This is a genomic window from Amycolatopsis circi (assembly GCF_003385235.1).
In the GTDB taxonomy this organism is placed as follows: Bacteria; Actinomycetota; Actinomycetes; order Mycobacteriales; family Pseudonocardiaceae; genus Amycolatopsis; species Amycolatopsis circi.
Genome location: NZ_PQIA01000013.1, coordinates 112811 through 161507, shown reverse-complemented (window position 1 = coordinate 161507; position 48697 = coordinate 112811). Strand labels below are relative to the sequence as shown.

Here is a 48697-nt window from a genome sequence, read left to right as displayed (position 1 = left end):
GTGGTGAGGGAGGAGAGGTAGAGAAGTGGGAGGGGTGTGTGTGGTTTGGAAAGACGAAGAGGGCAGAAGAGAGAAGGCGGGGTCTGGGGGGATCGGAGATGTGGATAAGAGGCAGGCGGGCGGGCGGGCACCCAAGCGGGCGTGCGGGGGCGGGCGGGTGCGTGGGGTGCCGGGCTGAGGCGGCGCATCGTGCGCCGTCGGGGTAGTGGTCTCGTGAGTGCCTATGCCGGTTCTAACCGGGATCGCCACTCACGAGACTTGCGCACGCAACTCACTAGGCGACTGCGCGAACGCCGCCCGAAAAACCCGCGAGAAATGCGCCGCGTCCACAAACCCCCACCGCGCCGCGATTGCCGCAACCGGACGCGCCGCCAGCAACGGATCCCGCAGATCCCGGCGGCAATGCTCCAGCCGCCGCTGCCGAATCCACCCAGCCACCGTCGTCCCCTGCTCCTGGAACAACCCATGCAGATGCCGCGTCGAGATGTAATGCTCCGCGGCGATCTGCGCGGGACCAAGATCAGAACGAGACAGATTCGCGTCGATATAACTGCGGATCCGCCGCATCAGATCGTGGTGCGGGTCGGCCGCCGTGCGGTCCAGGTCGAGTTCCGTGGCCAGCATCGTGGTCAGCAGGTCGACCGCGTTGTGCGCCAGCCGCACCCCCACCGGGCTCGTCAGCACGTCCAGATTCCCGCCCAGCTGCGCGAGGAACGGCACCACCACGTTCCCGACCCCGGAGCGTCCGGACATCCGCACCGCGGTGAGCTGACCAACCAGATCCCGTGGAAGGTCAACCTGCTGTTGCGGGAACATCAGCACCAGCGTCCGGAAATTCTCTTCGAACACGAGCGAATACGGACGGTTCGTGTCGTACAGCGCGACGTCGCCGGGCCGCAGCACTGCCTCGCGGCCGTCCTGGGTGAGGATTCCGGTGCCGGCCAGCATGACGCTCAGCTTGTAGCACGGCCGGTCCGCGCGGGCGATGAGTTCCGGCGTGCGCTCGACCGCGTGCGGCGACGCGGTGATCTCGGTGAGCGCGATTTCTCCCGCCTCGTGCGTGCGCAGCCTGCCGTGGAACCGGTCGCGGTGCTCGGTGCTCACCTGCAGCGGCACGAACGATCGCAGGACAGCGGACCGGAACTCCGTGAAGTCCTGCGCGACCGTGGTCGGCGTCTGCAAGATTGCCGTCATCATGTCACCTCTCCGTCGAAGTGCCGGTACCGCTGCGTGTCCGTGAAGGGCTCCTTGAGGGAATCAGAGTCCCTCAAGGAGCCCTTCACGGACGGGTCGCACCTTAGACTTGTTCGCCCAGTTTGAAACCCTGTTCGGCGCCGTCGGCGCGGGTGTAGGAGAACCCGTCCGCCCCGATGGTCACGTCCATTTCCTTCGTTTCGGTGCGCTCCTCGACGGGCTGGAGCTTCCCGTCGAGGTCGAGCACCCGCGAGGCCTCGGTGTACCAGCTCGGCACCACCGGATTGCCCCACCAGTCGCGGCGCTGGTTGTCGTGCACGTCCCAGCTGATCACCGGGTTGTCCGGGTCGCCGGTGTAATAGTCGTGGGTGTAGATCTCGATCCGGTGCCCGTCCGGGTCACGCACGTACAAATAGAACGCGTTCGACACGCCGTGCCGGCCCGGGCCGCGCTCGATCTGGTCCGATTTCCGCACCGCGCCGAGGTGGTCGCAGATGTGCAGGATCTGGTGCCGCTCGTGCGTCGCGAACGCGATGTGGTGCAGGCGCGGGCCCGCGCCACCGGTGAGCGCGACGTCGTGCACGGTCGGTTTGCGGAACATCCACGCCGCGTACACGGTGCCCTCGTCGTCCACGATGTCTTCCGACACCCGGAAGCCGAGGCCCTCGTAGTACTTCCGCGCGGCCGGGACGTCCGGCGTGTTCACGTTGAAGTGGTCCAGTCGCGACAACGCGCCCGGACCATGCACGTCGTAGCGCTGGGTGAAACGCTCGACGTGCTCGGCCTCGTAGAAGAACTCGATCGGGAAGCCGAGCGGGTCCAGCACGCGCACCGCTTCGCCGATGCCACGCGTCGTGCCCGCCGGGATGCGGCGCACCTGCACGCCGAGTTCCCGGTAGTACGCCTCAGCAACGTCGAGTTCGGCTTCGCTGCGTACGCGGTACGCGAGCACGGCCAGCGCCGGCTCCGCACCCTTGCGCAGGATCAGCGAGTGGTGCAGGTATTCCTCGAACGCGCGCAGGTAGATCGCTTCGTCGTCCTCGTGGGTCACGACGAGACCGAGAACGTCCACATAGAACTCTCGCGACGCTTTCAGGTCGCTGACAACGAGTTCCGCGTAGGCGCAACGGATGACGTCCGGCGGGGTCGTGGTCATGCCTTGTCCTTCCCGGCCCCGAAGCGCGCCGTGTGCACGTCGCCGAGCGTGATGTGCACGGCCTGCTGTTCGGTGTAGAAGTCGATCGAGCGGTAGCCGCCTTCGTGGCCGAGGCCGGACGCCTTGACCCCGCCGAACGGCGTGCGCAGGTCGCGCACGTTGTGCGAGTTCAGCCAGACCATGCCGGCGTCGATGCTCTGCGCGAAGTTGTGCGCGCGGGTGAGGTCAGCGGTCCAGACGTAGGCGGCCAGGCCGTACTTGACGCTGTTGGCCAGCTCCAGCGCTTCCTCGTCGGTGTCGAACGGCGTAATCGCCACGACCGGGCCGAAAATCTCCTCCTGGAAGATCCGCGCGTCCGGCTTCACGTCGGCGAACACCGTCGGGGCCACGTAGTTCCCGGTTTCGAGACCTTCCGGACGGCCGCCGCCGGCGAGCAGTTTCCCTTCTGTCTTGCCGATTTCGACGTAGCTCATCACCTTGTCGAAGTGCTCCGGGTGAACCAGCGCGCCGACCTCGGTGGCCGGGTCGTGCGGGTTGCCGACCACGATGTTGCGGGCGCGCTCGGCGTACCGGGTGCAGAACTCCTCGTAAATCGGGCGCTCGACGAGGATCCGGCTGCCCGCCGTGCAGCGTTCGCCGTTGAGCGAGAATACGCCGAACAGCGTGGAGTCCAGCGCCGCTTCGAAGTCCGCGTCGGCGAACACGACGGCCGGGGACTTGCCGCCCAGTTCCATCGACATGCCCTTGAGCCCGGGCGCGCAGTTGCGGAAGATCGTTTCGCCGGTGGTGGTTTCGCCGGTGAACGAGATCAGCCGGACGTCCGGGTGCTTGACCAGCGCGTCGCCCGCTTCCTCGCCGAGGCCGTTGACGAGGTTGAAAACCCCGTCCGGCACGCCGGCCTCGCGGAAGATGTCCGCCCACAGGCTCGCCGACAGCGGCGTGAACTCCGCGGGCTTCAGCACCACGGTGCAGCCGGACGCCAGCGCCGGCGCGAGCTTCCAGCTCTCCAGCATGAACGGCGTGTTCCACGGCGTGATCAGCCCGGCGACGCCGACCGGCTTGCGGTTGACGTAGTTGACCTGGCGGCCGGGCACCTTGTAGGTGTCGTCGGCCTGCGCGACGATCAGGTCGGCGAAGAAGCGGAAGTTCTCCGCCGCGCGCTGCGCCTGGCCGAGCGCCTGCTTGATCGGGAGGCCGGTGTCGAAGGTTTCCAGCTCGGCCAGCCGGGCGTCGCGGCTCTCGACGAGATCGGCGATCTTGTTGAGGATCCGGGCGCGCTGGCGCGGCAGCATTTTCGGCCACGGACCGTGGTCGAAGGCTTCCTTCGCCGCGGCGACGGCGAGGTCGACGTCCTCGGCCTTGCCCGCCGAAGCCGTCAGGTACGGCTTGTTCGTGACCGGGTCGAGCACCTCGAAGGTCTCGCCCGAGACGCTGTCGGCCGGCGCTCCGCCGATGTAGTGGCGGATGTGCTCCGGCAGGTTCTCCGGAACGTAGTGCGCGGTCATGGTCACTTTCCTTCCACGGTGAAGCCGTCGACGGGCGAGAGGTACTGCTCGCCCTGGCGCATCAGTTCGGTGATCCGGGCGATGCCCGGTTCGGTCGGGGTGATCAGCGGCGGGCGCACGAAGCCCGAGCGGATGAGCCCGCGCTGCTCCAGCACCCACTTGCCCGGCGCCGGGTTGGTCTCGACGAACAGCAGGTCGACCAGCGGGTGCAGGCCGTAGTGGATCTCGCGGGCGCGGTCGAAGTCGCCCTCGGTCCACGCGCGGTACATCTCGGCGCTGGCGGCCGGGGCGATGTTGGCCGTGGCGCTCACGAAACCGTTGCCGCCGAGGGAAAGCAGCGGCAGGCACAGCAGTTCGATGCCCGACCAGACGAGCAATTCCTTGCCGCACAAGTGAAGTACGCGGGAGAAGTGCTCGAAGTCCTTGGTGGTCTCCTTGATCCCGACGAAGTTGTCGAAATCGCGGAACAGCCGCGCGACCGTCTCCGGGGCGAGGTCGACCGACGTCCGGCTCGGCACGTTGTAGGCGACGATCGGCAGGTCCGGGAATTCCTTCGCGACCGTGGCGTACCAGCTGTAGAGCGCTTCCTGGGTGGGGCGCGCGTAGTACGGGGTGATGATCAGCGCCGCGTCGATGCCCGCGTCGCGCGCCTCGGAGGTCAGCTCCAGCGTCTCGTCGAGCTTCGCCGAACCGGTGCCGGGCATGAACGGCACCTTGTCGCCCACCGCCTTGGCGACCGTGCGGATCGTCTCCGCGCGCTCGGCCACCGTCATCGCGCCGGGTTCGCCGGTCGAGCCGCCGATCGAAACGCCGTGCGAACCGGACGCGATCTGCCAGTTGACCAGGTTGGCCAGGCTCTCGTGGTCGACCTCTCCAGTGTCGAGGAACGGGGTCATCAGCGGCGCGATCGAGCCGGTGATGGCGTTCGGGGTACTGCGGAACCTCATGGGGTGGGGTCCTTCCTAGGGAGCTTCGGCGGGCGGGGCGGCCCGCCGGTCGAGGTAGGCGTCGAGGGTGGCGGTGCGGTGCCGGCGCGCGGCCAGCTCGAGTTCGAGCGGGTCGGCGTTCTGCTCGATCAGCACCAGCAGTTGTTCGTGTTCCTTGACCGATTCGTGCGCGCGGCCCGGGACGAAGCTGAACGTCGAATCGCGCAGCGAGGCCAGCCGATGCCAGCCGCGGTGCACGAGGTCGAGCACGTGCGGGTTCGGGCACGGTTCGAAAAGGACTGAATGGAACTCTTGGTTCAGCTCGGTGAACCGGTGCGGCTCGAAGTTCTCCAGCGACAGCCGCATCTGCTCGTTGACCGCGCGCGCCCGTTCGATGTCCTCAGTGGACAGTTTCGGCGCGGACAGCGAAGTGGCGAAACCTTCCACCAGGGCAAGGGTTTGCATGGTGTGCTCGTACGCGGTCTCGTCGACCATCACCACCTGCGCGCCGACGTTCCGCTCGAACGTGACCAGCCCTTCGGCTTCGAGCAGCCGGATCGCTTCGCGCACCGGGACGACGCTGACGTCCAGTTCCTTGGCGATTTGCCCCAGCACCAAGCGATAGCCAGGACCGAAAGTCCGGTCGGCGATCCGGTCCTTGATCCAGCGGTACGCGCGCTGGGATTTGCTCTCGCCGGCTACGGGCGCCACTGGGCGTACCTGGCCTTCCAGTGCTCGTTCATCGGATAGAGGCCGTCGACGCTTTCGCCGTTCGCGACCTGCTCCGCGATGAACGTTTCCTGGCGTTCCTGTTCGATGGCCGCGTCCGCGATTTTTTCCACCAGGTGCGGCGGAATCACGAGGATACCGTCGGAATCGCCGACGATCACGTCGCCCGGCTGAACTGTTGCTCCGCCGCAAGCGATGGTGATGTCGACGTCCCAGGGAACGTGGCGGCGACCGAGCACCGCCGGGTGCGGACCGGAGTGGTAGGTCGGGATGTCCAGCGCCGCCACCGCCGCCAGGTCGCGAACGCCGCCGTCGGTGACGATTCCCGCTGCTCCGCGGACCTGCGCGCGGAGAGCGAGGATGTCGCCGATCGTGCCGGTTCCCTTTTCGCCGCGGGCTTCCATGACCAGGACGTCGCCGGGGTTGAGCGAGTCGATGGCGCGTTTCTGGGCGTTGAAGCCGCCGCCGTGGGATTTGAAGAGGTCCTCGCGGAAGGGGACGTAGCGGAGAGTCCTCGCGCGGCCGATGAGTTTCGTGTCCGGACGGGTGGAGCCGAGGCCGTCGATGGAGACGTGGTTGTAGCCGTTCTTGCGCAGCTGGGCGGAAAGGGTCGCCGTGCCTACGCTGGTGAGCTTGGTCTTGAGTTCCTCGGTGAGCACGAATTCCGCTGGGAGTCCTGCGGATTCCCTGTCGCCGTAAGCCTGCTCGCGCTGGTTGTCGTCGATTTTGGGCTGAGCGCTGAACTTCGGGAGCGGCGTGGTGCCCTCCGTGACCGGCGTGACCAGGCGGCCGGTGGTCAGGTCGCCGTGGCTGACCTCGACTTCGACGGTGTCGCCCGGCTTCACGACGGACGATCCGGCCGGCGTCCCGGTGAGGATGACGTCGCCGGGTTCGAGGGTGCTCAGCTGGGAGAGGTCGGCGACGAGGGTGCCGAAGTCGAAGATGAGGTCCTCGGTGGTGTCGTCCTGGACGAGTTCGCCGTTTACCCAGGTGCGCACGCGGAGGTTCCGGGGATCGACCTCCGCGGCGGGAATCGTGGCCGGGCCGAGGGGAGTGAAGCCGTCGCCGCCCTTGGAACGGAGGTTGGAACCGCCGTCCGCGTGCCGCAGATCGTATACGCCGAAGTCGTTGGCGGCGGTGATGCTCTCGACGTGGTCCCAGCCTTGGTCAGGGGTGACGTGGCGGGCCTGCTTGCCGATGATGAGCGCGATCTCGCCCTCGAAGGCGAGGAGTTCGGTGCCCGCCGGACGCTCGATGGGGGTGCCGGAGGCGCTGATCGAGGTGGTGGGCTTGACGAAGTACGAGGGCTTCGCCGGGGTCCTCCCGCGTTGCTTCGCGCGGGACGGGTAGTTCAAATGAAGCGCGATGACCTTGCCCGGCCGCTCCGGCGGGGTGGTGCTCGATGCGGGACTCATGGGGGTTGACCTGCCCGGATGTCGTCGGGAGAGGAAGATATCTCAAAAGATATACGATCCTGGCGGGTCGGGCAAGGGGTCAGTGCGGGCACTGCGAGGTGACATCTGCGGGCATGTCGCGGCACATATCCGCTGGTCGCGTGCGTCTATCGGACGATGGCTGTTTTGGTCCTGCTGACAATTCCCTGGTTTCGCCACTACAGTGACTGCTCGACCACGCACTGTCGCTGGTGCAGGGGGTAGGGATGGCGGGTCACTCCGACGCGTCCAACGTTGTCCAGGCGCTCGTACGTCTCGACGACGTGCCGGAGCGGTTGCCGGATCTGGTGTTCGTACTGGTCACTTCCGGAGCAGCGGATCAACCGGGCGAGCTTGAGGTCCGTCGTACCGAGAGGAACGAGTTCGCGGTCGCGGCGTATTCGTCGCTTGACCGGCTGGTCGATGCCTGCGGGAGCGGACAGCCGTGGACGCAGGTCGCCCGGGACCGGCTGCTCGAAGCATGCCGTGAGCTGGGAATCGGCATCGTGGTCTTCGACGCCGTTCTCGACCTCGCGCCGCGGTACCCGGAGGTCGACGGCCGAGAACAGTCTCCGCTGGAGCGAGCCGAGCCTTTAGCTGAACCGGACGGCCGGTTCTACGTGCCCTCCCGTCCGGTCCGGGCCGGTCAGCAGGTGGTGGAACTAGAACTGCAGCCGGTTCGCGCTGGTCGGCCGATGCTGCTGGCCTACACCTCGCCAGAGCTGCTGGCCGCGGGATGCGGACCGTTTCAACCCTGGGTCGCGGTCAACGGCGATGACCTCGAAGCCGTCGCGGACGAGGCGGGAGCGCACGGGGTATTGCTCAATCCCGTGCTCGCGGAGGAGTCCCGGCATGCCGCACCCGTGCACGACTGGACATCTCGGTCAGTGATCGGAGGGGAATAGGCATGTCCGCGCCCTATGGGGACACGACCGGCTACAGCTTCACCGAGGGAGCGCTCGACGGCATCGTCGGCCGGCTCCGCGAGGGCGAGAAGGTTCTCGACGATGTCACCTCGAAGGTCGTGCGCGGAGTCGACGCGGGCGCGTCATCCGCGATCGTAGGTACTGTGCTGGACGACCTGGTGAAAATGGGCGTCGGCGCGGCTGGCGCGGCCGGTGGCGCGGCGGAGAAGGTGCACGCTGCCAGCGGTGCCTACGACGACATCGAAAACACCCACGCCGGGCAGCTCAAGCTCAACGACCGACACGCCGACGATCCTGATACGCAGCGGGAAACACACGTCCACGGCTGAAGGGGAAGTCAGCATGGGACAGGCGCTCAACACCACCGTGAACGGCTCGTCCGGCACCTGCGTTGCCGCCGCCGACTGGCTGCGCACCGTCGCCGAGGCAGGGCATCGCGCCGCGGGCAATGTCCGCGCCGCACGCAGCGCTGCCGAGGCGGGCTGGCACGGACCTTCGAGCCAGGCGTTCCAAGAGTCGATCGCCAACATCGACGTCGCCGCGGACGACATGGCCAGGTGGGCGGAGACCGCCGAGCGCGGCCTCCGCGAGTTCGCGGCGTCGCTGGACGCGGTGACCGCTCGAATGAACGACGCTCTCGCCCACGCGCACGCAGGAGGACTACGGGTCGACGGCCCGTTCATCGTCGAGCCCGACCCGATCCCCGTGAACAAACCGGGCACTCCGGTCGAAGTGTGCACCGCAGGCGGCGCGACCCGGGCGGTCGGCACCTACCAAGGCGACATCAAGCAGTACAACACCCTCGTCTTCCAGTACAACGGCAAAGTCGCCGCATACAACGAGTGCAAGGCGATCGTCGACGCCGCTCGCACCACCGAAGGGAACGCGCACCGGGCGCTCCAACATGCGCTCCAGCCGCCGTCAGGTCGGCTCGACATCGACGCCTACGTGGTAGGCACCACCACCATCGCGCGGGTCAACGGCTACATCAGTTCGTTCGAAAACCCGCGTAAGGAAGCGCTTCTCAACGCGCAGCGGTCCGCGGCCAGCGCCCAGTTCTTTGACGACTGGGCCCACGGCACGCGCGTCAGCCTGACAGCGCTCAACAAGGAGGACCTGGCGTGGGCCGCCGGCAAAGCCCGGGACAACAAGGCTGCGTACGAGACTCGGGCGCGGCAGTTTCAGCAGTACGTCGACAAGGTCCCGGAGAAAGTCCGCGATTGGATCGCGAAGTATCCCGGAAAAGACAGTGTTCATGTTCTCCCGGAAGAAGCGAGTCTGGGCTTGAGGACCGGACAGAAGCTCCTCAAAGGAATGCCTTACGTCGGCAGTGCCCTGACTGTGGTGAACGAGTCGATTGGAGCGGCTAGCGGCGAACAGTCCTGGGGCAAAGCTGTCGCGGACTCCGGCGGGCTGATAGTCGGAGGCGCGGCGGGTGCGGCTCTAGCGAGCGCGGGTGCTGGTGCCGTCTTCGGTTCCCCGCTGGGGCCGGTCGGGTCTTTCGTCGCCGGCACGGCCGGCGGAATCGCAGGTGCTATCGGCGGTCAAGCTGTCGCCGACTGGCTCGTGCCGAAATAAGCAGGAAGTCGCATTCATGACAGACGCATCTACTCCAGACGGTGCCGGTGGATCGGCCGGTCTTCCTCCGCGGCCGGACCCGCGGACCGGTGAACCGTTTCCGCCGCACGGCCTCAGCTACTTCGGAGGAGAGCGGCAGCCGCGTTACGCCGACCCAACCCGGGAGAATCGTCCCTCCTTCCGGCCGGATCCCCCTCCCGGCAAGGGACCTGCGCTGGCCTGGCATCGAGAGAGCCGAAGCGGGAAGGTCATGGGTGCTGTCGTAGGTCTGGCATTGATGCTGGTGTTGGTGGCAGGTGTCTCCCTGGTTCGCGGCATGGGCTTGAGCGCGTTCAAGTACTGGCAGCTTTGGGTCGTCATCGCGGTATTCACGTTCCTGACGACCAGCCCGTTCACGTATTTGACCTACGCGGCGGGCGCCGACTGGCTGCTGGTGGAACGCTCGAGGTGGGGCATGAAGAAACGAGTCTGGCTGGACCTGTACTACCTGACCAAGATCGACGCGTCCTACGGGGGAACAACCTTCCATCTCTGGCTTTACAACAAAGACGGCGGATTTTCCCGCAGCTCGCACGAGTTGCAACTGGATCGACGAATCTGGGACCTCGTGTACAACGGCATCCTGCACTCGGTGGCGAACGGGGCCCAGGTCAGCAACCAAGCGATCGGCATCTTGCGGCTGGGTGAAACGCCAGCGTTGAAGATGAGGGACGCGGAGCGTCGCGACCGGTAGCTGGTGGGTTGGCCTCGTGAGTGCCCATCCCGGTTAGAACCGCGACAGGCACTCACGAGGCTTTCTCGGCGGGGGCGGGTCTGTAGTGCGGAAGCCCCGGCTCGCCCGGGCGCGGCGCGTGGTCAGCCAAGCGCCCGGGCGAGCCCGCCGCGCCTGCTCTAGGCTCCCCAGCGCGCCAAGGGAAGCGCCGGGACCCGGTGCCCCCGATGCCCGACCATCTCCTCGTTGGCCACCAGCGCATTCAGCACCGCCTCCTCGACCGCCTGCACCACGGCCTCGAAGAACGGGTCGATCGCACCCCACGGAATGAACCGCATGCTCTCGTAAGGCTCATCGTCCGGCCGGGGGAAGTGGCTGGTCAAAGCGCCCGCGTTAGCCGTGCTGAAAGCCAGGAACAGGTCACCCGAGAAGTGCGACCCGGTGGTCCCGGTGCGAGCCAACCCCAGCGGCACTCGGCGGGCCAGCGCGGTGCACTGCCCAGGCAACAGCGGCGCATCAGTCCCGATCACGACGATCACCGACCCCGCGCCCGCCGGAGCGAGCCAGTTCGTGTCGGCCATCGGGTTGTCGTCAAGAAGCTCGGCGCCTAGGTGCGACCCGGCCACAGTGAGTTCCGGGCGGCTCCCGAAGTTCGCCTGCACCAGGGCCCCGACCGTATAACTGTCCGAACCATGAGCGACAACCCGCGATGAAGTCCCGGTACCGCCCTTGAACCCGTAGCAGGTCATCCCGGTGCCGCCGCCTACGGAACCCTCGGCGATAGGGCCGGAGGCAGCCGCATCGATGGCGGCGACGGCGTGGTCGGTCCGGATGGTCGGGGCGTTGACGTCGTTGAGGTACCCGTCCCACGTCTCCGCGACAACCGGCAGCAGCCACTCCGCCGCGGCGTCCGGGCGTTCCCGCACTACCCAGTCGATCGTGCCCCGATGGCACTGTCCGACGGAGTGGGTGCTGGTGATCAGGACCGGCAGGGTCAGCGAGCCGGTCTCGGCCAGCCAGGCGCGGCCGGTCATTTCTCCGTTGCCGTTCAACGAAAAAGTGCCTGCGGAGCAAGGCACATCGAACCGGGAACGGCCGCGCGGCAGGATCGCGGTGACCCCGGTCCGCACCGAATCTCCGTCGATCAGGGTGGTGTATCCGACCTCGACGCCTGGGATATCAGTGATCGCGTTGTGCGGGCCGGGCTTGCCGCCGAGGGCGAGTCCTAGGTCGCGGGCGCGGGTCATGCGGGGTCCTCCAGGGAGCATCGGGTCGAAACGCGGGCGTAGGACAGCACTGCCGCCTCGGCGACGGATCGGTCGAGCGGCGGCACTGCCTGAGTCAGGTGCAGTCCGTACCCGTCTTCGAGGGTGACGAGGTTGCGGGCGATGGTGACCGGGTCGTCGGTCAGGTCGAAAATCCCGGTCGCGGCACCGGCTTCCAGGATTCCGACATATCCGCGGACCTGGCGTTCGTACAACGCGATGTGCCGTGCGGCGTACGCCGGTTCGCGGCGGGCGATGGTGCCCAGTTCGTAGAGCAGCACGCACAGTTCGTCGTTCTTGCCGTTCGGCAGTCCGCTGCGGATCATCGCGCGCATCCGGGCTCGCGGGTCGGCCTCGGCGGCCACCGCGGCTTCGCGCGCGACGCAGAAGCGTTCGACGGCCTCCTGCTGCACGTCTTCGAGCAGGTCGCTCAGGGAAGGGTAGTAGTACAACAGGGAACCCGGCGACATGCCGGCGTGGTCCGCGACGTCGCGCAGCTTCAGGTTCAGCACGCCGCGTTCGACGACCGTGTGCCGCGCCGCGGCCACCAGTTCCGCCCGCCGCTCGGGGGCCTTGCTCGGTCTTGCCATGCCTTGATTCTTTGAACAAATCTCGAAAAACGCAACCCCCGGACGGATCGAGACCTGCTGAACCCTTGACGTGACGGGCGCGAGGGCCTTAGCTGAACGCCCGGCTGGTTATTTGAGTTCCATTCAAACAACGTACTTGAGCAACGACTTGATGGAGGCCAGCGTTGTCCACCCCCGTCTTGCGCCGCGGGTTGCGCACCCTCGGCATGCTGCTGATCACGCTTTCCGCGATCAGCCCGGCGTCCTCGGTGTTCGTCATCGCGCCGGGCGTCCTCGCCGGCGCCGGATCGGGCGCCTTCTACGCCTTCCTCGCCGCCGCCGTAGTCGGCATCTTCATGGCCTTCGTGTACGCCGAACTGGGCTCGGCCTTCCCGTCCGCGGGCGGCGAGTACACGATCGCCGCCCGCACGCTGGGCAAACTGCCCGGATTCATGGTGCTGGGCATCATGATCGTGACGCAGGTGCTGATCGTCGCGGTGATCGCGCTCGGCGTCGGCACCTACCTGAGCGTGGTGCTGCCCGGCGTGTCCCCGGCGGTCGTGGCGGCGGTGACGTGCGTGCTCGCCGCGATCGTCGCGGTGTTCGACATCAAGCTGAACGCCTGGGTCACCGGCATTTTCCTCGCGGTGGAGCTGCTGGCGCTGGCCGTGGTCGCGGTGCTCGGGCTGGTCAAGCCGGCCCGTCCGTTCAGCGACTTGCTCGCGCATCCGGTCGCCCCGGGCGGCGGCCCTGCGACGATCAGCGCGGTGATGATCGCGACGGCGATCGCGATCTTCGCCTACAACGGTTACGGCTCGGCGGTCTACTTCGGAGAGGAAACCAAGGACGCCGGACGCGGGGTGGCACGCGCTGTCCTCATGGGACTCGGGGTCACCGTGCTGGCCGAGCTGATCCCGGTCACCGCGGTGCTGATGGGCGCGCCGGATCTGGGCACTTTGTTCAGCTCTCCCAACATGTTGTCGTACTTCGTGCAGTCCCGCGGCGGCACCACCCTCGACACCGTGCTGAGCCTCGCGGTCGCGCTCGCCATCATCAACGCGGTCCTCGCGATCGTGCTGATCAGCTCCCGGCTGGTGTTCAGCAGCGGCCGCGACCGCGCGTGGCCGAAGGCGATGAACCGCGCGCTCTCCGCGGTGCACCCGAAGTTCGGCACCCCGTGGGTCGCGACGCTGGCGACCGGATTCGTCGCCGCCGCACTGTGCTTTGTGGACCCGCAGATCCTGACAGTCGTGACCAGCACGTCGATCGTCGTCGTGTACGCGGCGCTGTGCCTCGGTGCCATCTTGGGCCGTCGTTCCGGTGCGACGGCCGGGGCGAAATACCGGATGCCCGGCTTCCCGATCGCGCCGGTGGTGGCGTTGATCGCGCTGGCGTTCGTGCTGTACGTGAACGCGACCGACCCGGTGATCGGACGGCCGAGTCTCATCGTCACCGGGGCGATCGCGTTGCTGGCCTTGGGGTATTACCTCGTGGTGCTGCGCCGCCGGGGCGGCTGGCAGCTGAGCGAGGCGGTGGAGGAGGAAGAGGAGACCGCGCCCGCGCCGGTGCGGGAGACCTCGTAAGCCGCGGCTGGACCGTCCACTTGAGACGTGGGCGGTCCGGTTGTCGGACCGCACCTGGTTGGGGATGATGGCCGGGTGCGGGTTTCAGTGCTGGACACATCGCCGATCGTCGCGGGGTCGACCGCGCGGGAGGCGTTGCGCCGCACGGTCGACCTCGCCGAACTGGCCGACGAGCTGGGATATCACCGCTACTGGTTGCCCGAACACCACAGCATGCGTGGTGTCGCGAGTTCCGCGCCTGCCGTGGCAGCCGCCCGCGTCGCGGATGCCACGAAAAGGATCCGCGTCGGCGCGGGCGGCGTCCTCCTGCTCAACCATCCGCCGCTCGTCGTCGCCGAGCAGTTCGGCACGCTCGCCGCGTTCCATCCGGGCCGGATCGATCTCGGACTCGGCCGCGCGCTCGGCGGTCCGCACCAAGTGGCCGACGCGCTGAACCCCGGCCCAGCGGACAGCTTTCCCGGCCGCGTCAAGGAGTTGTTGACCTACTTCTCCGACTCGGACCAGCCGCTGCGCGCAACTCCCGCACAAGGAAACGTGCCGGACCTCTGGCTCCTCGGCTCAAGCACCGCCAGCGCACCCCTCGCCGCCGAACTAGGCCTGCCGTACGCGTTCGCCTACCACCTCCGCCCCGCCGAAGCCGCCGCCGCGACCTGCAGCTACCGCGAGAACTTCCGTCCGGGCCTGATCGCTGAGCCGTCCATTGTGGTCAGCGTCGCGGTGGTCGCCGCCGCGACCGAGGAGCGGGCCGAATGGCTCGCCAGGTCCATTCGGGCTAAGGCGTTGAGCCGTTCGCGCGGTGAGCGGATCTTGTTGCCGCGCCCGGAAGACGCGGTCGTGGACCCGGCCGTCGGCCCCGGCCCGGTGCTGGCCGGAGCCCCGGCGGCGCTGCGGAATTCGTTGCGCACAGTCATCGACGAAACCGGTGCGGAAGAACTGATGATCACCACCCCGATTCACGACCACGCGGAGCGGAAACGGTCCTATGCGCTGGTCCGGGAGATCTCGGACACTTTGCGCCCGCGCGATTGATCCCGTTTTGTCCGATTGTCGGTGGTGAAACCGGCTGCGGCGCACGGGGTTTCCCCAACGTTCAACCTGGCGCGGGTTCGCCTGTCACTTGTCGTGCCTAAGTTCCTCACGGCTTCGGAAAGTGGGGATTCATGAAAACCAGCGACGCGGTGCGGGCCCGCGCGATCACCAAGTGTTTCGGCGACGTGATCGCGCTCGACGGCGTCGATCTCGACGTGGCTTACGGCGAGATCCACGGGCTCGTCGGACCGAACGGCGCGGGCAAGACAACGCTGCTCGGACTGCTGCTCGGGCTCGCGGTCGCCGACGAGGGCGAACTCGAGATCCTCGGCCGCCCGGTCGGCCGCGCGCTCGCCACCCCGGACGGCATCTCCGGGTTCGTCGACGGGCCGGGGCTGTACCCCTCGCTCACCGCGCGGCAGAATCTGGCCGCGCTGGCCTCGCTGCGCGGACAGACCGTCGACCTCGACGACCTTCTCGCGCAGGTCGGGCTCACCGACGTCGCCGACGACCGGGCGCGCGGGTTCTCCCTCGGCATGCGCCAGCGCCTCGGCCTCGCCGCCGCGTTGCTGACCAAACCGCGGTTGCTGGTCCTCGACGAACCCGCCAACGGTCTCGATCCGGCGGGCAAGAAACACGTGCACGGCGTGCTCACCCGGCTCGCCGACGAGGGGACCGCGGTGGTGCTGTCCAGCCACCGGATGGACGACCTCGAAGCGCTCTGCTCGGAGGTCACCATCCTGTTCGCGGGCTGCGTCGTTTTCACCGGCCCGCTGGCGAAACTGTCCGCTGAGGACCGTGAGCTGGCCTACCGCCTGGTGACCTCGGACCAGAAGGCCGCGCGCGAGATCGCCGAGAACGTGCCCGGCCTGCGGATCGACGACACCCAAACGCCTCGTGGACAGGCCGACGTCCTGGTGGTGAGCGGTTTGGTGCCCGCCCTGGACGACCTCGTCGCGCGCGTCGTCGGCAAGGGCATCGGTGTTCGGGAACTGGCTCCGGTCGTTTCGCCGCTGGAGGCGGCTTTCCTGGAGCTGACGGAGCAGGAGGACAAGCGATGACCGTCACCGAGGCTCCGGCCGAGCAGCAGGCCTCCGTCCGTCCGGTCGGGCTGGGCCGCGGATACCGGTTCGAGCTGGTGAAGCTGTTGTCGCAGTGGCGGATCCGGGTGCTGCTGCTCGCTTGCTGGCTCGCGCCCGCGGTGTTCGTCGCCGCGGTCAGCCAGCAGAGCGACCTGCCGGTGGACACCCTGTTCGGCCGCCTGATGAACGAGACTGGCTGGGCCGGGCCGCTCGTGTTGCTCGGTTTCGCAGGCAGCTACGCGCTTCCGCTGCTGACCTCGCTGGTCGCCGGAGACGTCTTCGCCGCCGAGGACCGGCTCGGCACCTGGCGGCACCTGCTGGTGGCAATGCGGTCGTACCGGCGGATTTTCGTGTCGAAAGCGCTCGCCAGCCTCACGGTGATCTTGTTGCTGGTCCTCGGATTGGCGGTGTCCAGCGCGGTCGGCGGTCTCGTCGCGGTCGGCGGGCAGCCGCTGATCGGGCTCGACGGACACCTGCTTTCTTCCGGCGACGCGGCGGTGAAGGTCATCCTCGCCTGGATCTGCGTGCTCGCCCCGACCCTTGCCCTGGCTGGGATCGGTCTGCTCGGCTCTGTCGCGTTAGGACGGTCGCCGATGGGCTTGCTGCTGCCCGCGGTGGTCGCGCTCGTGATGGCGGTGGCGCAGTTGCTGCCGCTGCCGGTCGTCGTCCGGCTCGCGCTGCCGACGTACGCGTTCATCTCGTGGAACGGTCTCTTCACCGACCCGGCCCAGCTCGGTCCGCTGCTGATCGGCGTCGGGGTGAGCCTGGTATGGGCAGCGGTCGCGACTGCGCTGGCCTACGTGCTGTTCGTGAGACGCGACTTCACCGATCTGACATATGACGGTGCCGGTCGTCGTGTACTAACCGCGGGCTTGCTGCCGCTGGCCGCGCTGGTCGGCGTCACGGTGGCAGTCGTCGCGGTCGCTACGCCGGCGTCGGGTTCGGGCATTGACCAGGCCAAGCTGCAGCAGTCGCTGTCCACCGAATTCGCGCACCTCTACCGCATCCAGGCCGCACAACTGCACCGTCCGGACGTCACCGAGGAGCAACTCGCGGCCAGCACGGAATGCACCAAGGGCGGCGGCCTCGTCGAGGCCGAAGGCCCCGGCAACGACTGGCGTTGCGTCGTCACCTGGCATCTCCCTGGTATCTCAGCGACCGGGCAGGCGATCTACCAGCTCGATGTCACCTCGGACGGGCGGTATGTCGCCGACGGCGACGGACCGAAGGAAGTGAACGGCTACTTCCAGGTGCGGACCCCGGAAGGGGACCGGCCCAACCCGCTGTGGCAGTTCGACGGCAACGTCGAACTGCTCTCCTCCACGAAGGGATGAGGACATGCAAGTAACGCGCCGTCGCAGGCGTGGCGGGAAGAAAGAACTCCGCAGATCCCGCAAGCTGCGCTTCGTCACGGCGGGGGCGACCGCGGTCGCTCTCGTCGCCGCGGGCTCGGGCATCGGCCTCGCCTCCACCAAGCAGTTCGGCAACGACCAGGTCGGCCAGGAAACCCAAAACGGCCTGACCATCTCCAGCGACCAGTACCTCAAGCCGATCGGCGAGCGGCTGGTCCTGCCGAACGGCAAGATCATGTCCTCGACGGTCAGCCCGGACGGCAGCCACCTCGCCGCGCTGACCACCGACGGCGGCATCGCGCTGACCATCGTCGACCTGAAGAGCTGGAAGGTGCAGCAGCTCGTCGGCAAGGACAAGAAGGCCGACCTGCAGCTGCCCGGCAACGACGTCGGCCAGGAAGGCCCGTCGTACTCGCCGGACGGCAAAACGCTGTGGCTGGGCCAGATCGACGGCTACCGCAAGTTCGACGTGAACCCGGACGGCACCGTCGCCAACCCGACCTGGGTTGCGATTCCCGCTGACGGGGCCAAGCATTCCCTCGCCGCGGGCGCGATCTTCTCCCCGGACGGGTCCACTGTGTACTCCGCGGTGAACGGCCAGAACCGGGTCGTCGCGATCGACGCGGCCAGCGGCCAGATCAAGCAGAGCTGGACCGTCGGCAACGCGCCGCGCGCGCTGGTCCGGATCGGCAACCGGATCTACGTCAGCAACGAGGGCGGCCGCGCGGCGAAGCCGGGCGACACCACGATCAACTCGTACGGCACCGACGTCGTCGCCGACCCGAAGACCGGGGCCGCGACTACCGGCACGGTCAGTGTGATCGACCTGGCGAACCCGGCCGCTCCGGTCAAGAGCATCGACGTCGGGCTGCACCCGACCGCGTTGCGCGCCAAGAACAACACCCTGTTCGTGGCGAACACCGGCGGCGACAGCGTTTCGGTGATCGACGCGCAGCGCAACGTCGTGGTGCAGACCATCGCGACGCAGCCGTGGCCGGAGGCGCAGGTCGGTTACGAGCCGACCGACATCGCGCTCACCGACGACGGCCACCTGCTGGTGACCCTCGGCCGGGCGAACGCGGTCGCGGTCTACCGCTACTGGTTCCCGCAGGCCCCCGCCGCCTTCATCGGACTGCTGCCGACGGACTACTTCCCGTCTGGTATCTCAGCGTCGGGCAATAACATCCTTGTCGCGAACACCCGCGGCATCGACGCCCGCCGCCCGACCACCGCGGCCGGGCACGCCACGCACGACACCACGTCGAGCCTGCAGCGGTTCACCCTGCCGACCGACTGGCAGACCTGGACGCAGACGGCTCAGGTGTTCAAGCAGAACGGCTGGACGCCGGGGTCGGTGCAGAAGGCGAACGGCAACCGCAACGTCAAGCCGGTTCCGGTGCCGCAGCGCCTCGGCGACCCGTCCACGATCAAGCACGTTTTCTTGCTGGTCAAGGAAAACCGGACGTACGACCAGCTCTTCGGCGACATGCAGAAGGGCAACGGAAACCCGGCGCTGGCGCAGTTCGGCAAGGCGGTCACGCCGAACCAGCACGCGCTGGCCGACCAGTTCGGCTTGTACGACAACACCTATGACATCGGCACGAACTCGGCCGAGGGCCACAACTGGCTGATGCAGGCGGACAACCCGGAGTACACCGAGTCCTCCGCCGGCGAGTACAAGCGCAGCTACGACACCGAGGACGACGCGCTGGGCCACCAGCGCAGCGGCTTCCTGTGGAGCGGGGCGCAGGCGGCGGGCAAGACCGTCCGCGACTTCGGGGAGTTCCAGCAGTTCCTGGCCAAGCCCGCGGGCGCGAGCTGGCAGAACCTGTACTGCGACTCGAAGAACATGGCCGCGACCGGCGAGCCGACCGCGTACCCGCTGGTCTCGTCGTCGCCGATCCCGTCGCTGAACAGCGTTTCGGTGCCGGGCTTCCCGAAGTTCGACACCGACGTGCCCGACCAGTACCGGTACGAGATCTGGAAGAACGACTTCGAGAAGAACGGCCCGGCCAACCTGAACATGTTCTGGCTGTCGAGCGACCACACCGGCGGGCCGCCGAGCCCGGCCGCGCAGGTCGCCGACAACGACCTGGCCGTCGGCAAGATCGTCGACAAGATCTCGCACAGCCAGTACTGGAAGGACTCGGCGATCTTCGTGGTCGAGGACGACTCCCAGGCCGGGCTGGACCACGTCGACGGGCACCGGGCGCCGATCCAGGTCATCAGCCCGTACGCCCAGCACGGCGCGACCGACAGCCGGTACTACTCGCAGATCACCATGATCCGCACCATCGAGCAGATCCTCGGGATCCACCCGATGAACCAGAAGGACAGCGCGGCCACCCCGATGGCGACCGCGTTCACGCAGAAGCCGGACACCACGCCGTTCACTGCGGTGCCGAACCAGACGTCGCTGACCGCGGGCCTGAAGACCCCGCCGTCGTGCGGCACGGACAACGTCCCGACGGCGTCCACCGCGGCGGCGTCGGCGGCGGTGCCCGCGGACAAGCAGCAACTGGCGCAGCAGTGGCAGCAATGGCAGTCGCAGCAGAAGCTGACCGGCCCGAACGCCACGGCGGACTACGCCAACCCCGCGCAGATGGACCACTTCACGTGGTACCAGGTGCACGGGTGGACCCAGCCGTATCCGGGCGAGGACAAGATCTTCGCGCCGGACCAGGTGCCGGGGGCGTTCATTCCGTCGGCCGAATCTGACGGCTGATTCGTTAGCAGCTAAGGGAAAGCCCCTGTCCGCCGGCGTGCGGGCAGGGGCTTTCTTCGTGATATCTCAACCGGCGTTCGGTAGTGGAGCACTGACGGCCGCTGGAGAAAGTCCGTCGAGCAGCAGGGCGAGATAACGGGGCCAGTGCGTGCCCGCGACCGCGGTCACCATGGTGATCAGGCAGTGGAGATCTTCGAGAGTCAGGTCTGCGCGCACCTCGCCGGATTCCTGCGCGCGGGACAGCGCCTCGCCGAACGCTCCCAGATGCCGTCCGGCGATCTCGGCCGCGAGGGCGTTTCCGTTGACCAGCGCCAGGATCCCGCGGCGACTCCGCTCTCCAGCACGATTTCCAGTGCCCGGCGCGGATCCGGCTCGGCCTCGACCCGGCTGCGGATCGGCTCCGCTTGCTCGGCGAAGTAGTCCTCCAGCACCGCGGTCAGCAGGTCGTCCTTGGTCGGGAAGTGCCGGTAGAGCGTGCGCGCGCTGACGCCCGCGGCCTTCGCGATCTTGTCGAGGGGGGTGGGGGTAAAGGTGTTGGACCGGGTGCTCAGCCGCGGCGACGGCTGGCTCCCGCTGCCGCTGTACCCGATCGACGTCCTGCGCACGCGGATCACGGAACTGTGGGAGCGGGCGGGTCGTCAGGTGCCGGTGACGCTGTACGGGGCTGATCCGGAGAAGCTGGCGGAGTACGCGGAGGCGGGGGTTGACCGGGTGCTGTTCGAGCTGGAGGACCACGAGGAGGCCGACGACGTGGTGCGGCAGCTGGACCGATTGGCCTCGTGAGTGCCGATGCCGGTTCTAACCGGCGTAAACACTCACGAGGCCCAACCTGCGCATGCCTGGGTCCGCGGCGGTCGAGGCCCTCGGGGCAGGCCGGGCGGACGTGCTCAGTGTGCGGGCGGTTCGGCGACGACGGTGACGCTCGCCGCCGAACCGTCGCTCAGTCAGGACCCGGTGTGCTGCTCCGGGTCCAGCGAGTTCCCCGCCGGGATGCGTCCGCAGCTGGACGGCGCGGCCTTGCCCGCGAACCGGTCGCCGAGCCAGGCGATCGCGGTCGGCGCCCACACCGGGAGCGCGGTGGCGTGGCTGAGCGCGTCGTACTGCGTGTACTTGATCGAGGTGTTTCCGCTTGTGCAGTACTGATTCGCGAGCGCGCGGACGTCCCCGGCCACCATCACGCCGTCGCCGGTGCCGATGCCTGGCTCGTTGCTGACGGTGCCTTCGAGCGCGCCGTTGTTGGCCTGCCCGATGAATCCGGGAATCGACGGCGTCGCGGCCGAGCCGATGTTCACCTTGTTGACCGCGTCGACGAACGGCGGCACCGAATCCGGGTCCGCGTACTCCGGCTTGACCAGCTTCTGCCAGGTCAGCCCGGGGTAGTGGCCGAGCGCGTCGGCGATCGACGCGTGCTCAAGCTCGGCGAGCACTTTCAGGCCGTACTCGCTGGCGTACGGCTTGAGATCGATGCCGTAACCGCGCGAGACGCCGATCAGCGCCATCGGGATCACGCCAGACCAGATCGGACTGCCGCTGACGTACTTGAGGTTGTGCGCGGGGTCGACGAGCACTCCGCCCTCGGCGAAACCGACGAGGTTCTTCTCGACTTCCGGCGCGTAGCTCCCGGCGATCGCCGACGCCCAGCCGGTCGCGATCGCACCGCCGGAATAGCCGAGGAGGCCGAATTTGGTGGATCCGGTCATCCCGGTGCCGGACGCGTGCGTCGCGGCGCGGATGGAGTCCAAAGTGGTCTGACCGTATTCCGGGCCCGCGGCGAAATCGGCGGTCGGGCCTTCGGTGTCCGGGATGACGACGCTGTACCCGAGCGCGAGCGCCGGCGCGATGAGCACCGACTCGGCGTTCGGCAGCACGCCGCCGAGCCGGACGTCGCCCGCGATCGCGCGGGACGGGGCGTCCTCGGGGGCGAGCGAGTCGTACGCGGATTGGTAGGAGATGGCTTTTCCGTTGCCGCCCAGCGGGTTCCGGACGACCGAGGTGACGTTCGCGGTGGGGTTGCCCTGTGCGTCGGCGGTCCGGTAGAGCAGCTGCGTGGCCTGTACTGGAGTCGGGAAGCCGAAGACGTGATATGTCAACGTCCGCGTCTTCAATACGGTGCCCGGGGCGTACGACGAGAGCGGCGTGCTGCCGTCGTAACTGTAGAAGGAATCAGCCGAAGCCGCGGCGGGCAGCGCGACGGCGGACGTGATCGCGAGAGCGGCGGCGGCGATCAGCGCACGGACGGGTTTCCGGATCATGACTCCCCTTTGAACCATGAAGTTCGAACCATGATGTGGATCACGACTGGCGGGTAACTTACCAGTGAGTAGGTATCCGCACAACTACGGAAGGTGCTGGCAGTGCCGTTGCGGACAGGTCAGGCGGGCCCCGAGTAGGTGGCGGTGATCGCGGCGGCGCGGTCGTGCAGCACGGTACGCAACGATTGCGGCGCAAGGACTTCCGCGTTCGTCGCGTGCTGCCAGAGCGCCCATTCGGCGTGCCGGGAATCCTGGAAAGTCGCCTCCAGCTGAATCCACCCGTCCGGACCGGTTTTTTCGGCGTGAATGGCGAGCGCGGTGCGCGCCAATTCTCCCCGCTGCTTCGGGCGAATTCGGACTAGCGCGACGATTTGGTCGCCGCCGCTCCGGAACCGCGTGCTGCGTTCCTGCCAGGCCCGGCCCAGGTCGACTCGATCGGGCCGCTGCGCGGGTTCGTCGAGTTCTTCGGCGGCCAACACGCGGGACAGCCGGTAGGTCCGGTCTTCGCCGTCGCGGGTGGCGAGCAAATATCCCTGCTCTCGCACGGTGACCAGTCCAATCGGGTGCACTGTGCGCCATTTCGGAGTCTGATTCACCGCTTGGTAGCGAATGCGGACCTGGTGTCCGGCGAACACCGCGCGGCGGATCTCGGCGACCACAGCGTCGGGCACTTCCTCGGCGACCGCGCGGCGCGAGAGGAGGTCGATCTCCGGGTCGATGAGCAATCGCTCGGCCACGCCCGCGGCGGTGGACCGATGGCTTTCCGGCAGCGCGTCGACCACTTTGAGCATGGCCGAAGCGAGCGCCGAACCGAGGCCGAACGCCTGCGCGCCGCGGCGAGATCCGGCGACCAGCAAGGCAAGCGCTTCGTCGTGGTTCAGGCCGGTGAGTTCGGTCTGGAATCCGGGCAGCAGCGCGAATCCGCCGTTGCGGCCGCGCTCGGCGTAGACCGGCACGCCCGCCGCGGACAGTGCGTCGATGTCGCGCAGCACAGTGCGAGTGGAGACTTCCAGTTCGCGGGCGAGGGTGGCCGCGGACAGCCGACCGCGCTGGCGCAACAGCAGGACCAGCGAGACCAACCGGTCGGCGCGCATGGCGAAAACTCTACCTAATACACGACACAGGATGTCGCGTATTGCTTGCCAAGCTGCTCCGCGTACTGCTGAGAACGTGAACGGAGCAAGTGGTGGAGCGAACGACTGTCAACCCGTGGGCGTGGTCGACGGCGATGGGATACAACCAGGGCGAACTGGTGTCCGGGCCGGTCCGGACCCTGTACTGCGCGGGGCAGACCGCGATGAACGGCGACGGCGACCCGCAGCACGCCGGGGACCTGGCGAAGCAGGTGGCGTTGAGCCTGGACAACCTGGAAGCGGTACTCGCCGAAGCGGGCATGTCGTTGGGAAACCTGGTCCGGTTCAACGTCTACACGACCGACGTCGACCAGCTTTTCCAGCACTACGGCGTCCTCGCGGCACGGCTGGCTGCGGCCGGGGTCGCCCCGTCGACCACGATGCTCGGCGTGACCCGGCTGGCGATCCCGACCTTGCTGGTCGAGTTGGAGGGGACCGCCGTCGCCGAGCTTTAGCCCGTTGGCTCGGACACCCATATATATCGCGACGTGATATATATGGACGGGTGACCGAACGAGGCATGTCGGAGCAGGTCTTCCTGATCCTCACCGCACTCGCCGACGAGCCCAAACACGGCTACGGCATCGTCCAGGCCGTCGAGAAGCTGTCGGAAAACCGGGTCCGCCTGCGGGTCGGCACGCTGTACGGCGTGCTCGACCGGCTGGTGGCCGACGGATGGGCGGAGCGGGACAAAGAGGAGATCCACCAGGGCCGGCTGCGCCGGTATTACCGGCTGACTGACCTCGGTGGCCGGATTTTGGCCGAACAAGCCCGACGGTTGGCTGCGAACGCCGCCGCGGCGGATTCGGTGCTGCGGGCGCGGGGCTGGGCGCTCGGGGGCGGGGCATGATCGCTCCCGAGCTTCAGTGCGGTCAGTTGGTGCGGGTCTTGTTCCGCTCTTGCCGGTGCGTCGATCGGTCGGCTGGAATACGGAGCGGATCATGACCGCTCCAGAACTCCAGTGCCGCCGGATGGTGCGGCTTCTTCCCTGTTGGTACCGCGCCGACCGCGAGGAAGAATTGGTCGGCGCCCTGCTCGACGCGCGGGAGGCCGGCGGCGGGCGCCTCGCGGAAGCTCGCGAACTGCTCTCGATGCTGGGTCTGGGCCTGCGCGCTCGATTGGCCGCTGGCTCAGCCCCGGCTCGTGTGGTCGCTTTCGGCGACACCGTTCGCCTGGTCGCGCTGCTCGGGCTCCTCTGGGGAGTCATGAAAGGCGCCCTCTCTCTCGGTCACGATTTATACGACGCACTCGGCTTTTCTCGGACAAGCCGCCTCTACGCGGCACCCGGATCCCCGGTCGAAGCCGCCATGTCGCTCTACGCCGCGCAGTCTGCCCAGCAAATCTGGCGCGACGTCGCGTTGGCCGTCGCGGCCGTCGTGCCTCTCGCGCTCCTCTTCGCCGGGCGACGTCGGACCGCGCGAGCAGCCGCCGGCATTGTGCTGATCGCCGGATTCGCAGCCTTCTTGTATCAGTATTCCTTCAGTTTCAGCCCCGATCTGCTGGGCTATTTCATCCCGCAATGGCTGCCGCTGCTGCTGATGATCGCCGGATTCCACCTCAGCGCACCGCTGCCGTCCGCGCGGAAATGGTGGCTTGCTTTGCTCGGGGTCACGGCTTCGGCACTCTACTTCGGCTTCTTCGGTGAATCAGAACTGCGCGGGCTTTCTTGGTTTGCGTGGGCGGCGGCGCTCGTTATTCCGGCCTATTTCGCTTTCCGGCGACGCTCTCCCGCCTGGTCGTTCTCGCTCGCGGCGTGCTGTGCGCTCGTGCTGATCCAGTCGCTTGTCCTCAAAGCCGCCATGGCCGCGGCCGACTTCGAGGTACTGGAGCTAGTGCAGGTGTCGCTGGTGGGCGCGGGCATCGTGGCGCTGATCGCGTCCGGAATCTCCGACTACCGTCGCCATACCGCATAGCACTCTTTAGCGAGGACTTTCACATGAACACCATGCCAAGGGTACTTCCGCACGCCGTAAATCAGCCGATTTCCATCCGAAACAACAGGCGAAGAAATAGCTGGATCGTCATCGGGTCCATCCTGCTGATCGCCATTCTCGGCTATTTCACCCGCTGGATCTGCGACGACGCTCTCATCTTCACCAGAATCGTCGAGCAGATCCTCGCGGGAAACGGTCCGGTCTACAACCTCGGCGAACGAGCCGAGGCGTCCACGAGCACGCTGTGGCAATGGCTGCTCGCGTTCGCCGGATTCGTGTTCGGCCAGTCGGACACCTCGACGCTGTCCTGGATGCTCGGCCTGCTGCTCACCGCCGCCGGGTTCGGCTTCGCCGTCAGCGCGACGACCCGGTTGCACGGCGGGCACGTCGCGGCCATGGTGCCGTGTGGCGTCCTCGTGCTGCTGGGCGTGCGGCCGGTGTGGCAGTACGCGACGTCCGGGCTGGAGACCGGGCTCAACACGTTCTGGATGGCGCTGTGCTGGTGGCTGCTTGTGCGACTGCGCGGCAGCAAGCCGGGCAAACTCGTTGTCACAGCGGCGTTCGTGATGGGATTGGGCCCGCTGGTCCGTCCCGAACAAACGTTGGTCGCAGCGGTGTTCCTGGTAGCACTCTGGGTCGTGACAAAGCCGACCTGGCGAGTCGCCTTCGCCGCGGTGGCCGCCGCCGGGGCGCTGCCGGTCGGTTACGAGATCTTCCGGATGGGCTTCTACGGCATCCTCGTGCCGATGCCCGCGCTCACCAAGAACGCGAGCGAATCCTTCTGGGCACGCGGATTCGGTTACGTCGGCGACTTCGCGAACCCGTACCTGCTGTGGCTGCCGCTGGTGCTCTGCACCGTCCTGCTCGCCGGGGTGCTGCGGAAACAAAGCACCGATCGGATCGTCGCCCTCACCCCGGTGGTCGCCGGTGTGCTGTCGCTGGGATACCTGCTGAAGGTCGGCGGCGACTACATGCACGCGCGCATGGTGCTGCCGATCTTCTTCCTGCTGATGCTGCCGGTGCTCGTGCTCCCGGCGGCGAAGAACACCCGCGTGATCGGCGCCGTCCTGCTGGCCTGGGCAGTTCTCTGCGCCAGCATCGGACAGTTCGTCCCGCAAGACGGCAAGCTCATCGACGACGAACGCGGCTACTACCACGCCTGGACCGGCCAGCTGTATCCCACCGAATCGGCGGATTTCACGCCGAGGATGAGATATCTCAACGACGCGGTCAGCCCGCGCACCCTGATCTACGAAGACCCGCGCGAGCACATCCTCACCGCGCGCCTGCGCGAGGACGTCCCGTCGAAGTCGATGGTCATCGGGGTATATCTGGGGACGGTCGGTGCCATGTCACCGGTGGATGTCGGTGTCGTCGACTTCTGGGGCCTGGCCAACCCGATCGGCGCGCGGTTCGAATTCCCGACGGTGAAACCGGGACACTCGAAACCGTTGAGCAACGCGTGGCTGCTGGCGGATTACGCGGACCCGGAAGCCCCGGTCCTCAGCCCTGGCAACTTCGCCATGCGCGCGGACATCACCGCGGACCAGGTCGCCGCCGCCCGGCACGCGCTGAGCTGCGGGGATCTGGCGGAGATCCAGCGCTCGACACGCGAGCCGATGTCGCCGGGCCGGTTCTGGGCCAACCTCACCGGAGCCGTGCACCGGACCGGAGTGACCGTGCCGCCGGACCCGTTCGTCGCCGAACGGACCTTCTGCGGAAACCCGTGATCCGTCCGGCGGAACTGCTCTTGCCCAGGTCAGAGCCTTAGCGCATGCTGGAGCCGGCAGGGAGGTGACGGCGATGGCGGCTGAGCCGACCTTGATCGGGTCCGTACAGCGCGCGCTGCACCTGCTCGACGCGGTCGGCGCGAGCGAACGGCCGGTGCCGGCCAAGGTGCTCGCGCGCACCGTCGGGCTGCCGCTGCCCACGACGTATCACCTGCTGCGCACCCTCGTCCACGAGGGCTACCTCTGCAAACTCGACGACGGTTACGCGCTCGGCAGCCAAGTCAGCGAACTGCGCCAGCACACCTCGCTGCACGCGCTGCTGCCGAAGATCCGCCCGGTGCTGCGTGCCCTGCGAGACGAGGTGCACGGCGCGGCCTACCTCTCGCTGTACGCCGACGGAGACATCAAGCTCATCGACATCGCCGACGGCCCGACCGCGCCGTCGGTCGACCTGTGGGTTGGCGTGCACGAATCGGCGCACGCGACGGCGTTCGGCAAGTGCATCCTGTCCGGCCTCGACAGCGAGGGCCGCCGGGATTATCTGTCGCGGCACCAGCTGGCGGACCTCACGCCGCACACCATCACCGACAGCCGGGTCTTGGAGCAGCGGTTGTCGCAGAGCGGTGATGTTTTCAATGATCGTGAGGAGTATTTGCTCGGTACTGCGTGTTTGGCGACGACGGTCCGTACGCCGGGTGCGTTGGGTGCGGTCGCGATCTCCCTGCCTGCGCGGCGGCTCGGCTCTGCGCCGTTGCAGTCGTTGCGTCGGGCTGCTCAGCGGGTGTCGCGAGCACTGGCCGTCACCCGCTGAACCGGCCAGTTATCACCATCTGAAATCCAGCCCGTTGTCCGCCGGACCGCGCCCGGCGAAAGTGGCCTCCAGAGCGAACGGGAGGTCCCATGGAAGCGCAGGACAGGCTGGCCCTGTACCGCACGATGGTCCTGATCCGCACCTACGAGGAGGCCATCCTCCGCGAGTACCACGCCGACAAGAAACCCGTCTTCGACATCGGTGCGGGACTCGTCCCCGGCGAGATGCACCTCTCCGCGGGGCAGGAACCGGTGGCGGCGGGCGTCTGCGCGCACCTCACCGGCGACGACGCGGTCACCGCGACGCATCGGCCGCATCACTTCGCCGTCGCGCACGGCGTCGACCTGCACCGGATGACCGCTGAGATATTTGGCCGGACAACTGGACTGGGCAGCGGCCGCGGCGGGCATATGCACCTGTTCGACCCCGCCGTGCACTTCTCCTGCTCCGGCATCATCGCCGAGGGCTACCCGCCCGCGCTCGGGCAGGCGCTCGCGTTCCAGCGGCGCGGGACGGACCGGGTCGCGGTGGCGGTCACCGGCGAGGGCGCGGCGAACCAAGGCGCGTTCCACGAATCGCTCAACCTCGCGGCGCTGTGGCGGCTGCCGGTGATCTTCGTGGTGGAGGACAACGACTGGGGCATCTCGGTGCCGCGCAGCGCGTCCACGTGCGTCACGTCGAACGCGGACCGCGCCGCGGGGTACGGGATTCCGGGCGTGCGCGTCGAGGACAACTCGGTCGAGGCGGTCCACGAAGCGGCGGGTCAGGCGGTCGCGCGGGCTCGCGCTGGCGAAGGACCCAGTCTGATCGAGGTGCACACGCTGCGGCTGTGGGGCCACTTCGAGGGCGACGCACAGGGCTATCGGTCCGATTTGGACGGTGTGCCCGGCCGGGATCCGTTGCCCACTTATGAGAACCAGCTGCGCGCCGACGGCGATCTCGACGACGCGAAAGTCGCGGAATGCACAACAGCGGCCAGCGAACGAGTCGAAGCAGCGATCGCGTTCGCCAAAGAAAGCCCCGAGCCGGACCCCGCCACCGCGCTGGATTTCGTGTTCGCGCGAGCCTGACGACACAGCGAGGAGAAGCAGCAATGACGCTCACCGAACCCTCCGCGCCCGCCGGGCGGAAACTCAGCACCGCGAAGGCCATGGTCGAGGCCATCGCGCAGGAAATGGAACGCGACGAGCGGGTGTTCGTGCTCGGCGAGGACGTCGGGTCCTACGGCGGGATCTTCAGCTCCACCACGGGATTGCTCGACCAGTTCGGCCCGCGCCGGGTGCTCGACACGCCGATCTCCGAAACCGCGTTCATCGGCACCGCGATCGGCGCGGCGGTCGAGGGACTGCGGCCGGTCGTCGAGCTGATGTTCGTCGACTTCTTCGGCGTGTGCATGGACCAGATCTACAACCACATGGCCAAAATCCACTACGAGTCCGGCGGGAACGTGTCGGTGCCGATGGTGCTGACGGCCGCGGTCGGCGGTGGCTACTCCGACGGTGCGCAACATTCCCAGTGCCTATGGGGAACATTCGCGCACCTGCCCGGGATGAAGGTCGTCGTGCCGAGCAATCCCTCCGACGCCAAGGGCCTGATGACCTCCGCGATCCGCGACGACAACCCGGTGGTGTACCTGTTCCACAAGGGCGTCATGGGATTGCCGTGGATGGCGAAGAACCGCCGGTCGATCGGCCTGGTTCCGGAAGGCGACCACGAGGTCCCGATCGGCAAGGCGAACGTCGTGCGCCCCGGCAGCGACGTCACCATCGTGACGCTGTCGCTCTCGGTCCACCACGCGTTGGACGTCGCCGACGATCTCGCCGGTCAGGGCGTCGACTGCGAGGTAGTGGACCTCCGGAGCCTGGTCCCGCTGGACACCGACACGATCCTCGACTCAGTCGGCAAAACCGGCCGATTGCTGGTGGTAGACGAGGATTACCTGTCGTTCGGCCTGTCCGGCGAGGTGATCGCCCGCGTCGTCGAGCGGGACCCGAGTCTGCTGCGCGCCCCAGCCGTGCGCGTAGCGGTGCCCGACGTGCCGATCCCGTACGCGCGACCGCTGGAGTACGCGGTGCTGCCGACACCGGTGCGGATCCGTCAGGCCGTCCTCGACCTGGTGGGCGCATGACCGACGTCCCGTTCCCCGTCCTGTCCGACAACGACCCGGACGGCGAGGGAGTCCTCGCCACCTGGTTCGCGACGGACGGCGCGACCGTCCGCGAGGGCGAGCTGCTCGCGGAGGTCGCGGTGGACAAGGTCGACGCGGAGGTACCGGCTCCGGCCGCTGGTGTGGTGCGGTTTCTGGTGGGGGAGGGCGAGGTGGTGAAGCAGGGCGCGCCGATCGCCCGGATCGAGTGAGCGCCCGCGAAGACGCACGGGTCACCCCGTGCCTGGTAAGCGCACGGGTCGCCGCCGAGTCCCACCGTTGCCCGGCGGCGTCCCGTGTTCGCCTCAGCCGGCGTTCGCGAACTGCCCCGGCTGGTACTGCCCGGCCGGCGTGCGCACGATGACGTTCATCCGGTTGGCCGCGTTGATCAGCCCGATCAGCATGACCAGCGCGGCGAGCTGATCGTCGTCGTAGTGCTCGCGCGCCTGCGCCCACGTCGCGTCGGAAACGTCGCCGGCGTCTGCGATCCGGGTGCCCTCCTCCGTCAGCGCGAGCGCGGCCCGCTCGGCGGGAGTGAACACGGTCGCCTCGCGCCAGACCGCCACCAGGTGGAGCCGTTCGGCGGTCTCGCCCGCCGCGGCGGCGTCCTTGGTGTGCATGTCGGTGCAGAAGCCGCAGCCGTTGATCTGGCTGGCCCGCAGCGAAACCAGCTCCTGCGTGGGCGTCGGCAGCGACGAATTGCGCAAGAGCATGCTCAGCCCGGCGAACCGCTTGCCGAGCGATTTGCCGAGGTCGTTGGTCATCATGTCGAAGCGTGCGTTCATCGGATCCTCCAGTGCGGTGAAGCGGATGCCCATGAGATGCCGGCCGCCCGCCGGATGTGACAACTCCGGATGTGACCCGCGTCGCACCCGGAAAACCGGTGGCTCGGCAGCCGGGCCGGGACGCAGAATGCGGACATGGCCGACCGGGGCGGTACCGCGCGGGCGACCGGGCTGAGCCTGGTCTCCTGGGTGCTGTTCGCGAGTTCCGGTCCGCTCGCCAAGGCGGTCCTGGACGCGGGTTGGAGCCCGGCGGCGGTCACCGCGGTGCGGATCGGGCTGGCCGCGGTCCTGCTGACCCCCGCCGTCGCGCTGCTGCGTCCGCGAGCGTTGCGGTTCCGGCGCGCTGAACTATGGCTGCCGCTGGGCTACGGATTCCTCGGCGTCGCGGGCGTCCAACTGTTCTTTTTCGTTGCGGTGTCGAGGATTCCGGTCGCGGTGGCGATGGTGCTGGTGAACCTGTCGCCGGTGCTGGTCGCGCTGTGGGTGCGCGTCGTCCGGCGAACGCGGCTGCCGGTGGCGGTGTGGCTGGGAATCGCGCTGGCGATCGCCGGACTGGTGCTGATCGCCGGGCTCGGACCTGGCGCGCGGCTGGACTTTCTTGGCGTCGCCGCGGGATTAGCGTCGGCGGTCTGTTCCGCCGGATATTTCCTGCTCGGCGAACGCGGGGCGCAGCGGCACGATCCGCTCGGGATGACGGCTGCGGGACTGGTGATCGGGGCGCTGGCAACCCTCGCCGTAAGTCCATTATGGACTCTCAAGATCGCGTCAAACCCGGCGGCGCTGGGCGATACGACGATCCCGGTGTGGCTGGCTTTGCTGATTCTGGCCGTCTTCGGCACCGTGCTGCCGTACTTGGCCGGACTGCACGCGCTGGGCGGACTGCCGGTCGCCCTGGCCGGAGTGCTGGCGCTGGCCGAGCCCCTCGTTGCGGCAGCGCTCGCGTGGCTGTTGCTGGGGCAGGCGCTGGGGCTGGCCCAGCTGCTCGGGGCGGCGATGATGCTGGGTGGCGGTGTGGGGACGGCGCGGGGTCTCGTGAGTGTTCATCCCGGTTCTAACCGGGATGAACACTCACGAGCCCTTACATCTTCGCCGCCCCAGCCTTGATGGCCTCGCGGATCCGGGAGTACGTGCCGCAGCGGCAGACGTTGCGGATCTCGTCCAGGTCGGCGTCGTTGATCTCGCGGCCCTTCGCCTTGGCCTCCTTGACCTTCGCGACCGCCGCCATGATCTGGCCGGGCTGGCAGTAGCCGCACTGCGCGACGTCGTTCTCCAGCCAGGCTTCCTGCATCGGGTGCAGGTCGGCCTTCACCGTGTCCGGCAGGCCCTCGATCGTGGTGATCTCGTCGGTGGCCTTGATGTCGGCGACCCGCACCGAACACGGGTTGAACGCCTTGCCGTTGAAGTGCGACGTGCAGGCCTTGCAGACGTTGATGCCGCAGCCGTACTTCGGCCCGCGGACGCCGAGGACGTCGCGCAGGACCCACAGCAGCCGCACATTGTCGTCGACGTCGACGGACACCGGCTTCCCGTTGAGGATGAAGGTGTGCTTGCTCATCGTGCTCCTCAGTAGGTGTGGCTCAGGCCGTCGGTCGGCGATTCGGGAACGGGCGGGACAAACGACTTGACCTCGAAACTGATGGGGTCGTCGTGGTTGATCGGGAACCGCTTCGGGACCTTCCCGGTCGCTCGGGCGTACGCGCACGCGACGGCCGCGACGGAACAGGCCACGCCCGCTTCGCCCGCGCCGCCCGGCTGCTCGCCGTTGGACGGCATCGCGATCGCGGTGAAGTCCTGCGGGATGTTCCACTGCCGGGTATAGAAGTAGTTGTCCCAGCTGGCTTCCAGGAAATGCCCGTCCTTCAGGTGGACGCTGCTGGTCAGCGCCAGCGCCAGCCCGTCGGCGAAACCGCCCATGATCTGCGCCTCGAGGCCGCGCGGGTTGATCACCAGCCCGGCGTCGAGCGCGATGACCGCCTTCGTCACGCGCGGACCGGCGACGCCGTCGCGGATCTTGCGGTTGACCGTCTCCGGGCGGCAGTCGATTTCCACGAGGCAGGCGCTCGCGCCCTTGTACTCCTTGTGGATCGCGATGCCCTGCGCGGTGCCCGGCGCCATCTTCTTGCCCCAGCCGCCGACCTCGGCGACCTTGCGCAGTACGCCCTTTACCTTGTCGTTCTTGAGGAATTCCATCCGGAAGTCGTACGGGTCCTTGCCCATCGCCTTGGCGAGCATGTCGACGACCAGCTCGTTGGCGCAGCCGACGTCGGGCGAGTAGACGTTGCGCATCGACCCGGTGTTGAACCGCTGGTCGGTTTCGGTGAGTGTCTGGTCGACGACTCCGAAGTTGTACGGCATTTCCTGGCTCAGCACGAAAACCGCCTCGGCGACGCCGAGGTTGCCCAGTCCGGTCGGCAGTTTGGTGGCGACCGAGGTGAGCATTTCGCCGAGCCCGTGCCGGAACGACGTCTCGACCGAGGTGTGCCGCTGCTCGAAGGTGAGCACGTTACCGGCGAGCACGGTGGCCCGGATCCGCGACGTCGCCATCGGGTGCAGCCGGCCTTGGCGCGGCTCGTCGGCGCGGTGCCACATCAGCCGCACCGGCTTGCCGAACGCCTTCGACGCCTGCGCCGCTTCGATGGCGTGGTTGCCGAACAGCTTGTGGCCGAAGGAACCGCCGCCGGTGACGACGTGGACCTTCACCTTGCCCTGCGGCAATCCGATCGCCTGCGCGACCTCGCCCTGGGAAACGATCGGCGACTTGAGCCCGGCCCAGATCTCCGCGCTGCCGTCGCGGACGTCGGCGACGGCGCAGTACGGCTCCAGCGCGGCGCTCGAGCGGAACATGAACTCGAAATCCGCCTCGACCGTCTTGGTCAGAATCGGAACCTTCGGCACCGCAAGCGGAAGCTCCGCGCGGCGCAGATTGGCGAGCACGGCTTCGTCGTCCTGGCCCTCGACACTGCCGGGACCCCAGTCGACCTGCAGCGCGCGCACGCCGTCGATGCACTGGCCGAACGTCTCCGCGCGGACCGCGACCCCGGTCGGGATGATCGCGACGTCGGTGACGCCGGGCAGCTTCAGCACGTCGGCCTTGTTGCGAATGCCCTTCGGCGTGCCGTTGAGCGTCGGCGGACGGCAGATCATCGTCGGCAGCGCGCCGGGGACGTCCAGGTCCATCGCGAACTGCTTCTTGCCGGTCACGATGTCGAGCGCGTCGAGCCGGGTCTGCGGTTTGCCGAGCACCGTGAACTCGCTGGAGCCCTTGAGCTTGCTCGGGTCCAGCTGCACCTGCTTGGTGGTGCTGGACGCGGCCTTCGTCGCCAGTTCGCCGTACGTCGCGGTCTTGCCGTTCGGTGCGGTGACGATGCCGCCCTTGACGATGAACCGCTCGGCGGTGCCGCCGAGCAGGATCGCCGCCGCTTCGAGCAGCTGCTGCTTGGCGATCGCGGCGGCGACGCGGATCGGCGTGTAGGTCGAAACCGTGGTGTTCGACCCGCCGGTGAGCTGGTTGAACAGCAGTTCCGGGCGCGCCGGGGCGAGCGTGACGTGCACCTTCTCGACCGGCAGGTCCAGTTCCTCGGCGATGATCATCGCGGTCGAGGTGGTGATGCCCTGGCCGACTTCGGCGCGCGGGATCTCGAACGAGGCGCTGCCGTCCTTGTTGATGGTGACGGTGATCAGCTGCGACGTCGGAAGCCCGGCGTCGGTGAGCGCGTCGTTGAGGTCGTACAGCTCGGGCGGCTGCGGAGCGGAGGGAACGGCTGCTGCCGCGGGGCTGGCGAGCCCGACGTCCGCGGCCACGACGAGGGTTCCGGCCGCGACGACGTAACCGAGGAATCCACGCCGGGAAACGCCCCCGCGCTCCTTCCCGGTGTCCGGCTCGGAGTGACTGAGAGTCACGTTGCCTCCCCTTTCGAGGGAACGAGTGCGTGCCGGATCGCATCACGTGCACGCGTGTGGTGGTGGGCAACCACCTTGCCGGGTGAACTGGGCGCCAATTGTTCAACTTCTGTACAGCGTCAGCGGAGAGCGATGGTTATGGTCCTCCGCGTCACCAACGAAGGTGGAGATCCGCGTGAGCTCGATGACGTCCTCGCGCAGCGTGGTGCTGCGGGAACCGATCGCCCAGTCCTGGCGCCGTGCGTCGCTCGCCGGAGTGCGCCCCGAAACCGCGCTGCTCGGCCTGCGGTCCGCGGAGGTCGACCCGGCCAGCAAGCTGCTCGCGGCGGCCGCTCCGGTGCTGGAGGACCTCGACGAGCGGCTCGCCGGCACCGCGATGTCCACTGTGCTCGTCGACCACGACGGCAGGCTCGTGCACCGGTGGAGCGCCGACCGCGCCGTCGAAGACTGTCTCGACCAGCTCGGCATCGGGGTCGGCACCTGCCTGCTGGAGGACGAGGTCGGGACCACCGGCCCGGGCACGGCGCTGGAAACCCGGTCGAGCATCGTCGTGCACGGGGAGGAGCACTACGCCGAGGCACTGCGCGGTTTCAGCTGTTACGGGCACCCGATTTTCCACCCGGTCACGCGGCGGCTCGAGGGCGCGCTCGACATCACGCTGCTGGCCGCCGAGGCGAACCCGCTGCTCGCGCCGCTGGTCGCGAAAGCGGTCGAGGAGATAGAACGGCAGCTGCTGGAAGGCAGCCGCGTGTCCGAACGGTCGCTGCTGGCCGCGTTCCAGGCGACGTCGCGCCCGACCCGGCCGGTGGTCGCGATCGGCCCGGACCTGTTGCTGTGCAACCAAGCCGCGGCGGACCTGCTGGAAGGCGCGGACGTCGCGCTGCTGTGGAACCTCGCGGGCGACGCGAGCCGACCGTCCGAAATGGAGACCGAACTGCGCTCCGGCCAGCGCGCGCGGGTCCGGGCCGAACCGGTGGCCGGCGCGCGCGGCGGAGTGCTGGTCGAGATCCACCCGCTGAGCGCGGACGAGACCCGGCGGGCGCGACGTCGCGCTGCTGTCGTGCCCGGCCCGGTGGCCGGGCACGTGCACATCTCGGGCCCGCCCGGGACCGGCCGCACCACCGAGGCGCGGCTGCGCGTGCCCGAGGAACCGTGCGTCACGTTGACCGGCTCGGAAGCCGTGCTCGGCGGGTCGGCGGCCTGGGCCGCGCGGTTCACCGCCGCGGTCGAGACCGGCACCGGCAGCATCTGCGTCGACGGCGCGGACCTCCTGCCCGCTGAACTGGTCGACCTGGTCGCCACCCATGCCGCCCGCGGCGTCGGCCCGCATCTCGTGCTGACGACCGGACCGCGCGAGGGCCTGACCGGACCGGAGCGCGCGCTGATCGCGTCGTGCGGGGAGAACGTCGAACTGCTGCCGCTGGCGCACCGGCCGGACTTTCCCGAGGTCGCCGCGCGAATGCTGGCCGAACTCGGGGCCGCGCGCACGCACAACATCACGCCGGGGGCGCTGCGCATCCTCGGCTCCTACGACTGGCCCGGGAACCTGCCGGAACTGCGCGGCGTGCTGAGCCAGGCGATCCGCAAACGGTCGGTCGGCGCGATCAGCCCGACGGACCTGCCACCCGCGCTGGTGGCGGACGCCTCGGGACATGAGCTGGCGCCGATCGAGCGGGCGGAACGAAACGCGATCGTGGCGGCGCTGCGGTCGGCCGGCGGGAACAAGGTGCGGGCGGCGAGCACGTTGGGGATTTCGCGGACGACGTTGTATGCGCGGATGCGGGCGTTGCGGGTGCCGGGTTAGCGGTAGTCGCCGGGTGCTCGCCCGGTCCACCGGCGAAACGCCCGCCGAAACGCGCTGGCTTCGGAAAAACCCAGCCGCTGAGCCAATTTCTCGATGGATTCGTCGCCCCGGCGGAGGCTGGCGATCGCCGCGTCCCGGCGGACAGCGTCCCGGATCTCGCCGATCGACGTCTCCTCCGCACGCAACAACCGACGCAGGTGCTGGGCACTGATCCCGAGCCGCGCGGCGATGTCCTCCGGCGCGGTGGTGCCCTGCTCGACGATGGCGCGGACCTGGTCCGCGTGGGACGAGCCGTAGTCGCGGGTGGCGAGCGAGACCTCGGGCTGGTCCTCCAGGAACTCGGCCAGCTCCGCCTCGCTGCGGAGCACTGGGGCGGGCAGGAGTTTGGCGTCGAAGGCGAGGACCAGCGCGTCGGCGTCGAACTGCGGATGGCGGCCGAAGACCAGCTCGTAATGCGGCGCGTGGTCCGGCTTCGGCCACGGAAGGCGGAGTTCGCGCAGGTCGATGCGTTGGCCGGTGAGCCAGCTCAGCAGCCGGTGGACGACGATGGCGACCAGTTCGGCCGCGACGTGGTCGGGATCGTCGAGCTGGCGGACGTCGATCTCCACCTCGACCAGCGGAGCTGCCGCGCGCACCGCGACGGCGGGCATGCCGGGCAGGACCTCGGCGGCTTCTTCCAGGCGGCCCAGGACGGCCCGCAGGTCGGGCGCGGGGGCTATCGACCGGACTACCAGCCGGAACAGTCCGCGCGGGGCTCTGGGGCCGAGGGCGAAGAGTTCGTCGTCGGTCTGGAGCCACAGTTCGCGGGTGAGGTCCGAGACCTGCCGACGGGTGACGCCGGTGCGGTCCGGCCGGATGCCGAGGCGGCGGAGCAGCGCGGGGACGTCGAGATCCCGGCGCTCGCCGATCCGCGCCAGCCGCTGCGCCAAGGCGTCCAGAACCGCCGGATCGTCCACGGCTCAAGGCTAGCTGGTGGTTAACGAGCGGCCCCGCGAGGTTTTCTACCCGATCGGGTGACGCGGCTCGGTCGGGATCCGCGCGCCGAGCAGCCGTTCGGTCTCCGTCCAGAGCCACCCGCCCAGCTCCGGATCGCGGCTCGTCGTCACCGGCTGTTGCACCTCCGCGTGCGCGGTCCGATGCGGACCGAGGTATTCGCCGCCGCGTAACTCCGGCGAGGCGACCGCGGCGACGACCGGCCGGGCTGCCTGATCCTTCCCCTGCACGACTCCGCGGAACACCGCACGGGCCGCCCGCGCTCCGGGCCGCCCTAGCGTGAGTGCGTCGATCGCCCCGCCCGGGTGTACGACAACCGACTGCACTGATATCTCAGCAAGCCGCCGCTGTAGTTCGAAGCCGAAGATCTCCACCGCGTGCTTGGACATTGCGTACGCGACCCGTGCCCGGTAATGCCTTTCGGACAGCCAATTCTCGCGATCGAACGGGATCTTGCGGGTCAGCATGCTCCCGAGACTGACCACCCGCTTGACTGTCGGGAGCGTGCGCCGCAGCAGTTCCGCGTGCGCGAGATGGTTGATCCCGACGATCTCCTCGACCCCGAACGCGCCGATCCGGTGCGCTGGGCCGGGACCGAACGCTCCCGCGACGACACCGGCGTTCAGCACGAGTGCGTCGAGCCGCGGCAACTCGCCGAGGTGGTCGCCGACCCGGGCGATCGACGTCCGGTCGGATAGGTCCAGCTGGAGGAACTCGTGCTGCTCCGGATTCGGGAGTGCGGAAACCGCTGCGCGGCCCCGGGATTCCGACCGGCCGAGGACGAGTACGCGGGCTCCGAGTTCGGCCAGTTGCGAGGCGGCGTAGAAACCGATTCCGGACGTGGCCCCGGTGATCGCGACGGTCTGGCCGTCGATCCGCTCGGGTTGCACTTCTTTCGACACGGTGAGGACGTTACGGTCGCCGGGGATAGCTGCACTAGGACCTCGGCTAGCGGATTTCGGGACCGTTCCGCGCATTCCGCAAAGGACAGATCCCCGTAAGCCCTCACTGGTGACTACGGGGCGGGTGGATCTCACTGGTGTGCAGTCAACGATGCTCGTGACGCTGTTCCTCCGCGCACTGGACGCGCGGGATTCGCAGCCCATCCTCGGCGACCGGCTTGCGGGCGAGGCGGTCGAGCGGATCGACTACGACTGGGCGAAGCTCGACAAGGCTTCCATCGTCCGCGGGCGGGCCGCGGCCGGTCCGGAGTCGCGTTGCGGGCGTGGCAGTTCGACACGTGGGCGACGGAATTCCTGCACTAGCACCCGAAGGCGACCGTGCTGCAGCGGGCCTGCGGGATGGACAGCCGCGCATTCCGGCTCGATCCGCCGTCCGGCGTGCGGTGGTTCGACGTCGACCTGCCGGACGTCATCGCGCTTCGCCGGAAGCTGTACTCCGCCGACGACGGCTACCGGACGATCGCCGCGTCGGTGACCGATTCCGGGTGGCTGGACGAGATTCCGGCCGATCGGCCGACTCTGATCCTCGCCGAGGGACTGCTGAGGTATCTGCGGGAGGCAGAGGTATCTTAGTTGCTGCACCGGTTGACCGGGCATTTCCCGTCCGGTGCGCTGACCGCCCGAGCCACCCAGGTGCTGAAAAAAGTGTTGCCGCCGCGCTGGTATCCCTGCCCGGCCTACTGGACGGCGATCCGGGCCGAGTCTGATATCCCACGTTGGAACCCTGTTCTGCGGCCGCGCGGGTCCGAAGCGGTGTTGAAGGCGTACGACCAGGTCCCGGATCCTCAGGTGCGCCGGTTCCCCCGGATGGTGAGCCGATTCCGCTGGACGGCGGACTTCCTTCGGGTGTTTCGCACCGAATTCCGAACGGCTTCCCGCGGCCGGGATTTTCTGACAAAGACATGTCTGGACCAGTCCGTTGACATGGTTGTCATCGCGGGCTGACCATGGTCTCGTCGCCGGAGCGCAACCCCGGTTCCGGACTCGCATCGCTCGCCTGAACGGGTTCCGTCCGCTTTGCCGTGCCGGAGGAAGCTGCCATGCTGCTTCGTCGATTTCTCGCTGCCCTAGTGCTCGCGGCCGCCGCGGTGCCGACGCAGTCCGCCGAAGCGGCACCGCTCGGCCAAGCGGTGCGGATCATGCCGCTCGGCGATTCGATCACCGCCGGAGCGGGCAGCGCCACCGTGTCGTCGTACAGGGCTCCACTGTGGACAATGCTGTCCGGAGAATCCCGTTACTCGCCTCGGTTTGTCGGCACTCAGACCAACGGCAGCCTGCCCGATCCGGCCAACGAGGGCCACAGCGGCTACACGATCGACCAGGTCGCCGCGGGCATCGACGGCTGGCTCGAGTTCGACCGGCCGGACGTCGTGCTGCTGCACCTCGGCATCAACGACCTCGACCGAGGCATCGACGTCGCCAACGCACCGGCTCGCCTGCACACCTTGCTCGACCGGATTTACGCCGACCGGCCGAACGTCGCCGTCCTGCTGCTGGGTTTGATCCCGACGTCGGCAGGATTGGAAAGCCGGGTCGCAGCGTTCAATTTCGTCGCGCGCGGCTTCGAAGCCGATGAAACCCAAGCAGGGCACCGATTCCGCTACGTCGAGCCACCTGCGCTCACTTCCGGGGAAATGGTCGACCACCTGCATCCGAACGATGCCGGGTACCGACGAATGGCGGATAGTTTTTCCGGCGCGCTCAGCCAGGCGTACACCGAGGGCTTGTTCACTGGCCATCCGCCGCTCGGTGCCGGAACTGAATCCGGCGGTACCGGAAAAGTCCGCTGGGCTGATTTCGATGGCGACGGACGCGCGGATTACCTGACTGTCGCGCAGAACGGCGCGGTCAGCGTTTATCTGAATCGCGGCGGCGATGGCCACGGCGGCTGGCAGCCGCTCGGCCAAATCGCTACCGGGCTCACCACAGACCCGGCGCGAGTCCGGTTCGCCGATTTCGACGGTGACGGCCGCGCCGATTACCTCCTGCTCGAACCGAACGGTGCGGTGATCGTCTACCTCAACCGCGGCGGGGACGGCCACGGCGGCTGGCAGTCGCTGGGCCAGGTCGCGACTGGCACCACCGCCGATCCGAGCCGCGTCTGGTTCGCGGACTTCGACGGTGACGGGCGCGCCGATTACCTGACCATCGGGCAGAACGGCGCGGTCACCGCCTATCTCAACCGCGGCGGCGACGGTCGCGGCGGCTGGCTCGGCCGAGGCCAGGTCGCCGGCGGCACGACCACCGACGTCAGCAGCGTGCGCTTCGCCGACTTCGACGGCGACGGCCGGGCCGACTACGTGACGATCGCCCCGGGCGGTGCGGTCAACGCGTTCTTCAATCGCGGCGGCGACGAGCAAGGCGGTTGGTATTCGCGAGGCCAGGTGGCCACCGGCGTCACCACGGATTCCAGTGCCGTCGCCTTCGCCGATTTCACTGGCGGCGGCAATGCCGATTACCTGCTCGTCGACAAATCCGCCAATGCTGCTTCCGTCTATTCATGGGAAGGCGGCGACGGACACGGCAGCTGGATCGATCGCGGCCGGGTCGCCAGCGGTGTGCCGATCAGCTGAACAAAACCCGACTGAAAAGGACGCGTGATGAAAGTTCGAGCGAGAGTGAGCTGCGCGCTGGCAACGGCCGTTACCGTCGCCGGATTGTGTTCCGGACCAGCTCAAGCGGCCGGACCGCGTGCGGCAGCCGATCCGGCCAGTCTGGTCAACCCATTCGTCGGAACCACTAATCAGGCCAACGATTTTCCCGGCGCGGACGCCCCGTTCGGAATGGTCCAATGGAGTCCGGACACCACTTCCCGGCCGCCCGGCGGAGGCTACGAGTACCACGATTCGACGATCACCGGGTTCAGCCTGACCCACATCGCGGGCCCCGGCTGCGGCGCGGCGGGCGACCTGCCGATCCTCCCGACCGTCGGCGGAGTGAACCCGTCCGCGAACGTAAACTTCCAGCACAGCAACGAATCCGCGTCCGCCGGGTATTACCGAGTCAAGCTCGACAACGGCGTCAACACCGAACTGACCGCCACCACCCGCAGCGGCATGGGCCGGTTCACCTTTCCCGCCGGAAATCAGTCGAACCTCGTGTTCAAAGTGGACGGAAGCCAGAACCGGCCCAGCAACGCGCAGTTCTCCGTCGTGTCGAACACCGAGGTGCGCGGGCAGGTCACCAGCGGCGCGTTCTGCGGCGCGGCCAACAGCTACACCGTCTACTTCGACCTGCTCTTCGACCGTCCGTTCGCAAGCGGCGGCAGCCGTTCGGTCACCTTCGACACCACCGGAAACCAGATGGTGCAGGCGAAAGTCGGCGTGAGCTACGTGTCGGCAGCCAACGCGGTCGCGAACCGGACCGCGGAGAACCCCGGCTGGGACTTCGACGGCACCCGTGCCGCCACCGCGCAAGCGTGGAACGACCAACTCGGCAAGATCAAGATCACCGGTGGAACGTCGGACCAGCAAACGATGTTCTACACCGCGCTGTACCACTCGCTGCTGCATCCCAACGTGCTCAGCGACGTCAACCGTCAATACCCCGGTTTCGACGGCAAAACGCACACTGTCGACGCGGGACACGACGCGGTGTATGCCAACTACTCAGGTTGGGATATCTATCGCGCCCAGGCGCAGCTGGAAGCGCTGCTGGCGCCGAAGGTCGCGTCCGACACCGCACAGTCCATGGTGGACGATTACCGCCAGACCGGGATCTTCCCCAAGTGGTCGGAAAACAACGGCGAGTCGTACGTCATGGTCGGCGATCCCGCCGCAGCCATCGTCGCCGACTACTACGCCTTCGGTGCCCGCGACTTCGACACCGCCGACGCCCTCAAGGGCCTCGTCGCCGAAGCGGCTAAACCGAACAACAACCGCCCGGGCCTGAATTACCTCGACAGTCTCGGCTACCTCCCGCACGACGGAAACTTCGGCTGCTGCAACGCTTACGGTCCCGCAGCGACCACTTTGGAATACAACACCGCCGACTTCGCCCTGTCCGCCTTCGCCGGCGCACTCGGCGACACCGCAAACCAGCGCACATACCGCAATCGCGCGCAGAACTGGCGCAACCTGCTCAACCCGCAGTCCGGTTTCGTCCAGGCCCGCAACGCCGACGGCAACTGGCCGCTCGACTTCGACCCGACGAACGGCAAGAGCATGGTCGAGGGCACGTCGTTCATCTACACCGGCATGGTGCCGTTCGACCTGGCCGGACTGACCCGCGCCAAGGGCGGCCCGACCGTGATGAACCACTACCTGGACAACGTCCTGCGCACCTTCGACGGGGCCGACGGCCTCGCCTGGATGGGCAACGAGCCCAGCATCGAACTGCCCTGGGAGTACGACTACACCGGCGCGCCGTACCGGACGCAGGAAACGGTCCGGGCGATCCAGGGCAAGATCTGGCACAACACCCCGGACGGTCTCGGCGGCGGCAACGACGACCTCGGCACCATGAGCGCCTGGTATGTCTGGTCCGCGCTCGGCATGTTCCCGGAAACCCCGGGCACCGCCGACCTCGCGCTGGGCTCGCCGGTCTTCAGCCAAGCCGTCGTCACGCTCCCGTCCGGCAAGACCCTCACCGTCAACGGCAACGGCGCGGCGGACAACGCGCCGTACGTCCAGGACGCGTCGTGGAATGGCACGGCCTGGAGCAAGGCGTACGCACCGGACATCAGCAATGGCGGCACGCTCAGCTTCACCCTCGGCACCACGGCCAACAAAGCGTGGGCGGCGGATCCGACGGCCGCGCCGCCGTCCTACCCCGGAGACAGCCCGGCCCCGGCGAGCCCGCGTGTCGGCCCGATCGTCGCCGGAGTGTCGTCGAGCCTGTGCATCGACAACGCGTTCTCGAAGGTCACTGACGGCAACCCGATCCAGCTCTACGGCTGCGATTCGACGTACGCGCAGGACTGGGTGATCGGCACCGACCACACGCTGCGCGTCCACGGCAAGTGCCTCGACGCCGACAATTCCGGCACCACGAACGGCACCCGCATCCAGCTCTACACCTGCAACAACACCGGCGCCCAGCAGTGGGTCGAGGACAACGGTTCGCTGCGGAACCCGCACTCCGGCCTCTGCCTCGACGATCCGAACAGCAGCACCAAGGAATTCACCCAGCTGCAGCTCTACACCTGCAACAACAGCCCCGCGCAGAAGTGGGCGCTGCCCCGCTGACCTGACTGGATGCCCGGGCCGCCGCCTTGTGCGGGCGGTCCGGGCACTGCTTTGGCGACCGGCACAAGGCCGGGGCCGAATCTCTGGGCTCTCGTCCAAGGCTGCCGCGATCCGGCGGGATCGATACTGGCGCCCATCGACCCGCCGTGGTCGGGACACCGAGGTCCCGGAGGTTCCAGCAGATGACGCCGCCCCAGCCCCAGGCCGTGGACGAGACGCTTTACCAGGCCTGTCGCACCGCGTTGCACGAGAAGTCTTTCGCTGTCGGGCTCTCGATGGCGGTCACCGGCCGCGACGGGATCCTCGCGTCCGGTGCGTTCGGACACGCCGATCTGGCCGCCGCCAAGCCGACGTCCGAGGACACGCTGTTCCAGATCGGTTCGATCTCCAAAGGCATGACGTCCGCGCTGCTGCTGCGGGCGGGCGACGCCGGGCTGGTCGACCTGGACCGACCGGTGACCGACTACCTGCCGTGGTTTTCCGTCCGTTCCGCGCACGCGCCGATCACCGTGCGCCACCTGATGTCGCATACCGCCGGGATCGTCGCGGGCACTGACGTCTCCGGTGACTCCGCCTTCGAGGTGTGGGCACTGCGCGACACCGAAGCCACGACGCCGCCGGGGACCTGGTTCCACTACTCGAACTCCGGCTACAAGGCGCTCGGGCTGGTGCTGGAAGCGATATACCAACGGCCGTATCAGGAACTTCTGGGCGACTTCCTGGTCGAACTGGGGATGCCAGCTGCCATACCAGCGATCACCCATGAGATACGAGCCCGCAGTGCCGTCGGATACGAACCGCGCTACGACGACCGCGTCCCGGTCCGCGAGGACGGCGTCGTCCCGGCCACCTGGATCGAAACCGCCACCGCGGACGGCAGCGTTGTCTCGACCGCGCGCGACCTGACCGCGTGGCTGCGCCTGCTGCTGAGCGGCGGATCAACCGTAAGCGACCTCTGCACTCCCGCGATCCGGATCGAAGAGGAAGGCTGCTCGTACGGCCTCGGCATGATGATCGGCGAGTTCGACGGGCGTCCGCACGTCTGGCACACCGGCGGCATGAGCGGCTACTACGCGGCGATCGCGTGCGACGTCGACGCCGGAATCGGGGCCGTCGTGCTGGCCAACGGCACCGGCCCGTGGCAGGAGACCGTCGTCCACCTCATCGCCGCGACCCGAGCCGCCCGCAACAGCGAGCCGGTGCCGGAATTCGCGCCGCCAGAACGGAAGCGTCCGGCCCTGCCGACGCCGGAAGACCCGCCTGCACGATGGGCCGAGATCGTCGGACACTACCGCTGCCACAACCCATGGCTGTCCAATTTGCACGTCTATGCCCACGACAACCGGCTGTGGGTGTCGATCACCGGTGGACCGCCGGAGGAACTGATCCCGCTCCCGGACGGGTCTTTCCGCGTAGGCGAGGACGAACGACTTCCGGAGCGGCTGAAGTTCGACGTCGTGCTCGACGGGGTCGCGGTCCGCGCCGACTACTCCGGATGCCCGCTCTACCGCACCTTCACGCCCTAGGCGGCCCTTGATGAGAAACCGTTTCCGCCGCGCGGCAGCGGCGCTGCTGGCCGCGGTGCTGGCCGCCGGCGGCGTCACCGCGTGCGGCCAGGCCGAGAGCGAGACCGCCGACGGCGGCGTCTTCCGCTTCGGCGCCAACCAGCCGATCGATTCGCTGAACCCGTTCGTTTCCGTGGTCAGCATGACTTTTTCGGTGTTCGAGCAGATTTACCCGACCCTGGTCCAGCTCGATCCGAACGACAAGTACGTCCCCGAATTCGCCACGGACTGGACCACCTCCGAGGACGGCCAAACCTGGACCTTCCACACCCATGCCGGAGCCAAGTGGTCCGACGGCGAACCGCTCACCGCCGCTGATGTCGCGTGGACCCTCAGCACGATCGCGAAATTCCAGGACGGTCCGACGGCGGGTCTCGCCAACTACGTGGTCAACCTCGACAGCGCGACCGCACCCGACGCGAACACCGTGGTGCTGCACTACGCCAACCCGGTGTCGAATGTCCTAAGCAGACTGATGAGCGTCCCGATCCTGCCGCGGCACCTCTGGCAGAAGTACACCGAAGGCAACGGCGACGCGCTGACCACGTTCCCGAACACCGCGCCCATCGTGTCCGGCGGCCCGTTCGTCCTGGTCAAACACCAGCCTAAACAGATCGCACTGTTCAAGCGGAATCCCGCTTACTACGGCCCGAAACCGCACATCGCCGGGTTCGGCATCCAGTTCTTCAGCACCGACGACGCGATGATCACCGCGTTGAAGAGCCACCAGCTCGATGCCGTGCAAAGCGTGCCAGCCACCTCGGTCGGCAATCTCGAAGCTTCCGGGTTCAAGGTGCTTTCCTCGCCAGGGATGCGATTCGACAGCATCACCGTCAACGCGAACCCGCAACAGCAAGCGGCACATCGGGAATTGACGAACCCGCTGCTGCGCGAAGCGCTCGATCACGCGATCAACCGGGCCGAGATCGTGAAGACCTCATTGCTCGGCCACGGCAAACCAGGCGGTGCGGTGATCGCGCCCGGCACCGCGGACTGGACGGACAGCTCGATCAAGCCGCCGTCGTTCGACCTCGGCCTGGCCAACCGGCTGCTCGACCAAGCCGGGTACCGGCGCGGCCCGGACGGAGTCCGGATCGCGAGCGACCATCCGATGGACTACCCGATCATCCTGCCCGAGGACACCTACGGCGGGGCCGGATTGCGTTCGTTCCAGATCATCCGCGGGGACTTCGCCCAGCTCGGCATCCGGCTCGAACCGCGGCTGCTGGACAACGCGGCGGCCAACGAGGCGGCCATGGCGAACAAATCGCAGGACTTCGCGATGACGATGTGGGGCTGGAGCGGCGGCACCAGCGACCCGGACGACACGCTCAACTACCTCACCTGCGCCAGTCAGGGCATCCTCAACGACACCGGCTACTGCAGCAAGGAATGGGACGGCCTCTACGGCGAGCAGGGCGAGGCGATGAACCCCGCCGACCGGCACGACGTCGTGAACCGGATGCAGCAGCTGGCCGCGCGCGAGCGTCCGCTGCTGGTGCTCGACTACCCGGATGCCATCGAGGCGCACTCTCCGTCCTGGACCGGCCTGACCCCGGTCGGCGGGGCCTCATTCTCCTCGGAGTCGAAGCTCCCGCTGCTGTCGGTGCGAAAGGCGGGCTGACCCGATGCGCAGTCTCGACTATCTGCTCCGCCGCGGCGTTTTCACTGTGGTGACCATCTTTCTCACTGTCACCGCGAACTTCTTCCTCTTTCGCGTACTGCCCGGCGACGCGGTGACCAACCTGTCCCGGGTACCGCACGCGACCCCGGAACTGCAGCACGCGCTGATGGTCCGCTTTGGACTCGACAAGTCCAAATGGGACCAATACCTGATCTACCTCAAGAACCTGCTGCACGGTGACCTCGGGGTGTCGTTCACCTACCAGCAGCCAGTGACGCATCTGCTGGTCGAGGACCTCAAGAACACCGTGCTGCTGGCCGGCGTCGGGACGCTCGGCGCGATCGTGCTCGGCATCCTGTCCGGGGTGATCGCGGCGTGGCGGCGCAACTCCGCGCTGGACCACCTCAACACCGGAGTGGCGACGCTGGTGTACTCGTTCCCGTCCCAGTGGCTCGGGTTGGTATTGCTGATCCTGTTCGCTGGGATACTTCCGGCCGGCGGGATGTCGGACCTGTTCCTCTTCGACAATCCGCCGTTCTGGCAGAACGTCGGCGACGTGGCGAGTCACATGGTGCTGCCGACGATCACGCTCATCCTCACCGCATACGGCGGCTACACGCTGGTAGTGCGGTCCTCGATGCTGGAAACCCTCGGCGAGGACTACGTGCTCACCGCGCGGGCGAAGGGCCTCTCGGACCGGCGGGTCGTCTGGCAGCACGCAGCGCGGAACGCGATGCTGCCAATGGTCACCATGATCGCGCTCGACCTCGGCTACGTCGTCGGCGGCGCGGTGCTGATCGAGGTGATCTTCAGCTGGCCGGGCATCGGCATGGCCACCTACACCGCGCTCAGCCAGCGCGACTACCCGATGGTGCAAGGCGGATTCCTGCTCCTGACGGTGTCGGTGATCCTGCTGAACTTCCTCGCCGACCTGGTCTACTTCCGCCTTGATCGGAGAGTAAGCGCATGACCACTGTCGCCCCGGCCGAATTACGCCGCACCGGAATCTTTCGCAAAGTGCTGCGGGAGCACAAATCCGCGGTCGCCGGTCTCGTCATTCTCGGGTTTTTCGTGGTGATGGCGATTTTTTCGCCCTACCTCGCGCCCTACAGCATCACCGAACGGTCCTGCGCGGTGTTCGAACCGCCGTCCGCGCACCATTGGCTCGGCTGCGACGACGGCGGCGTGGACATGCTGTCGCTGCTCATGCGCGGCGGACAGACGTCGCTCGTCGTCGGGTTCGCCGCGACGCTCGTCGCGATGCTGCTCGGAGGCACGGTCGGGATCCTGTCCGGCTACTTCGGCGGCTGGGTCGACGCGGTGCTGATGCGGATCACCGACGTGCTGCTCGTGCTGCCGGATCTGGTGCTGGCCATGGTGATCGCCGCGGTGTGGGGGCCGAGCCTGTTCCACGTGATCCTGGTGATCGGCCTGCTGGAATGGACGACGACGGCGCGGATCGTGCGCGCGGAGGTGATGTCGCTGCGCGAACGGGCTTACGTCAAGCGAGCGCGCGGCCTCGGCGCGAGCAACACACGGGTGATCGTGCGGCACATCCTGCCGCAGGCGGGGCCGCTGCTGATCGCCAACACCGTGCTGACCGTTTCGGTCGCGATTTACCTGGAGACCGCGTTGGCATTTCTCGGTTTGGAAGACCCGAGCGTCACGACTTGGGGCACGATCCTGGAACACGCTTTCGCCCGCACCGCGATCAGTTCTGGGGCTTGGTGGGCGATCGTGCCGGACGGATTCGTGATCGCCGCGGTGAGCATCGGCTGCTTCCTGCTGGGCCGGGCCATCGAGGACGCACTGAACCCGCGGCTCAAGGTTTCCCATTTGTCCGGCCGTCGGTGGCGAGTGCGGGTACTGGCCGGAAGGGGAGCGGACGCCCGATGAACATCTTGGAGTGCAAGGATTTGCACGTGTGGTTCGACCTGCCGGACGGCGGTCAGGTGCATCCGGTGAACGGGGTGAGCTTCTCGCTGGCCCCGAGCGAACGGTACGGGCTGGTCGGCGAATCCGGCTGCGGGAAGTCGACGACGATCCTGGCGTTGCTGGGGTTGCTGCCGTCGACCGCGACTGTGGCGGGCAGCGTTTCCATCGGCGGC

At 67.9% G+C, this 48697-nt stretch carries 46 protein-coding genes and 1 pseudogene (1 of these 47 only partly in view); 30 read left to right on the top strand and 17 right to left on the bottom strand.

Going from position 1 to position 48697, the window contains the following annotated elements; all coding sequences use genetic code 11:
* Positions 1 to 249: 249 nt before the first annotated feature.
* The 6 genes from D0D37_RS07410 to D0D37_RS07385 all read right to left on the bottom strand — a co-directional run bounded on the left by D0D37_RS07410 (position 250) and on the right by D0D37_RS07385 (position 6925).
* Positions 250 to 1194, bottom strand: coding sequence for an AraC-like ligand-binding domain-containing protein (locus tag D0D37_RS07410; RefSeq protein ID WP_116199769.1), 945 nt, complete (start codon positions 1192 to 1194; stop codon positions 250 to 252).
* Positions 1195 to 1297: 103 nt separating this feature from the next.
* Positions 1298 to 2350, bottom strand: coding sequence for a 3,4-dihydroxyphenylacetate 2,3-dioxygenase (hpaD, locus tag D0D37_RS07405; protein ID WP_116199768.1), 1053 nt, complete (start codon positions 2348 to 2350; stop codon positions 1298 to 1300).
* The gene (hpaE, locus tag D0D37_RS07400; RefSeq protein WP_116199767.1) at positions 2347 to 3855 is read right to left on the bottom strand and encodes a 5-carboxymethyl-2-hydroxymuconate semialdehyde dehydrogenase; all 1509 of its coding nucleotides are present in this window, start codon (positions 3853 to 3855) and stop codon (positions 2347 to 2349) included. Before hpaE ends, hpaD begins: the two co-directional genes overlap by 4 nt.
* Positions 3856 to 3857: 2 nt before the next feature.
* Positions 3858 to 4802 carry a 4-hydroxy-tetrahydrodipicolinate synthase gene (dapA, locus tag D0D37_RS07395; RefSeq protein WP_116199766.1) on the bottom strand — a complete coding sequence of 315 codons (945 nt, stop codon included), beginning with the start codon at positions 4800 to 4802 and terminating at the stop codon, positions 3858 to 3860.
* Positions 4803 to 4817: 15 nt separating this feature from the next.
* Positions 4818 to 5492, bottom strand: a complete 675-nt coding sequence (locus D0D37_RS07390) for a GntR family transcriptional regulator (RefSeq protein WP_037817800.1) — start codon at positions 5490 to 5492, stop codon at positions 4818 to 4820.
* Complete coding sequence (locus D0D37_RS07385; RefSeq protein WP_116199765.1) at positions 5480 to 6925, bottom strand: fumarylacetoacetate hydrolase family protein; 1446 nt, start codon at positions 6923 to 6925, stop codon at positions 5480 to 5482. Before D0D37_RS07385 ends, D0D37_RS07390 begins: the two co-directional genes overlap by 13 nt.
* Positions 6926 to 7170: 245 nt before the next feature.
* Between D0D37_RS07385 and D0D37_RS07380 the strand changes: the two genes are divergently transcribed.
* The 4 genes from D0D37_RS07380 to D0D37_RS07365 all read left to right on the top strand — a co-directional run bounded on the left by D0D37_RS07380 (position 7171) and on the right by D0D37_RS07365 (position 10180).
* Complete coding sequence (locus D0D37_RS07380; RefSeq protein WP_116199764.1) at positions 7171 to 7848, top strand: SAV_915 family protein; 678 nt, start codon at positions 7171 to 7173, stop codon at positions 7846 to 7848.
* Positions 7849 to 7850: 2 nt separating this feature from the next.
* Complete coding sequence (locus D0D37_RS07375) at positions 7851 to 8198, top strand: hypothetical protein (RefSeq protein WP_116199763.1); 348 nt, start codon at positions 7851 to 7853, stop codon at positions 8196 to 8198.
* 13 nt (positions 8199 to 8211) lie between these two features.
* Complete coding sequence (locus D0D37_RS07370) at positions 8212 to 9447, top strand: hypothetical protein (RefSeq protein ID WP_116199762.1); 1236 nt, start codon at positions 8212 to 8214, stop codon at positions 9445 to 9447.
* Between the two features lie 250 nt (positions 9448 to 9697).
* The gene (locus D0D37_RS07365; RefSeq protein ID WP_162834113.1) at positions 9698 to 10180 is read left to right on the top strand and encodes a hypothetical protein; all 483 of its coding nucleotides are present in this window, start codon (positions 9698 to 9700) and stop codon (positions 10178 to 10180) included.
* A 158-nt stretch (positions 10181 to 10338) separates the two neighbouring features.
* On the opposite strand, the gene D0D37_RS07360 is transcribed toward D0D37_RS07365, so the two are convergent.
* Positions 10339 to 11406, bottom strand: a complete 1068-nt coding sequence (locus D0D37_RS07360; RefSeq protein ID WP_116199760.1) for a DmpA family aminopeptidase — start codon at positions 11404 to 11406, stop codon at positions 10339 to 10341.
* Positions 11403 to 12014, bottom strand: a complete 612-nt coding sequence (locus tag D0D37_RS07355) for a TetR/AcrR family transcriptional regulator (protein WP_116199759.1) — start codon at positions 12012 to 12014, stop codon at positions 11403 to 11405. The genes D0D37_RS07360 and D0D37_RS07355 overlap by 4 nt, the downstream gene beginning before the upstream one ends.
* 164 nt (positions 12015 to 12178) lie before the next feature.
* Between D0D37_RS07355 and D0D37_RS07350 the strand changes: the two genes are divergently transcribed.
* From D0D37_RS07350 to D0D37_RS07330, 5 genes are all read left to right on the top strand, one after another.
* Entirely contained in the window at positions 12179 to 13576 is a 1398-nt protein-coding gene (locus tag D0D37_RS07350; RefSeq protein ID WP_116199758.1) for an APC family permease, read from the top strand.
* Between the two features lie 75 nt (positions 13577 to 13651).
* Entirely contained in the window at positions 13652 to 14605 is a 954-nt protein-coding gene (locus D0D37_RS07345) for an MsnO8 family LLM class oxidoreductase (protein ID WP_162834112.1), read from the top strand.
* A 131-nt stretch (positions 14606 to 14736) separates the two neighbouring features.
* Complete coding sequence (locus D0D37_RS07340; RefSeq protein WP_116199756.1) at positions 14737 to 15666, top strand: ABC transporter ATP-binding protein; 930 nt, start codon at positions 14737 to 14739, stop codon at positions 15664 to 15666.
* Positions 15663 to 17021, top strand: coding sequence for an ABC transporter permease (locus D0D37_RS07335; protein WP_116199755.1), 1359 nt, complete (start codon positions 15663 to 15665; stop codon positions 17019 to 17021). Before D0D37_RS07340 ends, D0D37_RS07335 begins: the two co-directional genes overlap by 4 nt.
* A 4-nt stretch (positions 17022 to 17025) precedes the next feature.
* Complete coding sequence (locus D0D37_RS07330) at positions 17026 to 19764, top strand: bifunctional YncE family protein/alkaline phosphatase family protein (RefSeq protein ID WP_116199754.1); 2739 nt, start codon at positions 17026 to 17028, stop codon at positions 19762 to 19764.
* A gap of 66 nt (positions 19765 to 19830) precedes the next feature.
* On the opposite strand, the gene D0D37_RS46475 is transcribed toward D0D37_RS07330, so the two are convergent.
* Positions 19831 to 20007 (bottom strand): hypothetical protein, encoded by a 177-nt coding sequence (locus D0D37_RS46475; RefSeq protein WP_425266906.1) that lies wholly within the window; start codon positions 20005 to 20007, stop codon positions 19831 to 19833.
* Here D0D37_RS46475 and D0D37_RS47815 point away from each other — a divergent pair.
* Entirely contained in the window at positions 19948 to 20184 is a 237-nt protein-coding gene (locus tag D0D37_RS47815; protein ID WP_244223423.1) for a hypothetical protein, read from the top strand. The two genes, D0D37_RS46475 and D0D37_RS47815, sit on opposite strands and share 60 nt — an antisense overlap.
* A gap of 20 nt (positions 20185 to 20204) precedes the next feature.
* Here D0D37_RS47815 and D0D37_RS47810 read toward each other — a convergent pair.
* A pseudogene (locus D0D37_RS47810) lies at positions 20205 to 20369 on the bottom strand (TetR/AcrR family transcriptional regulator); the annotation flags it as partial.
* On the opposite strand from D0D37_RS47810, the gene D0D37_RS07320 reads away from it, so the two are divergent.
* Entirely contained in the window at positions 20308 to 20547 is a 240-nt protein-coding gene (locus D0D37_RS07320) for an LLM class oxidoreductase (RefSeq protein WP_116199752.1), read from the top strand. The pseudogene D0D37_RS47810 and the gene D0D37_RS07320 overlap by 62 nt on opposite strands.
* 161 nt (positions 20548 to 20708) lie before the next feature.
* Here D0D37_RS07320 and D0D37_RS07315 read toward each other — a convergent pair whose 3' ends face one another.
* Both D0D37_RS07315 and D0D37_RS07310 read right to left on the bottom strand, forming a co-directional pair.
* A complete protein-coding gene (locus D0D37_RS07315; protein ID WP_116199751.1) occupies positions 20709 to 22016 on the bottom strand; it encodes a lipase family protein in 1308 nt (435 codons plus the stop codon).
* Positions 22017 to 22135: 119 nt separating this feature from the next.
* Positions 22136 to 23110, bottom strand: a complete 975-nt coding sequence (locus D0D37_RS07310) for a helix-turn-helix transcriptional regulator (protein WP_116199750.1) — start codon at positions 23108 to 23110, stop codon at positions 22136 to 22138.
* 92 nt (positions 23111 to 23202) lie between these two features.
* Here D0D37_RS07310 and D0D37_RS07305 point away from each other — a divergent pair, with 92 nt between their 5' ends.
* The 8 genes from D0D37_RS07305 to D0D37_RS07270 all read left to right on the top strand — a co-directional run bounded on the left by D0D37_RS07305 (position 23203) and on the right by D0D37_RS07270 (position 29982).
* A complete protein-coding gene (locus D0D37_RS07305) occupies positions 23203 to 23604 on the top strand; it encodes a RidA family protein (RefSeq protein WP_116199749.1) in 402 nt (133 codons plus the stop codon).
* A gap of 50 nt (positions 23605 to 23654) precedes the next feature.
* A complete protein-coding gene (locus D0D37_RS07300) occupies positions 23655 to 23999 on the top strand; it encodes a PadR family transcriptional regulator (protein ID WP_244223419.1) in 345 nt (114 codons plus the stop codon).
* Between the two features lie 91 nt (positions 24000 to 24090).
* On the top strand, positions 24091 to 25062 hold the full coding sequence (locus tag D0D37_RS07295) for a hypothetical protein (protein ID WP_116199747.1): 972 nt from the start codon (positions 24091 to 24093) through the stop codon (positions 25060 to 25062).
* A 23-nt stretch (positions 25063 to 25085) separates the two neighbouring features.
* A complete protein-coding gene (locus tag D0D37_RS07290; RefSeq protein ID WP_116199746.1) occupies positions 25086 to 26813 on the top strand; it encodes an ArnT family glycosyltransferase in 1728 nt (575 codons plus the stop codon).
* A 73-nt stretch (positions 26814 to 26886) separates the two neighbouring features.
* Positions 26887 to 27624 carry an IclR family transcriptional regulator gene (locus tag D0D37_RS07285; RefSeq protein ID WP_116199745.1) on the top strand — a complete coding sequence of 246 codons (738 nt, stop codon included), beginning with the start codon at positions 26887 to 26889 and terminating at the stop codon, positions 27622 to 27624.
* 89 nt (positions 27625 to 27713) lie between these two features.
* A complete protein-coding gene (locus D0D37_RS07280; RefSeq protein ID WP_116199744.1) occupies positions 27714 to 28694 on the top strand; it encodes a thiamine pyrophosphate-dependent dehydrogenase E1 component subunit alpha in 981 nt (326 codons plus the stop codon).
* Positions 28695 to 28717: 23 nt separating this feature from the next.
* Positions 28718 to 29752: an alpha-ketoacid dehydrogenase subunit beta gene (locus D0D37_RS07275; RefSeq protein ID WP_116199743.1), complete on the top strand. Its 1035-nt coding sequence runs from the start codon at positions 28718 to 28720 to the stop codon at positions 29750 to 29752.
* Positions 29749 to 29982, top strand: a complete 234-nt coding sequence (locus tag D0D37_RS07270; protein ID WP_116199742.1) for a biotin/lipoyl-containing protein — start codon at positions 29749 to 29751, stop codon at positions 29980 to 29982. Before D0D37_RS07275 ends, D0D37_RS07270 begins: the two co-directional genes overlap by 4 nt.
* 93 nt (positions 29983 to 30075) lie before the next feature.
* On the opposite strand, the gene D0D37_RS07265 is transcribed toward D0D37_RS07270, so the two are convergent.
* Positions 30076 to 30555, bottom strand: a complete 480-nt coding sequence (locus D0D37_RS07265; protein ID WP_116199784.1) for a carboxymuconolactone decarboxylase family protein — start codon at positions 30553 to 30555, stop codon at positions 30076 to 30078.
* Positions 30556 to 30690: 135 nt separating this feature from the next.
* On the opposite strand from D0D37_RS07265, the gene D0D37_RS07260 reads away from it, so the two are divergent.
* Positions 30691 to 31659, top strand: a complete 969-nt coding sequence (locus D0D37_RS07260; RefSeq protein ID WP_116199741.1) for an EamA family transporter — start codon at positions 30691 to 30693, stop codon at positions 31657 to 31659.
* On the opposite strand, the gene D0D37_RS07255 is transcribed toward D0D37_RS07260, so the two are convergent.
* Complete coding sequence (locus D0D37_RS07255) at positions 31634 to 32110, bottom strand: (2Fe-2S)-binding protein (RefSeq protein ID WP_037817840.1); 477 nt, start codon at positions 32108 to 32110, stop codon at positions 31634 to 31636. The genes D0D37_RS07260 and D0D37_RS07255 overlap by 26 nt on opposite strands.
* Before the next feature lie 8 nt (positions 32111 to 32118).
* Positions 32119 to 34455, bottom strand: coding sequence for a molybdopterin cofactor-binding domain-containing protein (locus tag D0D37_RS07250; RefSeq protein ID WP_116199740.1), 2337 nt, complete (start codon positions 34453 to 34455; stop codon positions 32119 to 32121).
* Positions 34456 to 34639: 184 nt separating this feature from the next.
* Here D0D37_RS07250 and D0D37_RS07245 point away from each other — a divergent pair, with 184 nt between their 5' ends.
* Complete coding sequence (locus tag D0D37_RS07245; RefSeq protein WP_244223422.1) at positions 34640 to 36259, top strand: sigma-54-dependent Fis family transcriptional regulator; 1620 nt, start codon at positions 34640 to 34642, stop codon at positions 36257 to 36259.
* Here the strand turns inward: D0D37_RS07245 and D0D37_RS07240 are convergent.
* Both D0D37_RS07240 and D0D37_RS07235 read right to left on the bottom strand, forming a co-directional pair.
* A complete protein-coding gene (locus D0D37_RS07240; protein WP_116199739.1) occupies positions 36256 to 37215 on the bottom strand; it encodes an AraC family transcriptional regulator in 960 nt (319 codons plus the stop codon). The two genes, D0D37_RS07245 and D0D37_RS07240, sit on opposite strands and share 4 nt — an antisense overlap.
* Before the next feature lie 45 nt (positions 37216 to 37260).
* Entirely contained in the window at positions 37261 to 38154 is an 894-nt protein-coding gene (locus tag D0D37_RS07235) for an SDR family NAD(P)-dependent oxidoreductase (protein WP_162834109.1), read from the bottom strand.
* A 399-nt stretch (positions 38155 to 38553) separates the two neighbouring features.
* On the opposite strand from D0D37_RS07235, the gene D0D37_RS47320 reads away from it, so the two are divergent.
* The 9 genes from D0D37_RS47320 to D0D37_RS07190 form a co-directional block, all read left to right on the top strand.
* On the top strand, positions 38554 to 38787 hold the full coding sequence (locus D0D37_RS47320) for a class I SAM-dependent methyltransferase (RefSeq protein ID WP_208719834.1): 234 nt from the start codon (positions 38554 to 38556) through the stop codon (positions 38785 to 38787).
* A complete protein-coding gene (locus tag D0D37_RS07225; protein ID WP_116199738.1) occupies positions 38788 to 39159 on the top strand; it encodes a hypothetical protein in 372 nt (123 codons plus the stop codon).
* A gap of 95 nt (positions 39160 to 39254) precedes the next feature.
* Positions 39255 to 40787, top strand: coding sequence for an FG-GAP-like repeat-containing protein (locus tag D0D37_RS07220; protein ID WP_116199737.1), 1533 nt, complete (start codon positions 39255 to 39257; stop codon positions 40785 to 40787).
* Positions 40788 to 40814: 27 nt separating this feature from the next.
* Positions 40815 to 43400: a lectin gene (locus D0D37_RS07215; protein ID WP_116199736.1), complete on the top strand. Its 2586-nt coding sequence runs from the start codon at positions 40815 to 40817 to the stop codon at positions 43398 to 43400.
* Between the two features lie 182 nt (positions 43401 to 43582).
* On the top strand, positions 43583 to 44926 hold the full coding sequence (locus D0D37_RS07210) for a serine hydrolase domain-containing protein (RefSeq protein WP_116199735.1): 1344 nt from the start codon (positions 43583 to 43585) through the stop codon (positions 44924 to 44926).
* Between the two features lie 10 nt (positions 44927 to 44936).
* Positions 44937 to 46589: an ABC transporter substrate-binding protein gene (locus tag D0D37_RS07205; protein ID WP_116199734.1), complete on the top strand. Its 1653-nt coding sequence runs from the start codon at positions 44937 to 44939 to the stop codon at positions 46587 to 46589.
* Positions 46590 to 46593: 4 nt separating this feature from the next.
* Positions 46594 to 47559 carry an ABC transporter permease gene (locus tag D0D37_RS07200; RefSeq protein WP_116199733.1) on the top strand — a complete coding sequence of 322 codons (966 nt, stop codon included), beginning with the start codon at positions 46594 to 46596 and terminating at the stop codon, positions 47557 to 47559.
* Positions 47556 to 48485 (top strand): ABC transporter permease, encoded by a 930-nt coding sequence (locus D0D37_RS07195; protein WP_116199732.1) that lies wholly within the window; start codon positions 47556 to 47558, stop codon positions 48483 to 48485. Before D0D37_RS07200 ends, D0D37_RS07195 begins: the two co-directional genes overlap by 4 nt.
* A protein-coding gene (locus D0D37_RS07190) for an ABC transporter ATP-binding protein (protein WP_116199731.1) crosses the window boundary here: on the top strand, positions 48482 to 48697 show its beginning. The gene runs 750 nt beyond the window's last position; 216 of the gene's 966 nt are visible here — the first part of the coding sequence; its start codon is at positions 48482 to 48484; the stop codon falls past the right edge of the window. Before D0D37_RS07195 ends, D0D37_RS07190 begins: the two co-directional genes overlap by 4 nt.

Excerpts from the sequence above, each read along its gene's own strand:
- D0D37_RS07410 (WP_116199769.1), bottom strand. The coding sequence starts at position 1,194 with ATGACGGCAATCTTGCAGACGCCGACCACGGTCGCGCAGGACTTCACG.
- hpaD (WP_116199768.1), bottom strand. The coding sequence starts at position 2,350 with ATGACCACGACCCCGCCGGACGTCATCCGTTGCGCCTACGCGGAACTC.
- hpaE (WP_116199767.1), bottom strand. The coding sequence starts at position 3,855 with ATGACCGCGCACTACGTTCCGGAGAACCTGCCGGAGCACATCCGCCAC.
- dapA (WP_116199766.1), bottom strand. The coding sequence starts at position 4,802 with ATGAGGTTCCGCAGTACCCCGAACGCCATCACCGGCTCGATCGCGCCG.
- D0D37_RS07385 (WP_116199765.1), bottom strand. The coding sequence starts at position 6,925 with ATGAGTCCCGCATCGAGCACCACCCCGCCGGAGCGGCCGGGCAAGGTC.
- D0D37_RS07380 (WP_116199764.1), top strand. The coding sequence starts at position 7,171 with ATGGCGGGTCACTCCGACGCGTCCAACGTTGTCCAGGCGCTCGTACGT.
- D0D37_RS07375 (WP_116199763.1), top strand. The coding sequence starts at position 7,851 with ATGTCCGCGCCCTATGGGGACACGACCGGCTACAGCTTCACCGAGGGA.
- D0D37_RS07370 (WP_116199762.1), top strand. The coding sequence starts at position 8,212 with ATGGGACAGGCGCTCAACACCACCGTGAACGGCTCGTCCGGCACCTGC.
- D0D37_RS07365 (WP_162834113.1), top strand. The coding sequence starts at position 9,698 with ATGGGTGCTGTCGTAGGTCTGGCATTGATGCTGGTGTTGGTGGCAGGT.
- D0D37_RS07360 (WP_116199760.1), bottom strand. The coding sequence starts at position 11,406 with ATGACCCGCGCCCGCGACCTAGGACTCGCCCTCGGCGGCAAGCCCGGC.
- D0D37_RS07355 (WP_116199759.1), bottom strand. The coding sequence starts at position 12,014 with ATGGCAAGACCGAGCAAGGCCCCCGAGCGGCGGGCGGAACTGGTGGCC.
- D0D37_RS07340 (WP_116199756.1), top strand. The coding sequence starts at position 14,737 with ATGAAAACCAGCGACGCGGTGCGGGCCCGCGCGATCACCAAGTGTTTC.
- D0D37_RS07335 (WP_116199755.1), top strand. The coding sequence starts at position 15,663 with ATGACCGTCACCGAGGCTCCGGCCGAGCAGCAGGCCTCCGTCCGTCCG.
- D0D37_RS07330 (WP_116199754.1), top strand. The coding sequence starts at position 17,026 with ATGCAAGTAACGCGCCGTCGCAGGCGTGGCGGGAAGAAAGAACTCCGC.
- D0D37_RS07315 (WP_116199751.1), bottom strand. The coding sequence starts at position 22,016 with ATGATCCGGAAACCCGTCCGTGCGCTGATCGCCGCCGCCGCTCTCGCG.
- D0D37_RS07310 (WP_116199750.1), bottom strand. The coding sequence starts at position 23,110 with ATGCGCGCCGACCGGTTGGTCTCGCTGGTCCTGCTGTTGCGCCAGCGC.
- D0D37_RS07295 (WP_116199747.1), top strand. The coding sequence starts at position 24,091 with ATGACCGCTCCAGAACTCCAGTGCCGCCGGATGGTGCGGCTTCTTCCC.
- D0D37_RS07290 (WP_116199746.1), top strand. The coding sequence starts at position 25,086 with ATGAACACCATGCCAAGGGTACTTCCGCACGCCGTAAATCAGCCGATT.
- D0D37_RS07285 (WP_116199745.1), top strand. The coding sequence starts at position 26,887 with ATGGCGGCTGAGCCGACCTTGATCGGGTCCGTACAGCGCGCGCTGCAC.
- D0D37_RS07280 (WP_116199744.1), top strand. The coding sequence starts at position 27,714 with ATGGAAGCGCAGGACAGGCTGGCCCTGTACCGCACGATGGTCCTGATC.
- D0D37_RS07275 (WP_116199743.1), top strand. The coding sequence starts at position 28,718 with ATGACGCTCACCGAACCCTCCGCGCCCGCCGGGCGGAAACTCAGCACC.
- D0D37_RS07270 (WP_116199742.1), top strand. The coding sequence starts at position 29,749 with ATGACCGACGTCCCGTTCCCCGTCCTGTCCGACAACGACCCGGACGGC.
- D0D37_RS07265 (WP_116199784.1), bottom strand. The coding sequence starts at position 30,555 with ATGAACGCACGCTTCGACATGATGACCAACGACCTCGGCAAATCGCTC.
- D0D37_RS07260 (WP_116199741.1), top strand. The coding sequence starts at position 30,691 with ATGGCCGACCGGGGCGGTACCGCGCGGGCGACCGGGCTGAGCCTGGTC.
- D0D37_RS07255 (WP_037817840.1), bottom strand. The coding sequence starts at position 32,110 with ATGAGCAAGCACACCTTCATCCTCAACGGGAAGCCGGTGTCCGTCGAC.
- D0D37_RS07245 (WP_244223422.1), top strand. The coding sequence starts at position 34,640 with ATGACGTCCTCGCGCAGCGTGGTGCTGCGGGAACCGATCGCCCAGTCC.
- D0D37_RS47320 (WP_208719834.1), top strand. The coding sequence starts at position 38,554 with ATGGACAGCCGCGCATTCCGGCTCGATCCGCCGTCCGGCGTGCGGTGG.
- D0D37_RS07220 (WP_116199737.1), top strand. The coding sequence starts at position 39,255 with ATGCTGCTTCGTCGATTTCTCGCTGCCCTAGTGCTCGCGGCCGCCGCG.
- D0D37_RS07215 (WP_116199736.1), top strand. The coding sequence starts at position 40,815 with ATGAAAGTTCGAGCGAGAGTGAGCTGCGCGCTGGCAACGGCCGTTACC.
- D0D37_RS07210 (WP_116199735.1), top strand. The coding sequence starts at position 43,583 with ATGACGCCGCCCCAGCCCCAGGCCGTGGACGAGACGCTTTACCAGGCC.
- D0D37_RS07205 (WP_116199734.1), top strand. The coding sequence starts at position 44,937 with ATGAGAAACCGTTTCCGCCGCGCGGCAGCGGCGCTGCTGGCCGCGGTG.
- D0D37_RS07200 (WP_116199733.1), top strand. The coding sequence starts at position 46,594 with ATGCGCAGTCTCGACTATCTGCTCCGCCGCGGCGTTTTCACTGTGGTG.
- D0D37_RS07195 (WP_116199732.1), top strand. The coding sequence starts at position 47,556 with ATGACCACTGTCGCCCCGGCCGAATTACGCCGCACCGGAATCTTTCGC.